At 72.2% G+C, this 50853-nt stretch carries 70 protein-coding genes (2 of these 70 cut by a window edge); 29 read left to right on the forward strand and 41 right to left on the reverse strand.

Annotation, left to right across the window (positions count from 1 at the left end; translation table 11 throughout):
- The 5 genes from AC1DYZ_RS07225 to AC1DYZ_RS07245 form a co-directional block, all read right to left on the reverse strand.
- Nucleotides 1-131, reverse strand: the 5' end (the start) of a protein-coding gene (locus AC1DYZ_RS07225) for an NAD(P)-dependent alcohol dehydrogenase (RefSeq protein WP_477064525.1). 922 nt of this gene lie to the left of the window's left edge; 131 of the gene's 1053 nt are visible here — the first part of the coding sequence; its start codon is at nucleotides 129-131; its stop codon lies beyond the left edge, outside the window.
- A gap of 37 nt (nucleotides 132-168) precedes the next feature.
- The gene (locus AC1DYZ_RS07230; protein WP_477064526.1) at nucleotides 169-990 is read right to left on the reverse strand and encodes an SDR family NAD(P)-dependent oxidoreductase; all 822 of its coding nucleotides are present in this window, start codon (nucleotides 988-990) and stop codon (nucleotides 169-171) included.
- A gap of 62 nt (nucleotides 991-1052) precedes the next feature.
- Entirely contained in the window at nucleotides 1053-1391 is a 339-nt protein-coding gene (locus AC1DYZ_RS07235; RefSeq protein ID WP_477064527.1) for a VOC family protein, read from the reverse strand.
- Nucleotides 1392-1482: 91 nt separating this feature from the next.
- Complete coding sequence (locus AC1DYZ_RS07240; RefSeq protein ID WP_477064528.1) at nucleotides 1483-2307, reverse strand: class I SAM-dependent methyltransferase; 825 nt, start codon at nucleotides 2305-2307, stop codon at nucleotides 1483-1485.
- Nucleotides 2307-3032: an SAM-dependent methyltransferase gene (locus AC1DYZ_RS07245; protein ID WP_477064529.1), complete on the reverse strand. Its 726-nt coding sequence runs from the start codon at nucleotides 3030-3032 to the stop codon at nucleotides 2307-2309. The genes AC1DYZ_RS07240 and AC1DYZ_RS07245 overlap by 1 nt, the downstream gene beginning before the upstream one ends.
- 79 nt (nucleotides 3033-3111) lie before the next feature.
- Here AC1DYZ_RS07245 and AC1DYZ_RS07250 point away from each other — a divergent pair, with 79 nt between their 5' ends.
- Complete coding sequence (locus AC1DYZ_RS07250) at nucleotides 3112-4596, forward strand: MFS transporter (protein ID WP_477064530.1); 1485 nt, start codon at nucleotides 3112-3114, stop codon at nucleotides 4594-4596.
- A 4-nt stretch (nucleotides 4597-4600) separates the two neighbouring features.
- Here the strand turns inward: AC1DYZ_RS07250 and AC1DYZ_RS07255 are convergent, their stop codons facing one another.
- Nucleotides 4601-5248: an NADPH-dependent F420 reductase gene (locus AC1DYZ_RS07255; RefSeq protein ID WP_477064531.1), complete on the reverse strand. Its 648-nt coding sequence runs from the start codon at nucleotides 5246-5248 to the stop codon at nucleotides 4601-4603.
- A gap of 51 nt (nucleotides 5249-5299) precedes the next feature.
- Here AC1DYZ_RS07255 and AC1DYZ_RS07260 point away from each other — a divergent pair, with 51 nt between their 5' ends.
- From AC1DYZ_RS07260 to AC1DYZ_RS07280, 5 genes are all read left to right on the forward strand, one after another.
- Nucleotides 5300-5827 carry a universal stress protein gene (locus AC1DYZ_RS07260; RefSeq protein ID WP_477064532.1) on the forward strand — a complete coding sequence of 176 codons (528 nt, stop codon included), beginning with the start codon at nucleotides 5300-5302 and terminating at the stop codon, nucleotides 5825-5827.
- Nucleotides 5824-6249 (forward strand): fluoride efflux transporter FluC, encoded by a 426-nt coding sequence (locus AC1DYZ_RS07265; protein ID WP_477064533.1) that lies wholly within the window; start codon nucleotides 5824-5826, stop codon nucleotides 6247-6249. The genes AC1DYZ_RS07260 and AC1DYZ_RS07265 overlap by 4 nt, the downstream gene beginning before the upstream one ends.
- Nucleotides 6246-6611, forward strand: a complete 366-nt coding sequence (gene crcB, locus AC1DYZ_RS07270) for a fluoride efflux transporter CrcB (protein WP_477064534.1) — start codon at nucleotides 6246-6248, stop codon at nucleotides 6609-6611. The genes AC1DYZ_RS07265 and crcB overlap by 4 nt, the downstream gene beginning before the upstream one ends.
- A 33-nt stretch (nucleotides 6612-6644) precedes the next feature.
- Nucleotides 6645-7235, forward strand: coding sequence for a TetR/AcrR family transcriptional regulator (locus AC1DYZ_RS07275; RefSeq protein WP_477064535.1), 591 nt, complete (start codon nucleotides 6645-6647; stop codon nucleotides 7233-7235).
- Nucleotides 7236-7329: 94 nt separating this feature from the next.
- The gene (locus AC1DYZ_RS07280; RefSeq protein ID WP_477064536.1) at nucleotides 7330-8121 is read left to right on the forward strand and encodes an alpha/beta fold hydrolase; all 792 of its coding nucleotides are present in this window, start codon (nucleotides 7330-7332) and stop codon (nucleotides 8119-8121) included.
- On the opposite strand, the gene AC1DYZ_RS07285 is transcribed toward AC1DYZ_RS07280, so the two are convergent.
- Nucleotides 8118-8774 carry a cation efflux transmembrane domain-containing protein gene (locus tag AC1DYZ_RS07285; RefSeq protein WP_477064537.1) on the reverse strand — a complete coding sequence of 219 codons (657 nt, stop codon included), beginning with the start codon at nucleotides 8772-8774 and terminating at the stop codon, nucleotides 8118-8120. The two genes, AC1DYZ_RS07280 and AC1DYZ_RS07285, sit on opposite strands and share 4 nt — an antisense overlap.
- Nucleotides 8741-9073: an ArsR/SmtB family transcription factor gene (locus tag AC1DYZ_RS07290; RefSeq protein ID WP_477064538.1), complete on the reverse strand. Its 333-nt coding sequence runs from the start codon at nucleotides 9071-9073 to the stop codon at nucleotides 8741-8743. Before AC1DYZ_RS07290 ends, AC1DYZ_RS07285 begins: the two co-directional genes overlap by 34 nt.
- 61 nt (nucleotides 9074-9134) lie before the next feature.
- On the opposite strand from AC1DYZ_RS07290, the gene AC1DYZ_RS07295 reads away from it, so the two are divergent.
- Nucleotides 9135-10331: an MFS transporter gene (locus AC1DYZ_RS07295; RefSeq protein WP_477064539.1), complete on the forward strand. Its 1197-nt coding sequence runs from the start codon at nucleotides 9135-9137 to the stop codon at nucleotides 10329-10331.
- Complete coding sequence (locus tag AC1DYZ_RS07300) at nucleotides 10328-10660, forward strand: ArsR/SmtB family transcription factor (RefSeq protein WP_477064540.1); 333 nt, start codon at nucleotides 10328-10330, stop codon at nucleotides 10658-10660. The genes AC1DYZ_RS07295 and AC1DYZ_RS07300 overlap by 4 nt, the downstream gene beginning before the upstream one ends.
- On the opposite strand, the gene AC1DYZ_RS07305 is transcribed toward AC1DYZ_RS07300, so the two are convergent.
- The gene (locus AC1DYZ_RS07305; protein ID WP_477064541.1) at nucleotides 10657-11133 is read right to left on the reverse strand and encodes an N-acetyltransferase family protein; all 477 of its coding nucleotides are present in this window, start codon (nucleotides 11131-11133) and stop codon (nucleotides 10657-10659) included. The genes AC1DYZ_RS07300 and AC1DYZ_RS07305 overlap by 4 nt on opposite strands.
- A gap of 11 nt (nucleotides 11134-11144) precedes the next feature.
- On the reverse strand, nucleotides 11145-11510 hold the full coding sequence (locus AC1DYZ_RS07310; RefSeq protein WP_477064542.1) for an ArsR/SmtB family transcription factor: 366 nt from the start codon (nucleotides 11508-11510) through the stop codon (nucleotides 11145-11147).
- Between the two features lie 91 nt (nucleotides 11511-11601).
- Here AC1DYZ_RS07310 and arsM point away from each other — a divergent pair, with 91 nt between their 5' ends.
- Entirely contained in the window at nucleotides 11602-12351 is a 750-nt protein-coding gene (gene arsM, locus AC1DYZ_RS07315) for an arsenite methyltransferase (RefSeq protein ID WP_477064609.1), read from the forward strand.
- A 2-nt stretch (nucleotides 12352-12353) separates the two neighbouring features.
- Nucleotides 12354-12554, forward strand: coding sequence for a hypothetical protein (locus tag AC1DYZ_RS07320; RefSeq protein ID WP_477064543.1), 201 nt, complete (start codon nucleotides 12354-12356; stop codon nucleotides 12552-12554).
- A 16-nt stretch (nucleotides 12555-12570) separates the two neighbouring features.
- Here the strand turns inward: AC1DYZ_RS07320 and AC1DYZ_RS07325 are convergent, their stop codons facing one another.
- From AC1DYZ_RS07325 to AC1DYZ_RS07345, 5 genes are read right to left on the reverse strand one after another with little or no spacing between them, the layout of a single operon-like run.
- Nucleotides 12571-13818: an APC family permease gene (locus AC1DYZ_RS07325; RefSeq protein WP_477064544.1), complete on the reverse strand. Its 1248-nt coding sequence runs from the start codon at nucleotides 13816-13818 to the stop codon at nucleotides 12571-12573.
- Entirely contained in the window at nucleotides 13815-14228 is a 414-nt protein-coding gene (locus AC1DYZ_RS07330) for an arsenate reductase ArsC (RefSeq protein WP_456825190.1), read from the reverse strand. Before AC1DYZ_RS07330 ends, AC1DYZ_RS07325 begins: the two co-directional genes overlap by 4 nt.
- Nucleotides 14225-15142: a metalloregulator ArsR/SmtB family transcription factor gene (locus AC1DYZ_RS07335; RefSeq protein WP_477064610.1), complete on the reverse strand. Its 918-nt coding sequence runs from the start codon at nucleotides 15140-15142 to the stop codon at nucleotides 14225-14227. The genes AC1DYZ_RS07330 and AC1DYZ_RS07335 overlap by 4 nt, the downstream gene beginning before the upstream one ends.
- 59 nt (nucleotides 15143-15201) lie before the next feature.
- The gene (locus AC1DYZ_RS07340; protein ID WP_477064545.1) at nucleotides 15202-16470 is read right to left on the reverse strand and encodes an MFS transporter; all 1269 of its coding nucleotides are present in this window, start codon (nucleotides 16468-16470) and stop codon (nucleotides 15202-15204) included.
- A gap of 30 nt (nucleotides 16471-16500) precedes the next feature.
- A complete protein-coding gene (locus AC1DYZ_RS07345) occupies nucleotides 16501-16713 on the reverse strand; it encodes a hypothetical protein (protein ID WP_477064546.1) in 213 nt (70 codons plus the stop codon).
- Nucleotides 16714-16772: 59 nt separating this feature from the next.
- Here AC1DYZ_RS07345 and AC1DYZ_RS07350 point away from each other — a divergent pair, with 59 nt between their 5' ends.
- Nucleotides 16773-17204 (forward strand): VOC family protein, encoded by a 432-nt coding sequence (locus tag AC1DYZ_RS07350; RefSeq protein ID WP_477064547.1) that lies wholly within the window; start codon nucleotides 16773-16775, stop codon nucleotides 17202-17204.
- 6 nt (nucleotides 17205-17210) lie between these two features.
- Here AC1DYZ_RS07350 and AC1DYZ_RS07355 read toward each other — a convergent pair whose 3' ends face one another.
- Both AC1DYZ_RS07355 and AC1DYZ_RS07360 read right to left on the reverse strand, forming a co-directional pair.
- Nucleotides 17211-17837 carry a GNAT family N-acetyltransferase gene (locus tag AC1DYZ_RS07355; RefSeq protein WP_477064548.1) on the reverse strand — a complete coding sequence of 209 codons (627 nt, stop codon included), beginning with the start codon at nucleotides 17835-17837 and terminating at the stop codon, nucleotides 17211-17213.
- 11 nt (nucleotides 17838-17848) lie between these two features.
- Nucleotides 17849-18067 (reverse strand): chemotaxis protein CheW, encoded by a 219-nt coding sequence (locus tag AC1DYZ_RS07360; RefSeq protein WP_477064549.1) that lies wholly within the window; start codon nucleotides 18065-18067, stop codon nucleotides 17849-17851.
- Between the two features lie 114 nt (nucleotides 18068-18181).
- Here AC1DYZ_RS07360 and AC1DYZ_RS07365 point away from each other — a divergent pair, with 114 nt between their 5' ends.
- The 3 genes from AC1DYZ_RS07365 to AC1DYZ_RS07375 all read left to right on the forward strand — a co-directional run bounded on the left by AC1DYZ_RS07365 (nucleotide 18182) and on the right by AC1DYZ_RS07375 (nucleotide 19601).
- Nucleotides 18182-18610: a nitroreductase/quinone reductase family protein gene (locus AC1DYZ_RS07365; protein ID WP_477064550.1), complete on the forward strand. Its 429-nt coding sequence runs from the start codon at nucleotides 18182-18184 to the stop codon at nucleotides 18608-18610.
- Nucleotides 18607-19227 carry a class I SAM-dependent methyltransferase gene (locus AC1DYZ_RS07370; protein WP_477064551.1) on the forward strand — a complete coding sequence of 207 codons (621 nt, stop codon included), beginning with the start codon at nucleotides 18607-18609 and terminating at the stop codon, nucleotides 19225-19227. Before AC1DYZ_RS07365 ends, AC1DYZ_RS07370 begins: the two co-directional genes overlap by 4 nt.
- A 113-nt stretch (nucleotides 19228-19340) precedes the next feature.
- Complete coding sequence (locus tag AC1DYZ_RS07375; protein WP_477064552.1) at nucleotides 19341-19601, forward strand: GlsB/YeaQ/YmgE family stress response membrane protein; 261 nt, start codon at nucleotides 19341-19343, stop codon at nucleotides 19599-19601.
- Between the two features lie 94 nt (nucleotides 19602-19695).
- Here the strand turns inward: AC1DYZ_RS07375 and AC1DYZ_RS07380 are convergent, their stop codons facing one another.
- From AC1DYZ_RS07380 to AC1DYZ_RS07410, 7 genes are all read right to left on the reverse strand, one after another.
- Nucleotides 19696-19932: a helix-turn-helix domain-containing protein gene (locus AC1DYZ_RS07380; protein WP_477064553.1), complete on the reverse strand. Its 237-nt coding sequence runs from the start codon at nucleotides 19930-19932 to the stop codon at nucleotides 19696-19698.
- A complete protein-coding gene (locus tag AC1DYZ_RS07385; protein ID WP_477064554.1) occupies nucleotides 19932-20429 on the reverse strand; it encodes a DUF2975 domain-containing protein in 498 nt (165 codons plus the stop codon). Before AC1DYZ_RS07385 ends, AC1DYZ_RS07380 begins: the two co-directional genes overlap by 1 nt.
- Before the next feature lie 104 nt (nucleotides 20430-20533).
- Nucleotides 20534-21208 (reverse strand): hypothetical protein, encoded by a 675-nt coding sequence (locus tag AC1DYZ_RS07390; protein WP_477064555.1) that lies wholly within the window; start codon nucleotides 21206-21208, stop codon nucleotides 20534-20536.
- The gene (locus AC1DYZ_RS07395; protein WP_477064556.1) at nucleotides 21205-21414 is read right to left on the reverse strand and encodes a hypothetical protein; all 210 of its coding nucleotides are present in this window, start codon (nucleotides 21412-21414) and stop codon (nucleotides 21205-21207) included. The genes AC1DYZ_RS07390 and AC1DYZ_RS07395 overlap by 4 nt, the downstream gene beginning before the upstream one ends.
- 91 nt (nucleotides 21415-21505) lie before the next feature.
- On the reverse strand, nucleotides 21506-22270 hold the full coding sequence (locus AC1DYZ_RS07400) for an alpha/beta fold hydrolase (protein WP_477064557.1): 765 nt from the start codon (nucleotides 22268-22270) through the stop codon (nucleotides 21506-21508).
- A gap of 98 nt (nucleotides 22271-22368) precedes the next feature.
- Nucleotides 22369-23565: an RNA polymerase sigma factor gene (locus AC1DYZ_RS07405; RefSeq protein WP_477064611.1), complete on the reverse strand. Its 1197-nt coding sequence runs from the start codon at nucleotides 23563-23565 to the stop codon at nucleotides 22369-22371.
- The gene (locus AC1DYZ_RS07410; protein WP_477064558.1) at nucleotides 23562-24002 is read right to left on the reverse strand and encodes a YciI family protein; all 441 of its coding nucleotides are present in this window, start codon (nucleotides 24000-24002) and stop codon (nucleotides 23562-23564) included. Before AC1DYZ_RS07410 ends, AC1DYZ_RS07405 begins: the two co-directional genes overlap by 4 nt.
- A 97-nt stretch (nucleotides 24003-24099) precedes the next feature.
- Here AC1DYZ_RS07410 and AC1DYZ_RS07415 point away from each other — a divergent pair, with 97 nt between their 5' ends.
- Complete coding sequence (locus AC1DYZ_RS07415; protein WP_477064559.1) at nucleotides 24100-24450, forward strand: hypothetical protein; 351 nt, start codon at nucleotides 24100-24102, stop codon at nucleotides 24448-24450.
- 149 nt (nucleotides 24451-24599) lie between these two features.
- Nucleotides 24600-26000 carry an MFS transporter gene (locus AC1DYZ_RS07420; protein WP_477064560.1) on the forward strand — a complete coding sequence of 467 codons (1401 nt, stop codon included), beginning with the start codon at nucleotides 24600-24602 and terminating at the stop codon, nucleotides 25998-26000.
- A gap of 6 nt (nucleotides 26001-26006) precedes the next feature.
- On the opposite strand, the gene AC1DYZ_RS07425 is transcribed toward AC1DYZ_RS07420, so the two are convergent.
- Nucleotides 26007-26549: a DapH/DapD/GlmU-related protein gene (locus AC1DYZ_RS07425; RefSeq protein WP_477064561.1), complete on the reverse strand. Its 543-nt coding sequence runs from the start codon at nucleotides 26547-26549 to the stop codon at nucleotides 26007-26009.
- Nucleotides 26550-26639: 90 nt separating this feature from the next.
- On the opposite strand from AC1DYZ_RS07425, the gene AC1DYZ_RS07430 reads away from it, so the two are divergent.
- From AC1DYZ_RS07430 to AC1DYZ_RS07440, 3 genes are all read left to right on the forward strand, one after another.
- Nucleotides 26640-27278 carry a hypothetical protein gene (locus AC1DYZ_RS07430; RefSeq protein WP_477064562.1) on the forward strand — a complete coding sequence of 213 codons (639 nt, stop codon included), beginning with the start codon at nucleotides 26640-26642 and terminating at the stop codon, nucleotides 27276-27278.
- 39 nt (nucleotides 27279-27317) lie between these two features.
- Complete coding sequence (locus tag AC1DYZ_RS07435) at nucleotides 27318-28451, forward strand: epoxide hydrolase family protein (RefSeq protein WP_477064563.1); 1134 nt, start codon at nucleotides 27318-27320, stop codon at nucleotides 28449-28451.
- A 99-nt stretch (nucleotides 28452-28550) separates the two neighbouring features.
- Complete coding sequence (locus AC1DYZ_RS07440; protein ID WP_477064564.1) at nucleotides 28551-28724, forward strand: hypothetical protein; 174 nt, start codon at nucleotides 28551-28553, stop codon at nucleotides 28722-28724.
- A 10-nt stretch (nucleotides 28725-28734) separates the two neighbouring features.
- Here AC1DYZ_RS07440 and AC1DYZ_RS07445 read toward each other — a convergent pair whose 3' ends face one another.
- The 5 genes from AC1DYZ_RS07445 to AC1DYZ_RS07465 all read right to left on the reverse strand — a co-directional run bounded on the left by AC1DYZ_RS07445 (nucleotide 28735) and on the right by AC1DYZ_RS07465 (nucleotide 32821).
- The gene (locus AC1DYZ_RS07445) at nucleotides 28735-29196 is read right to left on the reverse strand and encodes a GNAT family N-acetyltransferase (RefSeq protein ID WP_477064565.1); all 462 of its coding nucleotides are present in this window, start codon (nucleotides 29194-29196) and stop codon (nucleotides 28735-28737) included.
- A 120-nt stretch (nucleotides 29197-29316) separates the two neighbouring features.
- Nucleotides 29317-29688, reverse strand: a complete 372-nt coding sequence (locus tag AC1DYZ_RS07450) for a YciI family protein (RefSeq protein WP_477064566.1) — start codon at nucleotides 29686-29688, stop codon at nucleotides 29317-29319.
- A 139-nt stretch (nucleotides 29689-29827) separates the two neighbouring features.
- Nucleotides 29828-31258, reverse strand: coding sequence for a serine hydrolase (locus tag AC1DYZ_RS07455; RefSeq protein WP_477064567.1), 1431 nt, complete (start codon nucleotides 31256-31258; stop codon nucleotides 29828-29830).
- Nucleotides 31259-31374: 116 nt separating this feature from the next.
- A complete protein-coding gene (locus AC1DYZ_RS07460; RefSeq protein ID WP_477064568.1) occupies nucleotides 31375-31959 on the reverse strand; it encodes a GNAT family N-acetyltransferase in 585 nt (194 codons plus the stop codon).
- Nucleotides 31960-31990: 31 nt separating this feature from the next.
- Complete coding sequence (locus tag AC1DYZ_RS07465; protein ID WP_477064569.1) at nucleotides 31991-32821, reverse strand: IclR family transcriptional regulator; 831 nt, start codon at nucleotides 32819-32821, stop codon at nucleotides 31991-31993.
- A 154-nt stretch (nucleotides 32822-32975) separates the two neighbouring features.
- Here AC1DYZ_RS07465 and AC1DYZ_RS07470 point away from each other — a divergent pair, with 154 nt between their 5' ends.
- From AC1DYZ_RS07470 to AC1DYZ_RS07480, 3 genes are all read left to right on the forward strand, one after another.
- A complete protein-coding gene (locus AC1DYZ_RS07470; protein ID WP_477064570.1) occupies nucleotides 32976-34265 on the forward strand; it encodes an MFS transporter in 1290 nt (429 codons plus the stop codon).
- A 55-nt stretch (nucleotides 34266-34320) separates the two neighbouring features.
- Nucleotides 34321-35574, forward strand: coding sequence for a glycoside hydrolase family 1 protein (locus AC1DYZ_RS07475; RefSeq protein ID WP_477064571.1), 1254 nt, complete (start codon nucleotides 34321-34323; stop codon nucleotides 35572-35574).
- Between the two features lie 97 nt (nucleotides 35575-35671).
- Entirely contained in the window at nucleotides 35672-36598 is a 927-nt protein-coding gene (locus AC1DYZ_RS07480; protein WP_477064572.1) for a cold-shock protein, read from the forward strand.
- 45 nt (nucleotides 36599-36643) lie between these two features.
- Here AC1DYZ_RS07480 and AC1DYZ_RS07485 read toward each other — a convergent pair whose 3' ends face one another.
- The 3 genes from AC1DYZ_RS07485 to AC1DYZ_RS07495 form a co-directional block, all read right to left on the reverse strand.
- Nucleotides 36644-37291, reverse strand: a complete 648-nt coding sequence (locus tag AC1DYZ_RS07485) for a dihydrofolate reductase family protein (protein WP_477064573.1) — start codon at nucleotides 37289-37291, stop codon at nucleotides 36644-36646.
- A 1-nt stretch (nucleotide 37292) separates the two neighbouring features.
- A complete protein-coding gene (locus AC1DYZ_RS07490; RefSeq protein ID WP_477064574.1) occupies nucleotides 37293-37631 on the reverse strand; it encodes an ArsR/SmtB family transcription factor in 339 nt (112 codons plus the stop codon).
- A 323-nt stretch (nucleotides 37632-37954) separates the two neighbouring features.
- Entirely contained in the window at nucleotides 37955-38368 is a 414-nt protein-coding gene (locus AC1DYZ_RS07495) for a VOC family protein (protein ID WP_477064575.1), read from the reverse strand.
- A 229-nt stretch (nucleotides 38369-38597) separates the two neighbouring features.
- Here AC1DYZ_RS07495 and AC1DYZ_RS07500 point away from each other — a divergent pair, with 229 nt between their 5' ends.
- A complete protein-coding gene (locus tag AC1DYZ_RS07500; RefSeq protein ID WP_477064576.1) occupies nucleotides 38598-38939 on the forward strand; it encodes a YciI family protein in 342 nt (113 codons plus the stop codon).
- Between the two features lie 148 nt (nucleotides 38940-39087).
- Here AC1DYZ_RS07500 and AC1DYZ_RS07505 read toward each other — a convergent pair whose 3' ends face one another.
- Nucleotides 39088-39624 carry a DUF3995 domain-containing protein gene (locus AC1DYZ_RS07505; RefSeq protein WP_477064577.1) on the reverse strand — a complete coding sequence of 179 codons (537 nt, stop codon included), beginning with the start codon at nucleotides 39622-39624 and terminating at the stop codon, nucleotides 39088-39090.
- Nucleotides 39625-39880: 256 nt separating this feature from the next.
- Between AC1DYZ_RS07505 and AC1DYZ_RS07510 the strand changes: the two genes are divergently transcribed.
- From AC1DYZ_RS07510 to AC1DYZ_RS07530, 5 genes are all read left to right on the forward strand, one after another.
- The gene (locus tag AC1DYZ_RS07510) at nucleotides 39881-41185 is read left to right on the forward strand and encodes a hypothetical protein (RefSeq protein WP_477064578.1); all 1305 of its coding nucleotides are present in this window, start codon (nucleotides 39881-39883) and stop codon (nucleotides 41183-41185) included.
- A 292-nt stretch (nucleotides 41186-41477) separates the two neighbouring features.
- Complete coding sequence (locus tag AC1DYZ_RS07515; protein ID WP_477064579.1) at nucleotides 41478-41966, forward strand: hypothetical protein; 489 nt, start codon at nucleotides 41478-41480, stop codon at nucleotides 41964-41966.
- Between the two features lie 159 nt (nucleotides 41967-42125).
- Nucleotides 42126-42476, forward strand: coding sequence for an ArsR/SmtB family transcription factor (locus AC1DYZ_RS07520; RefSeq protein ID WP_477064580.1), 351 nt, complete (start codon nucleotides 42126-42128; stop codon nucleotides 42474-42476).
- Nucleotides 42469-42927 carry an SRPBCC family protein gene (locus tag AC1DYZ_RS07525; RefSeq protein ID WP_477064581.1) on the forward strand — a complete coding sequence of 153 codons (459 nt, stop codon included), beginning with the start codon at nucleotides 42469-42471 and terminating at the stop codon, nucleotides 42925-42927. Before AC1DYZ_RS07520 ends, AC1DYZ_RS07525 begins: the two co-directional genes overlap by 8 nt.
- A 52-nt stretch (nucleotides 42928-42979) precedes the next feature.
- Complete coding sequence (locus AC1DYZ_RS07530; RefSeq protein ID WP_477064582.1) at nucleotides 42980-43312, forward strand: YciI family protein; 333 nt, start codon at nucleotides 42980-42982, stop codon at nucleotides 43310-43312.
- Nucleotides 43313-43497: 185 nt separating this feature from the next.
- Here AC1DYZ_RS07530 and AC1DYZ_RS07535 read toward each other — a convergent pair whose 3' ends face one another.
- A complete protein-coding gene (locus AC1DYZ_RS07535) occupies nucleotides 43498-43935 on the reverse strand; it encodes an ester cyclase (protein WP_477064583.1) in 438 nt (145 codons plus the stop codon).
- Nucleotides 43936-44003: 68 nt separating this feature from the next.
- On the opposite strand from AC1DYZ_RS07535, the gene AC1DYZ_RS07540 reads away from it, so the two are divergent.
- On the forward strand, nucleotides 44004-44669 hold the full coding sequence (locus tag AC1DYZ_RS07540) for a TetR/AcrR family transcriptional regulator (RefSeq protein WP_477064584.1): 666 nt from the start codon (nucleotides 44004-44006) through the stop codon (nucleotides 44667-44669).
- Nucleotides 44670-44876: 207 nt separating this feature from the next.
- Here the strand turns inward: AC1DYZ_RS07540 and AC1DYZ_RS07545 are convergent, their stop codons facing one another.
- From AC1DYZ_RS07545 to AC1DYZ_RS07570, 6 genes are all read right to left on the reverse strand, one after another.
- Entirely contained in the window at nucleotides 44877-45317 is a 441-nt protein-coding gene (locus AC1DYZ_RS07545; protein WP_477064585.1) for a RidA family protein, read from the reverse strand.
- A gap of 201 nt (nucleotides 45318-45518) precedes the next feature.
- A complete protein-coding gene (locus tag AC1DYZ_RS07550) occupies nucleotides 45519-46196 on the reverse strand; it encodes a YdeI/OmpD-associated family protein (protein ID WP_477064586.1) in 678 nt (225 codons plus the stop codon).
- A gap of 134 nt (nucleotides 46197-46330) precedes the next feature.
- Nucleotides 46331-46987 (reverse strand): response regulator transcription factor, encoded by a 657-nt coding sequence (locus AC1DYZ_RS07555; RefSeq protein WP_477064587.1) that lies wholly within the window; start codon nucleotides 46985-46987, stop codon nucleotides 46331-46333.
- Nucleotides 46984-49035 carry a sensor histidine kinase gene (locus AC1DYZ_RS07560; protein ID WP_477064588.1) on the reverse strand — a complete coding sequence of 684 codons (2052 nt, stop codon included), beginning with the start codon at nucleotides 49033-49035 and terminating at the stop codon, nucleotides 46984-46986. Before AC1DYZ_RS07560 ends, AC1DYZ_RS07555 begins: the two co-directional genes overlap by 4 nt.
- Before the next feature lie 68 nt (nucleotides 49036-49103).
- Complete coding sequence (locus AC1DYZ_RS07565; protein ID WP_477064589.1) at nucleotides 49104-49820, reverse strand: hypothetical protein; 717 nt, start codon at nucleotides 49818-49820, stop codon at nucleotides 49104-49106.
- A gap of 332 nt (nucleotides 49821-50152) precedes the next feature.
- On the reverse strand, nucleotides 50153-50853 hold the 3' portion of the coding sequence (locus tag AC1DYZ_RS07570; protein WP_477064590.1) for an NAD-dependent epimerase/dehydratase family protein. 199 nt of this gene lie beyond the right edge of the window; the window shows 701 of its 900 coding nt (coding positions 200-900); the start codon falls outside the window, past its right edge; it ends in the stop codon at nucleotides 50153-50155.

Consider the following 50853-nt stretch of genomic DNA (forward strand, 5'->3'; position numbering starts at 1 on the left):
GAGTGGCAGATGCCGGCGTAGGCGATGTCGATGAGGACGTCGTGCTCACCCAGCTCGCGGCGCTCGATCGTGCCGCGCTCGAACGGGGCGCCGGCGGACGGGGTGAGCAGGGCGGGGACGGTCAGGGACACAGCAAGCTCCTTCACGACGTACGGGTGGCTGGTCCCATCATGCGTCAGAGGCGATCCAGCTGCGTGTCAGTGTCTGCACCGCGGACCCGTCGAGGTCGGCGAGCTTGGTCCCGACGAAGGTCCGGGCGCCGGGGGACGTCTGCACGCGGACCGGCGGGTCCTCGTCCATGAGGAGCTCGACCAGCAGCGCGGCGACGTCGTCGGCCGCCTGGGCGTGGGCGAACGCACCGGCGGTTCGTTCGAGGTAGGCGGCGAGCAGCGACCCGTAGACGTCGTCGCCCGCCGACGGCCGCCCGACGTTGGCGACGAACTCGCTGGCCACGGCCCCGGGCTCGACGATGACGACGGACACGCCGACGGCCGCGGCCACCGGCGCGAGGCTCTCGAGGAACCCCTCGACCGCGAACTTGGCCGCGCAGTAGGCGTCGTTGAACGGCTGGCCGACGACGCCGCCAACGCTCGAGATCGTCAGCAGCCGACCGCCGGACGCGCGCAGGTGCGGCAGGGCCGCCTGCGTGAGCGCGACGACCCCGAAGTAGTTGAGCTCCATGCACGAACGGAACGCGTCCATGCCGAGGGTCTCGGCGGTGCCCACCTGCCCGGCGCCGGCGTTGTTGACGACCGCGTCGAGGGAGCCGTGGTCGGCGACGACGGCCGCCACGACGGCATCGACCGCCTCGTGGTCGGTCACGTCGAGCTGCCGGACGTCGAGCGGGAAACCGGCTCCGCGCTCGCGCAGGGCGCCGGCCTTCGACAGGTCCCGCATGGTCGCGACGGTGGTCCACCCCGCGTCCGCCGCGGCGAGCGCGGTCTCGAGGCCGATGCCGGTCGACGTGCCGGTGATGAGGACGGTGGGCATGAGGACCTCCGGGGACGACGAGGGCGGGCGGATCCATGATCCGCCCGCCCGTGCCCGTGCGCTCAGGCGTCCTGCGCGAGCCCGACCGTGTGGCCGTCGGCGTCCTTGAGGGTCGCGACGATGCGTCCGCCGCCCACGGGCGTCGCGTCCTGGATCACGGTGGCGCCCGCCGCGACGAGCGCGTCCCGCCTCGCCTCGAGGTCGGAGACGTGCCAGTAGTAGACCGGTCCGGCGCTCACGTCGCCGTTCGGGTTCAGCCCGAAGTGCTGCCCGGCGACGTCGAAGCCGACGTAGTACGGCGCGTCGTGCGCCGGCGCGACGCCCAGCAGCTCGGTGTAGAACGCCTTCGACGCGGCGAGGTCGCTCACCGGGACGACGATGGTCTTGATGCCTTCGGTCATGGTCCTGCTCCTTCTGCTCGTGGGCCCCCAGAGGCCGCTCTCACGCTACTGACGGACCGGGCGGGTGCAACGTGACGGCAGCGCAGCGGAGCTATCCGTCGAGCGGGCGCCGCCCGGCGTACAGCAGGTGGCCGGCGGTGCCGAGCACGCTCGGGTCCGTCGCGAGTGCCACGAGCCGGTCGAGCAGGCGCAGGTACGTCGTCGGCTGCTCGACGCGCAGGGCCTCGAACCCGTCCTCGACGCCGGTGAGGAAACCGTGGGTCGACGCCAGGAGCACCGTGTCGAACCCGTGCGACTCGAAGAACGGCGCCACGGCGGACGGCTCGACGCCGTAGACGTGCGTGAACCGCCCGGGCACGGCGTTCTCGAAGATCCCGTCGTCGAGCAGCCGGTCCAGGAACGCGGGGTCCTCGAGCTGCCAGCGCTCGTCGGCCAGCGCCAGCAGCCGGCGCAGCGAGGTGTAGCGCGGCATGAGCGCGACGGCGGCGAGGCCACCGGGGCGGGTCACGCGTGCGAGCTCCTTCGCCGCCTGCGAACGGTCGGCGGCGGTAGTCAGGTGGTACATCGGCCCGAGCGACAGGACGGCGTCGAACGTGTGGTCGGCCCAGCGCGAGAGGTCGCGGGCGTCGATCTCGACCACCTCGCGGACCGTGCCCGCCGGGAGCGACGACGCGGCGATCTCGAGCAGCTCGGGGGAGAGGTCGGCCAGCGTGACGTCCCAGCCGAGCTCGGCCAGCCACACGGAGTACGGCCCCGTGCCGCCGCCCAGGTCGAGCGCGCGCCCGGGCGTGCCCAGGTGGGGCTCGAGCAGGCGGGTGGTCAGCACGCGTTCGAGGAGCCCCTCCGCGGAGAGCAGCCGGTCGCGCTCGTGGATGCGCCGGTCGGCGTAGTACGCCCGGACCGCCTCGACGTCCATCAGGGCCGCTTCGCAAGCGCCAGCACGCCCCATCCGAGGTACGGCCGCTGGTAGGTCACGTACCGCAGGGGCCCGGTCGCCAGCTCCTCGCGGAACGCCGGCGCCAGGGGGTCGTCGGGGTGCTCGTCGAGGAACCGCCGCACGTTGAGCCACTGCGCGGCGACGTACCGGTCCCAGCTGGCCTCGTCGGCAAGCACCATCTCGACCAGGTCCCAGCCGGCGTCGTGCACCTGCGAGACCAGCCCCGGCAGCGTGAGGAAGTCGCCGACCGACCAGGCCTCCTCCGGCGGCTCGGCGCGCCAGAACGGCTCGCCGACGAGCGCGATCCCGCCGGGCTTCAGCGACCGCTCCAGCAGGGCCAGGGTGCCGACGACGCCGCCCCCGATCCACGTCGCGCCGACGCAGGACGCGACGTCGACCCTCGCTGAGGACACGTAGTCCGACGCGTCCGACTCGATGAACGAGACGTCGACGCCGAGGGCGGCCGCCCGCGCACGAGCCGCCTCGACGAACGGCGGGTTGAGGTCGACCCCTGTGCCGACGATGCCGTGGTCCCGCGCCCAGGTGCACAGCAGCTCGCCCTTCCCGCACGCGAGGTCGAGCACTGTGGYGCCCGGTTCGAGGTGCAGCGCGCGGCCCAGGGTCGCCAGCTGCTCGTCGGTGAACGGGTCGAGGATCCGGTGCGAGCTCTCGCGGATCGTGTGGTGACGGAGGGCGTCGGTCATGGCCCGGACGCTACGACCGGCCGGTGCCGCGGGCGAGACCATTACTCGGATGACCCGGGCAAGTGCCACAGTGGCAGGCATGTCCGCACGCAGACGGCTGGTCCCGGCGCTCGTCTATGCCGCGCTCGCCGCTGCCATCATCAGCTCGCTCGGCCTGCTGCTGGTCCCCACGATCGCGGCCGCGTTCGGCATCTCCGTGAGCACGGCGCAGTGGACCCTGACCCTCAACCTGCTGGTCGGCGCCATCGCGACGCCGGTGCTGGGGCGGCTGAGCGACGGACCCCACAAGAAGCGCATCCTGCTGGTCACGCTCGTGGTGATCCTGGTCGCTTCCGTGCTGGCCGCGACGGCGCCGACGTTCGGCGTGCTGCTTGCCGGCCGCGCGCTGCAGGGCCTCTCGTTCGCGATCACGCCGATGACGATCGCGCTGGCCCGGCGCTACTCGCCGCCCGAGAAGGTGCAGGCGGGGATCGCCTCGCTGTCCGTCACCGTGGCTACGGGGATCGGCCTGGGCTACCCGCTGACGGGGATCATCGCCGACTCGTTCGACTGGCGCTGGGCGTTCTGGTTCGCCGCGGCGTTCGTCGTCTCGGCCATCGTCGTCGTGGTGCTCGTCGTGCCCGCCGGTCCCGACGACCGCGGCCTGCGGCAGAGGTTCGACACCCTGGGCGCGGCGCTGCTGGGCGTGGGACTGGCGTCGCTGCTGCTGGGCATCAGCGAGGGACCGAACTGGGGCTGGGGGTCGGCGACGACGCTCACGGTCCTCGTCGGTGCCGTCGTCGTGCTCGCCGTCTGGGTGTGGCGGGAGGTCTCGACCGACCACCCGCTCATCCGGCTCGACCTGCTGCGCCGGTCCGACGTGCTGCTGGCCAATGCGACCGCACTGAGCATCGGCATGGCGATGTACATCGGCGTCTCGGTGATCAGCCTCGTCGCGCAGGCGCCGACGTCGACCGGCTACGGGGTCGGGCTGCCGCTGTTCTGGGCGGGGTTCGTCATGCTGCCCATCTCCGTGGGCAGCCAGGCGGCCAGCCGCGTCGCCCGCGCGCAGGCGCACCGGCTCAGCTTCACGGTGCTGCTGCCCATCGGCGCGGCGTTCGTCACGGTCGCCAACCTGCTGCTGCTCGTCGCGCACGACCAGCTGTGGGAGCTGCTGCTCGGCATGCTGCTCGTCGGGATCGGCATCGGCACGACCTACGCAGCCATGCCGGGCCTGATCGCCCGCGGGGTGGTCGCGCAGGAGCTCGGCAGCGCCGTGTCGTTCAACCAGGTGCTGCGGACGGTCGGCGGGTCCGTGGGCGCGGCGGTCGCCGGGGCGGTCCTCGCCAGCCACCTGGGGCCGGACCTGCACCCGACCGCCGACGGGATCGAGCTGACGTTCGTCATCAGCACGATCGCGTGCGCGCTCGTGTTCCTCGGCCTGGCCACGCACGCCGTGCTGTCGATCCGGCGTGCGCGCCGCACGGCCGTGCACCTGGCGGACGTCGTCCACGAGATCCAGGAGCACGAGCCGCACGACGCGACGCCGGAGCAGGAGCGCGACGAAGTCTTCGACGCGCCCTGAGGGACTACCGGTCGCGGTAGCGGACCGCCTTCGCCAGCGCGGCGCGCATGCCATCGGCGTCGTAGGGCTGCACGTAGGCGGGCTGGTCGCGCTCGGCGCGCCAGCCCTCGGCCAGCTCACCGGCGTCCACGACGTCGAAGCCGAGCTGGTCGATCAGCGCGGAGACCTCCGCCTTCGCGTCGGCGGAGTCGCCCGCGATCGAGAGCGCGCGGCGGTTCGGCGTCCCCGCAGGCACGCCCGTCGAGCCGAGGTCGGTGGACGAGATGTTGTTGAACGCCTTCACCACGTGGGACTCGGGCAGGTGCCCCTGCAGCAGCCCGGAGACGGTGGTCGACTCGTTGTCGAGGACCTCGATCTGGCCGTCGCGCTGCGGGTAGTAGTTGTTGGTGTCGATCACGATCTTGCCGACGAGGGGCTGCACGGGGACGTCGGGCACGTTCTTGGTCGGGATGGTCACGACGACGATGTCGCCGGCCTCCGCCGCCTCGGCCGCGGTGGCCGCGCGCGCCCGGTCGCCCAGCTGCTGGACGAGGTCCGTGAGGGTCTCCGGTCCGCGGGAGTTGCTGACGACGACGTCGAAGCCGTGGTCGATCGCGAGCTGGGCCAGGGTGCCGCCGATGTGTCCGGCGCCGATGAATCCGATGGTGGTCATGGGCAGCGCAACCTCCGCATCGGTCGCGGTGTTCCCGCGTAGCCTCGGCGAGTGACCCGCTCCACACCGCACCCGTGGCACGGCTCGCCCGTCGTGGGCGCACCCACCGTCGTCGTCGGCGTGATCCCGGGTCAGAAGCCTGTCGTGGTGCAGCGCGCCGCCGCGCTCGCGGGCCCCCTGGGCGCCTCGCTGCTCTGCCTCTGGTCGGACCCGGCGCGCACCTTCGTCGCCGAGGAGCCGGACGGCACGCTGGTCACCACCCCGTTGGACCCGGACCACGCGGACAGCAGCGAAGGCGACGGCGTCGCGGAGCGCGCGCTGGCGGCCGAGCTCGAGCAGCACCTCGACGGCGTCGACGTGCCGTGGCGGTTCGTCTACACGGTGGGCGAGGCGTCGCGAGCCCTGGCCCGGGTCGCGCGGGAGTCGGGGGCGACCCTGATCGTGATCGGCAGCCGTCGCCCGGGGATCGGCGGCTGGATGAACCACCTCATCGGCGGCTCGACTGCCGGACACCTCGCGCACACACAGCCGCTCCCGGTCACCATCGTCCCCCAGACACCTCAGGAGCCGACAACGTGACCCGACCCGCCCACCTCGACCCGCGTCTCGTCGCGGTCGTCGCGGTCGGTGGTGCGGTCGGCACGACGGCGCGCTGGGCGCTGACGCAGGCGGTCGGGACCTCGAGCTCAGGGTGGCCCACCGCGACGTTCGTCGAGAACCTCCTCGGGTCCTTCCTCCTCGGTGCCCTGCTCGAGGCCCTGCTGCGGCGCGGCTCGGAGTCACCGCGAGGCCGGCTCGTGCGCCTCGGCGCGGGCACGGGCGTGCTCGGCGGGTTCACCACGTTCAGCAGTCTGGCGATCGAGATGGAGCGGCTGATCGCCGGCGGTCAGGTGACGATGTCGCTGCTCTACGGCGCCCTCAGCGTGATCCTCGGACTGGTGGCGTGCATCGGCGGGATCGCGCTGGCGGCCCGGCACCACCACTGGCGGCAGGCACGATGACCGTCCTGCTCGTCGCCGTGCTCGGCGGCATCGGTGCCGCCACCCGGTTCGTCGTGGACGGGTCCGTGCGCGGCCGGTGGACCCGGGTGTTCCCGCTGGCCACCCTCGTCGTCAACGTCTCCGGCTCCTTTCTCATCGGCCTGCTCAACGGCGCGCACCTCTACCACGGGCTCGGCCCCACCTGGCTGGCGGTCGCCGCCACCGGGTTCTGCGGCGGGTACACCACGTTCTCGACCGCCATGGTCGAGACCGTGCGCCTGATCCAGGCCGGGGAGCTGCGGAGGGCGACGGTGAACGCGGTGGGTTCGCTCGTGCTCTGCGTCGCGGCCGCGGCGCTGGGTGTCGCGCTGATGGCGATCTAGCCACCGGAGCACGATCGTGCTATTCATGATCCTGTGAGCAAGGGCGACGAGACGCGGCAGGCGGTGATCGACCAGGCGGTCGAGATCGCCGGCCGCCTGGGCGTCGCGGGCCTGACCATCGGCACGCTCGCCTCCGCGACGGGCATGTCGAAGAGCGGCCTGTACGCGCACTTCCGCTCCAAGGAGGCCCTCCAGCTCGCCGTCCTGGCGAGCGCGCGCGGGCACTTCGTGGACGAGGTGATCCGCCCCGCGCTCGCCGCTCCCCGCGGTGAGCAGCGGGTTCGCGTGCTGTTCGAGCGGTGGCTGGTGACGTCGACCGGTGGGTCGGCGGGCTGCCTGTTCGTCTCCGCGGCCACGGAGTTCGACGACCAGCCCGGCGCGGTCCGCGACCAGCTCGTGCGCGACCACTGGGACCTGCTCGACTCGCTCGCGCAGATGTACCGCTCCGGGGCCAAGGACGGCGCGTTCCGCGACGACCTGGCGCCCGAGCAGTTCGCCCACGACATGAACGGCCTCATGCTCGGCCACTTCCACGCGTGCCGGCTGCTGGACGACCCGGCCGCCGAGGCTCGCACCCGCTTCGCCTTCGAGCGGCTGATGCAGTCGCTCCTCGTCACCGACTGATTCCGGAGTTCTCGTCATGACCGCATCCTCAACCGAAAAAAGCACGACCGTTCGTACGCATTTGCCGCCGATCCCGGCGTGGATCCGGTCAACGGTGGGTGCCCTCGACCCGGTGGCGCCGGAGCTCGTCGCCCTCGGCGCGCTGCGGCTGTGGTGCCGGCCCGCCCGCGCGAAGCACCGGCAGGCGATCCCCGGCGGCACCGCGTTCCGCGTCGGCCCGATCGTGGGCCAGGTCTGGGGCGACGGCCCGGCCGTCTACCTCGTGCACGGGTGGGGCGGCCACCGCGGCCAGCTCGCGTCGCTCGTCGAGCCCTTGGTCGACGCCGGCCTGCGGGTCGTCGCCTACGACGCCCCCGCGCAGGGTTCGTCGGGGGCCGGGCAGCTCGGCCGTCGGCGCACGACGCTGCCCGAGATGATGTCGGCGCTCGACACCGTGATCGCCGCGCACGGCCCGGCGCACGCGGTGGTCGGGCACTCGATGGGTGCGGCGGCCGGCGCGCTGGCGGTGCTCGACGGCACGTCGACGGAGCGGCTCGTGCTGGTCACGCCGCTGGCCGACCCCAGCACCTACACCGTCGGCTTCGCGCACGCCCTGGGCTTCAGCGAGCAGACCCGGCACCGGTTCGTCGTGCGGATGGAGACGCTCGCGGGCCGCCGGCTGGCCGACCTCGACATACCCGTGCGTGCCGCGAACGCTGCGGGGGCGCTGCCTGCCGCCCTCATCCTGAGCGACCGCGACGACAAGGAGGCCGACCACGAGGACGGCGCCCGCATCGCCCGTGCCTGGCCCGGCGCGGAGCTGGTGCTCAGCGAGGGTCTCGGGCACCGGCGGATCCTGCGCGACGCGGAGACGATCAAGCGGATCGTGGCGTTCGCGTCGGACTAGTCGTCGGGCACGAGCAGGGCGCTGACCGGTGTCGGGCACGCGTCCCCCCGCCACGCCTCGAGGCCCTCGCGGACCGCGAAACCCGCGATGACCAGGGCCGCGACAGGGTCGGCCCATGCCCAGCCGAGGGCGCCGTTCAGTACCAGGCCGACGAGCAGCACCCCGGACAGGTAGGCGCAGATCAAGGTCTGCCTCGAGTCGGCCACGGCCGAGGAGGAGCCCAGCTCGCGACCGGTCCGGCGCTCGAACCACGAAAACACGGGCATGACCACCAGGCTCACGGCGGCGAGGGCGATGCCGACGGTCGAGGGCTCGGGCGACGACGCGCCGCCGAGCGTCCGCACCGAGTCGATGGTCACGACGAGGGCGAGCCCGAAGAACGACACGGCGATGAGGCGCAGGGCCGTCCGCTCGCGAGCCTCGGGGTCGGGCGCGGCGAACTGCCAGGCGACGGCCGCGGCGGACAGCACCTCGACCACCGAGTCGAGGCCGAAGGCGATGAGCGCCGAGGACGACGCCACCCGGCCGGCCGCGAGGGCGACGACCGCCTCGACCACGTTGTAGGCGATCGTCAGCGCGACGACCCACCGGATCCGACGCTGGAGGACCTCGCGCCGGGTCACGAGCACGTGCACCCGCCGGGTCCGCAGCACGTCGGGTCGACCGCGACGACGAGCCGCAGCAGGTCGTCGAGCGCCGGTGCGAGGTGGGTGTCGGCCAGGCGGTACCAGGTGCGCCGACCGTCGGGGATCGCCTCGACCAGGCCGCAGCCGCGCAGGCACGCCAGCTGGTTGGACATGACCTGCCGCGAGACGCCGAGCGCGTCAGCCAGGTCGGAGGGGTAGGCGGGAGCCTCGCGCAGCGCGAGCAGCACGCGCGTGCGGGTCTCGTCGGACAACGCGTGCCCGAGACGCGCGAGCGCGGCGGTGTGTGTCAGCGTGACGGTCTCCATGACCGCGATAGTACAGCGATCGCTGAACTCTGTATTTGCGTATCTACGCAATAATGGGCGAATGCTCCGCGCGCTGACCCACCCCGTCTACCGCCGGCTGTTCGCCGCGCAGGTGGTCGCGCTGACGGGGACGGGGCTGGCGACGGTCGCGCTCGGCCTGCTGGCCTACGACCTCGCGGGGGCCGACGCCGGCGCTGTGCTCGGGACCGCGTTCGCCCTCAAGATGCTCGCGTACGTGGTCGTCGCGCCGGTCGCGGCCGTCGTCGTGGCTCGCCTGCCGCGGCGCGCGGTGATGATCGGGTCGGACGTCCTGCGCCTGATCGTGGCGCTCGCGCTGCCGTCCGTCGGCGAGGTCTGGCAGGTGTTCGTCCTGATCTTCGTCCTCCAGGCGGCGTCGGCCACGTTCACGCCGACGTTCCAGTCGGTGATCCCACAGGTGCTTCCCGACGAGGACGACTACACCGCGGCGCTGTCGCTGTCCCGATTGGCGTACGACCTCGAGGCCGTCCTGTCGCCCGTGCTCGCGGCCGCGCTGCTGCTCGTCGTGCCGGCGGACGCGCTGTTCGTCGGGACCGCGGCTGGGTTCGCCGGGTCCGCGCTGCTGGTGAGCTCGGTACTGCTGCCGCGCGGTCCGGTGCCGTCGGCAGCGCCCTTCACGGCCCGGGTGCGCCGTGGGGCGGAGATCTTCGTGCGGACCCGGGCCCTGCGACCGGTCGTCGCGCTCAACCTCGTCGTCGCGGCCGCCGGGGCGCTCGTCCTGGTGCAGACCGTCGTGATCGTCCGCAGCGTGCTCGGGCTGGGCGACGGGGTGGTCGCGTTGGTGCTCGCCGCCAACGGACTCGGGTCGATGGCCGCCGCATTGACGCTCCCGCGTCTGCTCCGTCGGCTGCCGGAGCGCCGGGTCATGCTCGGCGGCGCTGTCGTGCTCTGCGTCGCGACCGCCGCGGTCCCGCTCGCGCTGCACCACCTCGAGGCCGTGTGCGTGCTGTGGGTGCTGGTCGGGCTCGGCTGGGCCGCCGTCGAGACGCCCGTCGGTCGCCTGATCCGTCGAGAGGTGCCGACCGACGACCTGCCCGCCGCGTTCGCCGCCCAGTTCTCCCTCTCGCACGCGTGCTGGCTGCTCACCTACCCGCTGGCGGGCTGGCTCGGCGCTGCCGGCCTCACGGTCGCGGCGGTGGTCCTCGCGGTCGTCGCGACGGCGGCCACGATCACCGCGACGGCGCTCTGGCCCGTCCGGGTGCTGAGCCTGCGATCATGACCTCGATGGTCACCACCCCCGCCGACGCCGACCTCGACCACGCGGTCGACATCCTGCGCCTGCTCGCGGACCGGACGCGCCTGGCGGTCCTGGCGATGCTGGACGGCGGCGAGATGTCGGTGAGCGCGCTCGCCGAGGCCCTCGACCGGCCGACCCCCGCCGTGTCGCAGCACCTGGCCAAGCTGCGCGCCGGCCGCCTGGTCACCGCTCGACGCGAGGGCACGACGATCTACTACTCGCAGGCGAACGAGCACGTGTCAGCGCTCGTCACCAACGTGCTGCAGCACACCGAGCACACCCTGTACCCGGTGCCGCCGCACCACCGCTAGAGACGCTTCTCGACGAGCACGACGTCCCGCCACTGGTTCGCGCGCGGCCCGTACGTCATCCGGCCCAGCCGTTCTCGCGTGCCGACGACGCGGAACCCGGCGGCCGCATGGAGGGCCAGGCTGGTCTCGTTCTCCGGGAAGATGCCGGACTGCACGGTCCAGACGCCCTTGCTGCGGGCGTCGTCGATCAGCGCGTCCAGCAGGGCCCGGCCGATGCCGCGGCCCTGGGCGGCGGGGTCGACGTACACCGAGTGCTCGATCACCCCGGCGTACGCGCAGCGGTCCGAGACGGCCGACGCCGCGGCCCAGCCGACGACGGCGCCGTCCTCGTCGAGGGCCACGAGCCGATGGTCGGGCAGCTTGCCGGCGTCGAAGGCCTCCCACGACGGCGGCGCGGACTCGAAGGTCGCGTGCCCGGTGGCGATGCCCGCCGCGTAGATGCGCTCGACCGCGGGCCAGTGCTCGGCCGTCATCGGGACGATGGTCATGCGGCCGCGCCGGCGGTCAGGTGCATCCCCAGCTGGTGCGTGACGGCCTCGAGCGCGCCTGGGACCAGGGCGTAGTAGGCCCAGACCCCGCGCTTGTCGCGCGTGACCAGCCCGGCGTCGACCAGCACCTTGAGGTGGTGCGAGACCGTCGGCTGGCTCAGGCCTACGGGGTCGGTGAGGTCGCAGACGCAGGCCTCGGAGCCGTCGTGCGCGGCGATCAGCGACAGCAGCCGAAGCCGCGCGGGGTCGGCGAGGGCCTTGAGCACCCGGGAGAGGTCGACGGCCGCCTGCTCGGTGATCGCGTCGCGGGTGCGCGGCGTGCAGCAGGCGGCGGGGGCGACGGGCAGCAGATCGAGGGCCATGGAACTCAGTATGACCCAGACATTGACAGGTGTCGATGTCTGGGTCCATCGTACATATCGATGGTTGTCGATGCCTGAGGAGGCGGACGAGATGGACGACGTGCGGGAGCAGGTGCGGCAGCGGTACGCGCTCGCCGCGGTGCAGGCCGACGAGTGTTGCAGCGCGGGGAGCTGCGCGCCGGGCTCGATCGAGGTCGACGAGAGGTTCGGCGCCGGTCTCTACAGCGCGCACGACGCCGTGAGCCTCCCGCCCGAGGCGCTCGCCGCGTCGCTGGGCTGCGGCAACCCGCTCGCCGTGGCGGAGCTGCGTGCCGGCGAGCGCGTGCTCGACCTGGGCTCGGGCGGCGGGATCGACGTGCTGCTGTCGGCTCGTCGCGTCGGCCCGACGGGCTTCGCCTACGGCGTCGACATGACCGACGAGATGCTCGACCTGGCCCGCGCGAACGCCGATCGCGCCGGCGCGACCAACGTCGAGTTCCTGCGCGGCACCATCGAGGACCTGCCGCTGGACGACGCCGTCGTCGACGTCGTCATCTCCAACTGCGTGGTCAACCTGTCCACCGACAAGCAGGCGGTTCTGGCCGAGGCGTATCGCGTGCTCGTGCCAGGAGGTCGGGTCGGCATCTCGGACGTCGTCGCCGAGGACCACCTCACGCCGCAGGAGCGCGCCGAGCGCGGGTCGTACGTCGGCTGCATCGCCGGGGCGATGTCGCGCACCGAGTACCTCGACGGCCTCGTGGCCGCCGGCTTCACCGACACCGAGCTGACCTTCACCCACCAGGTCGCGGACGGCATGCACGGTGCCGTCATCCGCGCCCGCAAGCCGTCCGCTCAGGAGTAGCCATGCACCCGGAGCTGTTCGCCCTCGTCCACCAGGAGCGCGAGAGGGAGCTCGAGGCCGACCTGCGCCGCCGCCTCGCCCTCCGCGAGCGCGCACTGGCGCCCGCCCCGCGGCGCCCGGGACCTGGGCTGCTCGTGCGGATCAGGCGCGCCGTCCCGCACCGTCAGGCGGCGGCGTCGACGATCTGCTGCGCCACCGCCTGACCGGACGCGACCGCGCTCACCCCGCGTGGGTGCGGTCRCGTCCCCGGCGCAGCGCCCACGTGCCCGCCCCGACCAGCGCGACGGCCGCGCCGCCGAGCACGGACGCGAGCGGCAGGGTCGCGGCGAGCACCACGCACCCGGCCAGCCCGAGGATCGCGACCGCGCGCGGCGGTCGGCCCTCGTCGGGCGTCATCGTCAGCGCGCTGGCGTTGGTGAGCGCGTAGTACGTCAGCACGCCGAACGACGAGAAGCCGATCGCTCCACGCACGTCGAGGGTGGCGACGAGGACGACCACCACGGCAGCCACCGCGAGCTCGGCGCGGTACGGCACGGCGTGGCGGGGGTGGATCGCCGCGAGGTACGGCGGGAGCTCGCGGTCGCGTGCCATGGCGAGCGTCGTGCGGGACACCCCGAGGATGAGCGCCAGCAGCGCGCCGAGCGACGCGACGGCCGCGCCGACCTGCACCACGGGGCTCAGTGCGGCCAGCGAACCGGCCTCGACCACCGCGCGCAGCGGCGCCGTCGTCGCCGCGAGCCCGTCGGCGCCCACCGCGAGCAGGGCGCTGACCCCCACGACCACGTACACGACCAGCACGATCCCGAGCGCGAGCGGGATCGCCCGCGGGATGGTCCGGCGCGGGTCGACCACCTCCTCGCCGAGCGTCGCGATCCGCGCGTAGCCGGCGAACGCGAAGAACAGCAGCCCCGCCGACTGCAGGATGCCGCGCAGGTCCGACCCAGGGAACGGGCTCAGCCGGTCGGTGGACGCGGTGCCGCCGGCCAGGGCGGCGACGACGACCACGACGAGCGTGACCAGCGTGAGTGCGACGATCACCCGCGTGACCAGGGCCGACTTCTGCACGCCCCGGTAGTTGAGGGCGGTGAGCGCGACGACCGCGAGGACCCCGACCAGCCGCTCCTGCCCCGGCGCGGCGTACGACGCGAACGTCAGCGCCATCGCCGCGCAGCTGGCCGTCTTCCCGACGACGAACGACCACCCGGCCTGGAACCCCCAGAACGGGCCGAGCCGTCGGCGGGCGTAGACGTAGGTCCCGCCGGACTCCGGGTGGACGGCCGCCAACCGCGCCGACGAGGTGGCGTTGCAGAACGCGACGACCGCGGCGATCGCGAGCCCGATGAGCAGGCCCGATCCGGCGGCCTGCGCGGCCGGTGCGAACGCGGCGAAGACGCCGGCGCCGAGCATGGCGCCCAGTCCGATGACGACCGCGTCGGCGACCCCGAGCCGCCGGACGAGGGCGGTCACGCGCTGACGGCCTGGACGCCCAGCTCGTCGAGAAGCGTGAGAATCCGCCCGCGGATCTCGTCGCGAATCGGGCGCACCGATTCGATGCCCTGACCCGCCGGGTCCTCGAGCACCCAGTCCTCGTACCGCTTGCCCGGGAAGTACGGGCACGCGTCGCCGCAGCCCATCGTCACGACGACGTCCGACGCCTGCACCGCCTCGGTGGTGAGCACCTTGGGCTGCTCGGCGCGGATGTCGATGCCGACCTCGGCCATGGCGGCGACGGCCACCGGGTTGACCTGGTCGGCGGGCATCGAGCCGGCGGACCGGACCTCGACCGCGCCGCCGGACAGCGACGCGAGGAATCCCGCCGCCATCTGGGACCGGCCGGCGTTGTGGACGCAGACGAACAGGACGCTGGGCGTGGTCATGACTCTCCTGGGATGTCGAGCGAGTCGAGCAGGTGGCGAACGCGGGCGTCGATGTCGGCGCGGATGGCCGCGACACCCTCGGGGGAGGCAAGGGAGGGGTCGCCGACGGCCCAGTCCTCGTAGCGGACGCCGGGGTACACCGGGCAGACGTCGCCGCAGCCCATGGTCACGACGACGTCGGCGGCGCGGACGGCGTCGTCGGTGAGCGGCTTCGGGAACCCGTCGGAACCCAGAGCCTCGAGCTCGGGCCGGACGTGGGAGTGGATCGCCGCGGCGGGCTTCGACCCGGCCGAGCGCGCCAGGACGGCATCGCCGGCGTAGCGCTGCAGCAGGGCGGCGGCCAACTGGGAGCGCCCGGCGTTGGCGACGCAGACGAAGAGCACGCGGGGGACGGTGGCGCCGCCCTCGATGCGGACCAGGTCGTCGAGGCGCTGCCGGGCGAACCGGTCGGTGAGCCCGACGAGCGGCGCGTGCTGCCCGGCGGTCCGCGCGAGCGCCGTGGAGGAGTCGCGGACCACGTCCCGGACGCGGGCCGGGTCGATCGACGGGTAGCGCGGCGCGAGCGCGACGGCGAGGTCGTCGAGCCGGGCGTCGAGGTCGGGTTGGGGCGGGGAGCCGTCGGCCTCGACCTCGGCGAACGCCTCGAGGATCGCCCGCACAGCGGACCGATGGGTGGGGTCGATCCGGTACCAGACCCAGGTCCCGCGGCGCTCGGCGGTCACGAGCCCGACGTCCTTGAGCACCTTGAGGTGGTGCGACACGGTCGGCTGGGACACGTTGGTGAGCTCGCTGATGTCGAGGACGCACGCCTCGCCCGACGGGCTCGCGGCGATGAGCGAGAGGGCGCGCAGCCGCAGCGGGTCGGCCAGCGCCTTGAGTGCCCGGGCCACGTCCTGCGCGGCGGGCGCGCTCATCGCGGCGGTCGAGGTCACGTGTCTATATTGATGAAAATCAATACAGCCGTCAACTCCGATCAGGCCGGTGCCGGCGCGTCCTGCTCGTCGGTGTGCGCGACGTGCCGCAGCTGGTGCCAGATGAGCACGACGAAGATCGCGGAGCCGACGAACGCGAACCAGAACGGCGCCGTCACCCCGTAACGCTGCGCGAGCAGCCCGCCGATCGCCGCCCCGACCACCAGCCCGCCGAACACGCCGACCAGGTTGACGCTGCCCACCCGGCCCTGGAGCTCGGTCGGCACCGCCCGCTGCCGGATCGTCACCGACGTCGTCCCCCACACGAACGCGTGCGCGCCGAACACGAAGAACACGACGAGCGCGAACCACGCCGTCGTCGTCAGGGCGAGCGCGAGGTGGGTGAGGGTCTCGACGATGAGCCCGATGCGCATGAGGTTCGCCAGGCTGACCCGCCGCGTGATCCACCCGTAGGAGACGGTGCCGACGAGGCCGCCGATCGCCCCGACGGTCGTGATCAGCCCGAAGCCGATCGCCCCGAGCCCCAGGTGCTCGCGCGCGTAGAGCACGAGGACCGACCACGCGGCGCCGAACGTCACGTTGAAGATGAGGATCGTCAGCACCAGCGTCCGGACGGCGGCGTGGTGCCGGACCCAGCGGACGCCCTCGGCGATGTCGTGGCGGATGTGCGTGTCCGGTCGCTCGCTGCGGTGCGGGGGCAGCGCGATCCGGGAGACGAGCACGGCCCCCGCGGCCACCAGGATCGCTTCGGCCGCGAACGGCAGCGCCTGGCCGGCGGCGAACAGCAGGGCGCCGAGCGGCGGCCCGATGAGCTGGTTGACGGTGACAAACCCGGCCTGGATGCGGCTGTTGGCCAGCGCGAGGTCGTCGCGCTGCACGAGCATCGGCACCAGCGTGCTCGAGGCGTTGTCGGCGAATGTCTCCGCGGTGCCCAGCAGGAACATCGCGACGAGCACCAGCACGATCGACGCGACGTCCGTGGCGACGGCGACCGCGAGCAGCACGAGCACGACGGTCCGCAGCGAGTCGACCAGGATGACGAGCTTGCGGCGGTCCAGCCGGTCCGTCAGCGCGCCGGCCCACAGCCCGAACAGCAGCGGCGGCAGCCACTGAAGCAGCGCTGCCAGCGCGACGAGGAACGCGTCCTCGGTCCGGCTCGCCACGAGCAGCGGACCGGCCGCGATGACAATGCCGTCGCCCAGGTTCGAGCTCCACGACGACGCGAGCAGCCACCGGAACCTGGTCCCGAGTCGCTGCGGGACGACGGTGTCGACGATCCGGCTCACAAGGGCGAAACGGTAGCCCCCCATTCCGGCAGAGCGACAACGCAATGCCGTGGGTCAGACCCTGTCGCCGACCGCCGTGCGGTACCACGAGACGAACGCCTCGCCCGGGTCTCCGGTGTGCCGGCGGAAGGCGGACCGGTCCAGAGTCAGGGGGCGCCGAGGTCGCTGCGGGCGCGGACGGAACAGCCACCCGAGGGCGAGGACCGCCGCGATGATGCCGACGGCCGCCCAGGGATGGTCGGCGGGCAGCTGGGCGATCTCACTCATGCGCGAAGGGTAGGCGGCATAGTGGACGTGACCCCGCAGACCCGAGCGAAGGAGCTCCCGTGGACTGGACCCTCGAAGTCGTCGTCGTGCCGGTGAGCGATCTCGCCGCCTCCATCGCGTTCTACCGCGACCAGGTCGGGTTCGACCTGGACCACGAGACCGAGAACGAGTTCATGCACGTCGCCCAGCTGACCCCGCGCGGGTCCGGCTGCTCGATCGTCATCGGCAACCTGCCCTCGCAGTCCGAGATGGCGCCGGGCTCGCTGAAGGGCGTGCAGCTGGTGGTCGCCGACGCCGAGGCCGCGCGCGCGGAGCTCGTCTCCCGCGGGGTGGAGGCCTCCGAGATTCAGGTGATCGACCCGCGCGACGGCGGCACGTTCTTCGGCTTCAGCGACCCCGACGGAAACAGCTGGGCCGTGCAGCAGCTCAAGGTCCGGGGCGAGAAGCCGCTGATCCCGCACGAGGCGCGGGGACGCTTCGGCGCGGAGTGAGGCGCGTCAGCGGGACGAGAAGCCGCCGTCCGACGCGCTGGTCTGGCCGGCGACCCAGCCCGCCTCGTCCCTGAGCGGCCGGCCGAGGAGCGCGGTCCGGTCGACCGGGACGAGGTCGATCGACGGCGCGGGGTCGGAGGCCAGCCGCGCGTGGGTCTCGACGTCGAAGCGCTCGCTGCCGTAGCGGAGTTTCGCTCGTTCGACACCCTCGGCGACGAAGCCCGCCGCCGTCGCGACCCGGCACGACGCGGGGTTGTTCACGCGGTGGCCGAGCTCGAGCCGGGCCAGTCCCAGGTCGTCGAGGCCGAGCTGCGCGGCGCTGGCCAGCGCCCGGGAGGCCAGACCCTGGCCGCGGTGGCTCGTCGCCACCCAGTACGAGACCCACGCCGTGTCGTGCCGACGGTCGACGTTGCTCAGCGCGACGGAGCCGACCGCGACGCCGTCGACCCGGACGGCGAACGCGAACCTCGAGGCGTCCAGCGGAGCGAGGTGCTGCGCGATGAACGCGCGGGCCTGGTCGACGGTGTCCGGCGCGTCTGCGCCCAGCTGGACCGCGAGGTCGGGGCTGGCGCGCACCGCGGCAGCGAGTGACGCGGCGTCGGAGGTCGACCAGGCGCCCAGCGAGATCCCCACGGAGGAGGCGGTCAGCCCACGAGGCCGAGCGTCTGGCCGAGGAGGGCCGCGCCGCCGACGCCGACCAGGGTCCAGGCGAGCATGCTGCCGCCGAGGTAGGCGACGTAGCGCCCGTGCGCGGCCGCCGAGTGTCCCCAGCGGGGGGCCGGCGCCCAGCGCACGGTCTCGAGCAGCTCGGCGAGACGCCGCGAGGGCCGGATCGTCGGGAGGGTGGGCGCGGCGGCGGACATCGGAGCTCCTGGTGGGTGCGGGTTCGGGCGTCGGGATCGCCGACGCTCCCATCTTCCCACCCAGACCGGGCCGCGATCCGGGCCCAAGGGCCTGCTGCGGCGTACCGTCGCCGGGTGACCAGCACCCTCGTGATGCGGACGTTGAGCGGCGTGCACCGCGCGATCCTCAAGGTGAGCGGCGGCCGGCTCGGCGGTGAGCTGCTCGGCCTGCGGTCGATCGAGCTCACCACGGTCGGTCGGCGGTCCGGCAAGCCACGCGTGTCGATGCTCACCGTCCCCGTGCAGGTCGGGTCCGCCCTGGTGGTCGTCGCGTCGGCGGGCGGCGACGACCGCCATCCCGCCTGGTACCTCAACCTCGTCGACGAGCCTCACGTGCAGGTCGCCGTCTCGGGCCGGCAGGCGCGACCGATGGTGGCGCGGGTGGCGACTCCCGACGAGCGCGAGGAGCTGTGGCCCCGCGTGACCGCGGCGCTGGCCAACTACGCGGAGTACCAGACGCGCACCACGCGTGTCATCCCGCTGGTGCTGCTGGAACCGGCGTGACCAGCAAGCCCAGCGGCGGCGCGGCGTACTGGGACGGGCAGGCGTCGACGTACGACCGCACGACCGCGTTCCTCGAGCCGCGGCTCTTCGCGCCGGCGCGATCGTGGATCGCCGAGCGCGTGTCGGGCACGACGCTGGAGGTCGCCGTCGGCACCGGCGCGAACCTGCCCTACTACGCCGAGCGCGTGACTGACCTGACGCTCACGGACGTCAGCGACGCGATGCTCCGGGCGGCGTCGGCCCGGGCGGCGTCGTTGCGCGTGCCCGCCCGAACCCTGCAGTCCGATGCGGCGGACCTCGACCTTCCCGACGACGCGTTCGACACGGTCGTCTGCACGCTCGCGATGTGCTGCGTGGCCGACGAGCTCGCCGTCCTGCGCGAGCTCGCGCGGGTGCTGCGTCCCGAGGGGCGTCTGCTGATGGCCGACCACGTCGAGTCGTCGGCCGCCCTCGGGCGCGGGGTCCAGCGCGTGCTCGACCGCGTGACCCCCGACGCGGCCGGTGAGCACCACCGGCGGCGGCCGCTGCTGCTCATGGAGGCCGCGGGGCTGCGGGTCACCGAGACCCAGGCGTCGCGGTGGCGACTGGTCGAACGCGTCTCAGCGACGAAGCCCTGAACCGCCGCGCTCAAGGATGCCCACCGTGGGTGGGACGGGGTCTCGCAGCGACCCTCGCGTCTGCGACTCGGGATGAGCACCGCAGAACGGACTCGGTGCCCTAGTCTCGGCGCATGCTCATCCTCGGCCTGATCCTCTTCGGGATGCTCATCGGCGCCCTCGCCCAGCTCATCCTCGGCAAGGGACGCAAGGGCATCGACTGGACCATGGCGATCATCGCGGGCCTCGTCGGCTCGTTCGTCGGCGGCCTGCTCGCCAGCCTCATCGCGGGCGACGGCCTGGAGCTGCGGGCCAGCGGCATCATCGGCTCGATCGTCGGCGCGCTGATCATCACGGCGATCTGGCGCTTCAGCGGCGGCCGCTCGAAGGCCTGACGACCGGTCAGCGGCCCGTCGGCAGGCGAGCGCGACGGGTCGGAACCACGCGCGAGCGGATTCAGTCCGAGCCGTGGCATCCGGCGTCGACGCGCTAGGGAGCCGCTGGAGCCGGCTCGTCGATCGGCGCGCCCTCGTGGCGTAGCAGGTCGCCGGGCTGGCAGGCGAGCACCTCGCAGAGAGCCTCGAGGGTGCTGAACCGGACGGCCTTGGCCCGGCCGTTCTTGAGCACCGCGAGGTTGGCCGGGGTGATGCCGACGCGGTCGGCCAGCTCGCCGACCGACATCTTGCGACGGGCCAGCATGACGTCGATGTCGACGACGATCGCCATCAGATGACCTCGTCCAGCTCGGCGCGCAGCGTCGCCGCCGTGGTGTCCAGCGCGACCGCCTTCGCCAGCAGCACCCGCAGGACGAGCACGAGCAGCGCGATGCCGGCGGTGCCGACGCCCGCGATCACGACGACCATGACCATGCCCGGCGGGACGGCTTCTCCGGGTGCGAGGACGAAGGACAGTGCGACCGCCAGGAGCGTCGCCGCGACGGCGGAGCCGATGATGACGTCGACGAAGCGGAACGCCGCGAGGCTGAAGACCGTGTCCCGTCGGACCATGGTGAGCAGCCGCCAGATGCAGACGAGCGCGATCTCCACGGTGAGGACGCCGAGGATGCCGATGACGACGACGGCCCAGCGCAGGAAGACCAGGTCAGGGGCCTCCTCGGCGATGTCGATGCCGAGCAGCGGGAAGAGCATGACCTGCAGGAACAGCATCCCGGCGAACATCAGCACGATGAGCGCGCGGAGCGCGAGGACGGTCAGACGCCCCATTAGTCCACCTCCGGCTATCGATTAACAAGAGAAAACTATCGTTTTGCGATTCGGGTCGCAAGCCCGACGAGTCCACGGCTCCCGCGGGGCGACCCGGCGCGGTGCTATGTCGGGCGCCGAGCCTCCCTGAGGATCCGTGTGGGCTCGGTGTCCACGGCGTACCAGGTCGCGGCGTCGTCCCGGGTCGGCCCCCAGGCGACGGCGACGTGCAGGTCGGCCCGGCCCCCTGCGGGCAGCCGCGGCAGGCGGAGGCGGACTCCCGCGCCGACGACGGTGGACCCGTACTCGCTCCCGCCCTCCCATGGTTCCGGCAGGTCCGGGGCCCACTCGGGCGGGAGGGCCGGGCCGAAGGCGTGCGGCAGGTCGAGGGCTCGCCGCGCGAGGGCGTCGTTGTCGTGCGTCCCGATCGACAAGGTCCGGCCGCCCTGTTCGAACGTGACCGCCGTCAGCAGCTCCCCGCAGTCGCTCCCACCTTGATCGGCATCGAGCGCGAGGTAGCGGCCCTCGATGTCGATCGGACCGTGCGGGCGCAGCGCCTGGAAGGTCCAGACGGCCCCGACGTAGCCGTCGAGGGGGAGCCAGTGGTCGCTCAGCGGAGGGTCGATATGGGCGATGGTGAGAGTCACGTCGAGCTCGCGGGGGCGGCGCCACGTCTCCACGACTCCCCGGCTGATCCGGTGCGAGTCGGCCAGCAGGAGCTCGTCGCCGCCCTCGACCGACCAGGAGAGCTCCACCGGTCCCGCCGGGGTGCTGAGGGTGTGCACCTGCGCGGCGGTCACGGTGCGAGCGCGAGGGGCAGGCTGCCGGCGATCGCGCCGCCGACCCGGGCGACGAACGTCGCGTCGGAACCGACGGTCTGCCGGGGGTGCGCGGCGGCGGCCCAGGACGCCGAGCCCGACAGCCGGGGCAGCAGGCGCTGCCGCGCCGCGACGAGCTCGTCGTCGACCGCGCTCACGATCTCGATCACCGCGTCGTCGGCAGGCATGGGGACGAGTGTAGGTAGCCATCCTTCCGCACGGCGGGCCTTGCGCCCGAGCGGGCCGCCCGACCTTCGTCGCGCCCGCCCCAGACGCGGCCTACCGGTCGGCCGCGACCCGCTCGAGCCAGTCCGTCAGCAACGCGGCCACGAGGCCCGGCCGGTCGAGGTGCACGTTGTGCCCGCCGGAATCCAGCGTCACGAACGTCGCGCGCGGGTAGTGCTCGATCCGCGCCCAGGCGTCCACGTACCCGACGACGTGGTCCTGGCGTCCGGTGACCACGAGACACGGCTGCGTGAACGGCTCGGGCGAGGCGTCCTCGGGCTCCCGGTCGAAGGCGTACCGCTCCGCGATCCGGGCGAGCCCCTCCTGGTCCGCGGCGCGCAGCCCGGGCAGGGCGTGCTGGCGGAACGCCCTGGCGTTCGCCGGGCTCTGCACGACCGCCAGCTCGGCGTAGTCCTCGTCACCGTCCGCAGCCGCAGGGTCGGCGACCAGTACGGTCCTCGACGGCACCGTGCGGTGGTCGTGCTCGGCGACGAACACCCMGGCCAACGTCGCCAGGCCGACCACCTGCGGCCGCAGGTCGTGCGCCACCCGACGGGCGACCATGGCGCCGAACGAGCTGCCGACCAGGGCGAACGGGCGGTCCCCGACGCGACCGCGGATCTCGTCGGTGACCGCGCGGGCGACGCCCTCCGCGCTCGCGACGTCGTCGATCGGCGTGCCCCCGTGCCCGGGAAGATCGACGTAGAGCCGTGTCCATCCCTCGAAGACCGGGTCCAACGGCAGCAGGATCCGGTGGTCGACGCCGAACCCGTGCAGCAGGACCACGGGCGTGCCCGTTCCGCGCTCGATGACGTGCATCCCGGCACCGTAGAGGCAACCGGTGACAGGACCACCCCGGGAGTGGCCGGTTCTCGATCCCGGGCTCCATGACGACCGTCGAGAGCGGGTGTGCGGGGCTATCGACCGGCCGACAGCCTGGCCACCTGCGCGTCGAGGTAGCGGCGCTCCGCGACGTTCGTCGCCCGCCCGGCCGCGCGCCGATAGTGCAGAAGGGCGAGGTCGTCGTCGCCGGCGCGCTCGTGCAGGTACGCGCGCAGCTGGTCGATGCGGGGCAGGGCATCGTCCACGCCGTCCAGGATCGCGAGCCCCGCGGCCGGGCCGTGCACCATCCCCGCGGCCACCGCCCGGTTGAGCGTCACGACGGGGCTGCCGGTCATCCGCTCCAGCAGCTCGTACAGCGCCAGGATCTGCGGCCAGTCCGTCGCCTCCGCGCGAGGTGCCCGGTCGTGGATCGCCGCGATCGCGGCCTGCAGCTGGTACTCGCCGACCACGCCGCGCCCGATCGCGCCGTCCAGCAAGGAAGTCCCCTCGGCGATCTTGGCCTTGTCCCACCGGCTTCGGTCCTGGTCGGCGAGCGTCACCGGCGCGCCCGAGGAATCGGTCCGAGCCGCCCGGCGGGCGTCGGTCAGCAGCATGAGCGCGAGCAGGCCGGTGACCTCGGCGTCGTCGTCGGCCGCATGCAGCAGCCGCGCGATCCGGATTGCCTCGTCGGACAGGTCGACGCGCGTGAGGTCCTCGCCGGCGCTGCCCGTGTAGCCCTCGTTGAACATCAGGTAGAGCACGCGCAGCACGCTGCGCAGGCGGGCCGGGCGCTCGTCGGGCGCGGGCATCGAGAACTGCTCGCCCGCGACCCGCTGCTTGGCGCGGCTGATGCGCTGCGCCATGGTCGCGTCGGGCACGAGGAACGCGCGGGCGATCTCGGTGGTCGTCAGCCCGCCGACGGCGCGCAGCGTCAGCGCGATCGCGGACGTGGGCGTGAGGGCCGGGTGGCAGCACAGGAAGAGGACGGTGAGGGTGTCGTCTTCTTGCGCGCCGACGCCGGCCGCGGGCTCCGTCGCGACCCGGAGCTCGCGGTCGCGTCGCGCGGTGTCGCTGCGCCACCGGTCGACCATCCGACGCGACGCGGTCTGCAGGAGCCACCCGCGGGGCTGCTCCGGGATGCCGCCGACCGACCAGTGCGTGGCAGCCACGATGAGCGCCTCCTGCACGGCGTCCTCCGCGGCGTCGAAGTCGCCCCACCGCCGTGCGAGCGTGCCGAGGACCTGCGGCGCGAGCTCGCGCAGCAGGTCCTCGACGTGGCTCGGGACGTTCAGCGAGGGTTGCTCGCCGTCTCGAGGAACGCGTTCATCTCCTGGACGTCGGACGGACCGTCCTCCATGATCCGGCGCACCTGGATGGGCTGCTGGGTCGGGATGCCGCCGCGACCGGGCACGGCCGAGACGAGCCCGGCGATCTCCAGCGCACGCGCCTCGGTCTCCGTCTCGACGATCTGGTAGCCCGCGACCCATTCCTTGAACTCCTGGAACGGGCCGTCGGTGATCACCGTCGTCGCGCCGTCCGACGTGACCACCTTGGCCAGGTCCGGACCCGTGAGGATCTCCCCGCCGACGAGCTCGCCGCTCGCCAGCAGCTCCTGGTTCAGCCGGCCGTAGTAGTCCAGGTGGGCGGCGATCTCCTGGTCGGTCCACTCCGACATCGGGGCGTCGTCGGGACCGCTCTGGAAGTCCACGATCAGCAGGTACTTGGCCATGTTGCTCCTCCTTCGTCGTGCCCAGATTGGCACCATCACTTGTCGAACGGAGCCGTCCGGCATTTCTCTACACGGGACGCAGGAGTAGTTTCCCGCCATGGACCCGACGTCCTCGACCAGCATGCCCGGCCGGCTCGTGCCCGCGAGCGGCGGTCACGTGCCCGTGCGGGTGCGGGGGTTCCTCGAGGCCGCGGCGCCGACGCGCGCCGGCCGTTCGGAGCGCGGGTTCGCCGTCGAGCTGGCCCGCTCCGAGCACGACGTGGTCAAGGTCCTCGACGGTCCGACCGTCCTCGGATTCCTGCCGCCGGCGTGGTCGCAGACGGTCGACTTCGAGCTGTGGTCGTGCGAGCAGGCGGGGGAGGCGGCCCTGGCCCGGGCCGTGCTGGAGGGCGTGCCGGGCGAGCGCGACCTCTTCGTCATGCTGGACTGGCGGCGCCCGCGGGCGTGACGCTCACGGGTCGTCGACGAGGTTGACACCGGAGCGACCTCGGCTCGGATGGTCGCGTGCGCGATGCGTCGGCATCCTGGACCGGTGACCTTCGCCCTGCGACGAGTCCCGCGCCCGGCTGCCAGGCGGCGCGGCGACGGCGGTCGCTGATGCGCGCCACACCGCGGGCATCGCCGGCGCAGAGCCGGTTCGCCGTGGTGGCGCTCTCCGTGTCGCTCGTCTTCACCGAGTTCCTGGCGGGCATGCAGCGCTACCTGTCGCAGACCGTGCTGCCGCTCGTGGCATCGGAGCTCCACGGTGCCCACCTGTACGGCCCCCTCGACGCCGCGGCGCAGGCGCCGATGTTCCTGACGATGCCGCTGGGGGCGTGGCTGCTCTCCCGCTACACCGTCGGCCGGTTGATGGTGCTCTTCACGATGGTGACGGTCGCCGGGGCGGTGTTGTGCGCGACGGCCCAGAACATGGGGGTCTTCATCGCCGGCACGGCGGTCCGGGCGCTCGCGGCGGGCGCGCTGGCGACGGTCGGCATGGGCGCGATCAGCCGGGGGCTCCCGTCGAGGTACCGCCAGCTCGTCCTGGCGGGGATGTCCGGCGTGTGGCTCTTCTCGTCGGTCCTGGGCCCGGTGTACGCCGTCTCCGTCGCGTCGACGCTCGGCTGGCGGTGGGCGATGGTCCTGTACCTCCCCGTCCTGCTGGTGGCCCGGTTGGTCATCGCCCGCTACATGCCCGAGCGCACGGACGAGGTCGCCGAGGAGAAGGCGCCGTGGATCTGGGCGATCCTGCTGGCCGCCGGGTCCGTGGCTCTGTCGCTCCCGCTCGGCGTGTGGTCGATCGCGGCGGTGGTCGCCGGGGGCGGCCTCATGCTGTGGGCCACCGCAGCGATCCTTCCCACCGGAACGTTCCGCGCCCGCGACGGCCGTCGCGCCGCGCTGACGGCGCTCCTGCTCACGGCGGCGGTGTTCTTCGGCGCCTCGATGGTCCTGTCGGTGGTCGCGCACGACGCCCTCGGGCTCGACACGGTGCACCTCGGGTTCGTCATCGCGGCCCCGGGGTTCCTCTGGGCGGTCGCGGCGTTGTGGACGGGCTCGCACCCTGCGTTGGAGGACGGGCCGTTTCGACGCCGCGCCGTCCCTGCGGGGACGTCCATCGGCGTGGGCGTCGCGGTGCTCCTCGCCACGACGCTGTTGGCGGACGACGCGACCTCGTTCGTCGGCCTCCTGCTCGGGGGCGCGCTCCTCGGGGCAGGGATGGGCTCGCTGTACCCCGACCTGCTCGGCCGTTGCCTGAGCCCGCCCGACGCCGACGACGGCATCTCGCAGGACCGGATGGCCGCGGCGGTGGTGGTCGCGGAGTCGGTGGGCCTGGCCCTGGCGACGACCGCCGCGTACGCCTGGCTGGGCACCGGCTTCGGCCTCGTCGGCGCCCCGATCCACCGCTCCCAGCTGCTCTACGCGGCCCTGATCCCCCTGGCCGTCCTCATGGTGCACCGGCTCGCCGCTGCGGGGCGCGCTACGCGCTCTCGTCTGCCGTCGACGACGCTCGACGCCTGAGCGCCGCTACCAGCGTCGGCGCTCGGTGGCCTTCGGGCCGGCGACGAGGCTCGCCGCGGGGACGTCGTCGGCGACGATCGCGCCAGCGGCGATCACGGCGTCATGACCGATGCTGACCCCGGGCAGGATCGTCGCCCCGGCGCCGATCCACACGTTCTCGGCCACGTCGATCGGGGCGCCCGTCAGGTACAGCTTGCGGTCGGCGGGATCGACCGGGTGGCCGCTCGTGATGAACGTGACCTTGGGGCCGATCATCACGCGCTCGGCGATCCGGATCCCGGCGTAGTCCAGGAAGGTGCAGCCCTGGTTGATGAAGACGCGCTCGGCCAGGTCCAGGTGGAGCCCGTGGTCGGTGTAGAACGGCGGGTAGATCGTGAGCCTCGCGGGCAGCGGGCGGCCGAGGATCTGCTCGAGCAGCGCGGCCCTGCCCGCCTCGTCGTCGAACGGCAGGACGTTCAGGCGCGCGGTGAGCGCGGTGACCTGCAGGACCCGGTCGGCCATGGCCTGGAACTCGGGGCTATGGATCCGCAGGAGGCGACCGCTGGACATCTCACGATCCTCTCCCCGGGGCGGGCGTCGCCGCCGAGACACGCCCGCGCAGCGCGCGGGAGGGGCGCCCACCACCGCCATACTCGCCCGATGGAGCACTCGGACACGCCGACCCGACGGATCGACTGGCGCGAGGTGGTCGTGGTCGTCCTGCTCTCCGTGACGACGATCCTCACGGCGTGGGTGGGCTTCCAGGCGAGCAAGTGGGGCGGGGCGATGTCGATCTCGTTCAGCCAGGCGTCGAGCGCCCGGATCCAGGCCGCGCGCTACGAGGGGGTCGCCAACCGCAAGACCAACGTGCAGGTGACTCTGTTCTCGCAGTGGGCGTCCGCCTACGCCGCGAATGACATGGTCCTCGCGGACTTCTTGGCGGAGCGGTTCCCCGAGCCGCTCGCCACGACCTTCCCCATCTGGCTGGCCTCGACACCGCTGCAGAACGCGGACGCCGCGCTGACCCCCTTCGACCTCCCCGAGTACAAGCTCCCCGAGCTCGCCGATGCCCAGGCCGCCGACGCGCGAGCGGACGCGAAGTTCGCGCAGGCGCTGAGGAACAACCAGCGCGGCGACAACTACACGGTGCTGACGGTGGCCTACGCCGCGGTGCTGTTCTTCGCGGCGATGTCGGGGCGGATGAAGTCCACCCGCGGCGGGGACGTGCTGCTTGGCCTGGCCATCGCGCTGTTCCTGGTCACGTCGTCGTTCCTCGTCGCCTACCCGAAGCTGGTGTAGCCCCACGGCGTTGTCGGTGGTCGCTCGTACGGTGGCGTGATGACCGTCCGACCGTTCGTCGTCGACGTGCCGCAGCCGGTTCTCGACGACCTGCGCGACCGCCTGGCGCGCACCCGCCTGCTCGAGGACTCGCCTCGCCGGCCGGCGTCCGGGATGACCGCCGCGTACCTGAAGGACCTCGTCGGGTCGTGGCAGGCCTTCGACTGGCGCGCGCGGGAGGCGTGGCTGAACGAGCACCCGCAGTTCCTCGCGGACGTCGACGGCACGACGCTGCACTTCGTCCACCGGCGCTCGTCGACGCCCGACGCTCCGGTGCTCCTCGTGATGCACGGCTGGCCGCACACGTTCGCGCTGCAGCTGGACTTCGCCGACCTGCTGCCGGACTTCGACGTGGTCGTGATGAGCCTGCCGGGATTCACGTTCTCGCCGCCGCTGGACGAGCCGATCACCGAAGAGCGGCTCGCCCACCTGGCGCACGCGCTCATGACGGATGTCCTCGGGTACTCGAGCTACCTCACCTACGGCGAGGACCTCACGGCGAACGTGAGCGATCACCTCGCCGCGACGCACCCCGAGGCGGTGGCCGGCATCGTCGTCACGCACGCGCACTTCCTCACGCAGGAGGAGCAAGCGGCGTCGACGGACCCCATCGAGCGCGCCTTCTACGACGGCATGGCGGAGGGCTGGTACCAGCAGGCGGGCTACGCGCACATCCAGGGGACCCGACCCGACACCGTTGCGGCTGCACTCAACGACTCACCGGCCGGCCTGCTCGCGTGGATCACCGAGAAGCTCGTCGAGTGGAGCGACACCCCGCCCGGAGACCCGGCGGCCGTGGAGCTTCGTGTGTCGCGCGACCGGATCCTCACCGAGGCGACCCTCTACTGGGCGACGCAGTGCGTCGGCACGTCGTTCCGGCCCTACTTCGACGGCGCGAACGCCGTGATCCCGCCGGTCGAGGTGCCGGCCGCCGTCTTCGTGCAGCGGCACGAGCACGACAACCCCGAGTCGGTGGCGCGGCGGTTCTACCGCGATCTGCGGGTGTTCGAGCGGCTCCCCGAGGGAGGCCACTTCGCCGTCGCCGAGGTGCCGGAGGCGATGGCCGAGCGGGTGCGGCGGTTCGCCGGCGAGCTGGAGCCGCGTAGGGGTCTCGCCACGGCGCGGTCGGAGTGATCTGTCTCACCTTCGGGCCGATCGGGTGCCGTCAGGTCTCACCATGAACTGCAAGCGGCCCGACGCCCCGCTGGCCGCCACCCTCGTGGGAGGTGTGCCATGGCCCAGGACGACACGACGCTCCACTGCGGTGAGTGCCGGACCCGATACCCCGTCGGTCGACTCGCTCGAGAGTGCGAGCTGGCGCACGGCGTGCGACTGGTCTTCGACAACTCGAGCTTCTGGATGGGCGCCGGCGACACCGGCCCCCGCTACTCCCAGGCGCGCGGCTGAGCGCACGGCATCAGTGTCCGGCCGCGCGAGCGGTCTCCCACGAGAAGTGGCTGACCGCTGACTCGCGCCCCGCCAGCGAGCGGTAGAAGGCGAGAGCTTCGACGTCGTCCTCGTCGGCGGGAACGAAGATCTCCGCGACACCCGCTTCTGCAGCCTGAGCGCGGAGCTCGGCCATCAGCCGCGCGCCGATGCCCTGCCGGCGAAAGTCTTCGTGGACGGCGAGGTCGTAGACGAAGAGCTCCGCAGAGGGCGATCGGGTCATCGGGATGGTGTGCGCGGTGATCCCGCCGACGACGCGATCGCCCTCGAAGGCGGCGACCGCCCAGAAGGAGCTCGAGGACAACAGCCGGTCGACGTACTCGTCGCTGAGCGGCTCGGCCGGCTCGCCGAACGCCGCGGCCATGACGGCAAACATCTCGCGGGCATGCTCGTCGTCGCCCGCGGCGAGGCGCCTGATTGTGGAGGGGCCCATGAACCCAGCATCAACGCACATCGCGTCCGCGGACAGGGAATAGCTGTGAGGTTCTTCGGCCGGGACACCTGCCGCGGCGCCGCCGTTCTTCGGGCGTGGTGAGGGCCGGGCTAGGTCCACCTAACCGGCGGCCCGGCGGAGCATCATCGCGTCGAACTCGGGGTCGGGCATGAGCTCTCGAACCTCTTGCGCGCAGCGGCAGCCGACGGCGATCTTGGCCGCCCACGCCAGCGCCTCCTCGCGGGTGGCCACGTCGACGACCGAGAACCCGCCGACGACCTCCTTGGTCTCCGGGTACGGGCCGTCGGTGACCACCCCGTCCGTGCCCACGACGCTGGCCCGCTGCCTCTGCAGCCCGGCGCCGAACACCCACACGCCGGCCTTCACGGCCTCCTCGACCACCTCGTGCGCGGCCTTGCCCACGTCGGGCCAGTCCTCGTCGGGGATGTGGTCCATCGCGCCGTCGTTGAACGAGATCAAGTACTGCGTCATCGCACGACTCCTTGTCCGGCGGCCTCCTGCGGGGCCTCTCACCTGTCCTACGAACGACTCGTCTCGGATCCGACGCCGTGCCGGCGATCGTCCCGACGACCGAACGCTCTGAGCTTGTTGCCGGTCCTCATCCCAGCGTTCAGCCAGACGACCCGTCCAGACCCCTGAGCAGCGCCGCAGCGTCGTCGTTCTCCGGGTCGAGGTCGATGGCCCGACGGAGGAGCTCGGCCGCCGGACCGACGTCGCCGTCCACCAGGTGCCCCCAGCCGGTCATGGCCCACGCCTGCGACGAGTCCGGTCGGACCGTGGTCCACACGTCCAGGAGAGGTCGGACCAGCTCGGGGCGGTGCAGCTCGATGGCGCCCCAGACGGCGTCCTCGAAGTGCCCGTCGTCGAGGTCGACCTGAGCGGGGTCGGCGCGCTCCAGCCGGTAGAACGTCTCGACCGCCGCGTCCTTGCCCCCGGCCTCGAGGGCCGCCGCCACCGGCAGGGTGATCGGCTTGAGCTGCGCGTCGATCCCTGTCGCCTCCGTCGGGACACCCAGCGCCAGATCGAGCGCGGCGCTCACGACGGCGCGGGTGGGGGCGGTGTTGGAGTTCGCGAGCACCACGACCCCGGTCCCGCGGTCGGGGATCAGAGCCAAGCGCGAGGTGAAACCCGGATCGGCGCCGCTGTGGCCCACCATCCGGTGTCCGCGGTAGGTGCCGAGGAACCATCCCAGGCCCACCGCCTCGCTCCACGGCGGGTCCCCGACCTCCGCCTGCGGCTGCCACATCCGCTGCGGTGCGCCCGCGTCCGCCAAGGTGCCCAGCATCCACCGGGACAGCTCCGCGACGCTCGAGTGCAACGTCGAGCTCGGCGCGTGTCGGCGGGTGTAGGGGTAGGCGTCGGCCGGGACGACCAGCGGCGCCCCGACGTGCGGGGCGGAGGCGAGCTCCGACGGGACGTCCGCGTGCAGGAACGTGCTGCGCGCCATGCCGGCCGGGTCGAGGACGAGGTCCTTCATCGCAGACTCGAACGTCCGCCCGGTCACGGTGGCGACCACGTGCCCGAGCACCTCGTACCCGACGTTGCAGTAGGCGAACTCGGTGCCGGGGTCGGTGGTCAGGTTCTTCACGGACAGGCCGCGGACGAGCTCGGCCAGGGCGTCGTCGCCCAGCTGGGGATCGTGCCACCCGTAGTCGGTGACGTCCGGGATGCCGCTCGTGTGGGTGAGCAGGTGACGCAGGGTGAGCTCGGCCTGACGACCGTCGGCCAGGGTCAGCTCAGGTAGCCACCGGACGACCGGGGCATCGAGGTCGAGCAGCGGCTCGCTCCGCTCCGGTCCAGCGGTCGCGAGCCCGACCACGGCCGCCGCGACGAACGGCTTCGACACCGAGGCCAGGTGGAACAGCGTGTCCGGCGTGACGGGACTGCCGGTACGCAGGTCGCGCGTCCCGAACCCCCGCGCCAGGGCGACCTCACCGTCCTGGACCACCGCGACCGCGAGTCCCGCGAGCCCGTGCGTCTGCATGAGCTGCTCGATCAGGGGCCAGAGCGAGGTCTCCGCACGGCGCTCCAGAGAAGTCACTCGAACCTCCTCGTGCCGCGACGGCCTCGGTCAGCAGCGAGCATTGCCCTCGCAAAGGCCAGGACAGGGTGTCTCTGAATGGTGGCACGCGCGGCCCGCGCCCTGCGTGGCTGAACTCATCCGAGTCGGTCCGCGAGCTCCAAGCGCATGACCGGCCGACTCGGGTACGTGCGGCCGATCTCGTGGAAGCCGGCCGCCTCGAACATGGCGAGCGTGCCGGTGAACACGGCCGAGCCCGAGACCGCGGCGGCGCGGAGCCTGCCGACGTCGACAGGGTGGCCCTCGACGGCCGACGCTCCGTGCCGGCGGGCGTGCGCGACGGCGGCCACCAGCAGGGCCGTCCCGACGCCTTCGCCGCGGTGCTCACGGCGAACCGCGAAGCAGGTCACCCACCACACGGCTGGATCATCGTCGAGAAGGCGTTGCAGCGCCCGGTTCAGCATGATCCCTGGCAGAGTCGCGCGCGGAACGACGCGGGACCACCCCGCAGGGCTGCCGTCGACGTACGCGACGAGACCCACAGGGATGTCGGCCGCCTCGATCTCTCGGCGCAGCTCCTCGCGATTGCTCGGCTGGTCGTGCGTACGAAATCGCTGGCACCAGCATGAGTCGGGTGTGGACGCGCGAACGCCGAACGCCGCGACGACGTCGGACCAGCGATCCGCCGTCGCGGTCTCGACGCGAATCCGGGCGCCGGTCATGGTCGACGGACCGGGCCTGCGGTCGCCGCGATCACGAGCGGGACCAGTCGGGGTGTGCGCGGACACCTTCGCCGGCTGCCACCGCCCGGCTGGCGGCGCGGCCGGCGGCGCGCAGCAGCGGCTCGATCCGACTCTCGGGCAGACCGTCGGCGGGCACGATCATCCCGATCGCCGCCACGACCCGGCCGTGCCGGTCGCGCACCGGGACACCCACTGACACGACGGGCGACGTCGGCCGGCGCAGCACGGCGACGTCCGTGCGGCGCACCTGCGCGACCTGTTCCCGGAGCTCGGCGCCCGACGGTCGAGGGGACTCGAATGTCGGCCAGCGGTAGTCCCCCTGCTCGATCAGCGACTCGAGCAGCGTGCTGCCACCGGCGGCGAGGAGCACCATGCCGGCGGCCGTCGGGACCAGCGGCACATGCCCCCCCACGTAGTAGTGCACGGGAAGCACCTCCTGGCCGTCCCGGCGGTCCAGCACCACGGCCTCGTCGTCGTCCCGGACGACGAGCTGGACGTGCTGGCGGGTGACGGCGACCAGGTCGTCGAGGAGGGGAGCCACGGCGCCGCGGAGCGAGACGGTGGGTTCGGCGAGCGAGGCGAGCTCCCACAACCGCAACCCGACGCCGAACGCGCCCGACGGGTCCCGGTCGAGCATGCCGAGGGCGACCAGCTGGGAGGCCAGTCTGCTCGCGGTGCTGATCGGCAGTTCGGCACGTGCCGAGATCTGCCCGAGCGAGAGGTGGCGGTTGTCGTCGTCGAAGGCCTCGAGGATGCGCGCCGCCCGGCGCAGGACGGCCTCGCCCTGGGGCGGCCGACGGCCACGCGCGCGGGCTGGTGGGGTGTCCGGGCTCTCGTCCACCGGCTTCCTCCGTCCGTCGCGCTCGACTCCGACGATTTCCATTCAATGGAAACGAGTATGCGGCGCCGGCGGCCCTCGCCGCACCCTCGTCACCACGGCGCGCACCGCCTCCGCGCAGGTCGCCCGAACGCCCCGCATCGACGAAGGAGTCGCCATGCACGACCTCGAGCCCCACCCCGTGATCGAGAACCCACCGCCCGGCGTGCCGACGGCCGACCGACGCCCCGGTGCACGGTTCCACCTGCTGCTCGCAGCCGGCGTGTTCACGGTCAATGCCGCGCTGCTGACGGCGTCGATCCTCACGCTGTCGCTCAAGGCGACGCAGATCGACCCCGAGCACGCCACCTCGATCCTGTCCGTCGCGGCCGCCGTCGGTGCCGTGTTCACGATCATCGGCTACCCGCTCATGGGACGGCTCAGCGACCGGACGCTCGGCAGGTTCGGCAGACGACGCCCCTACCTCGTGCTGGGCGCGGCACTCATCGGCGCCGGCGCGCTGCTCATGGTCGCGGCGGCCACCACCCCCGTCCTCGTCGCCGCGCACGTGCTGCTCAGCATCGGCTACGTGACCTCGCTGGTCGCCGCCTCCGCCCTGGTGCCGGACCAGGTCGTCGCCGAGCACCGCGGTCTCTCCTCGACGATCGTCGGGCTCGGGACGCCCGTGGGCGCGCTGCTCGGTCTGTTCGTCGCGCAGCTGGTGCAGCCCGACCTCACCGCGATGATCGTGCTGCCCGCCGCGCTCGGCGTGATCGGCAGCCTCGCACTGGCACTCGGGGTGAAGGACGCACCGCTGTCGCCTGAGCTGCGCCCGCCACTGGCGCTCCGCGACCTCGCGGGCACGTTCTGGGTCAGCCCGCGGCGTGCGCCCGCCTTCGCGTGGGCGTGGGTCAGCCGGATCCTCATCTTCCTCGGCGTCGCCGCGGTCAACGCGTACCAGGCGTTCTACCTGATCATGGTCCAGCACGTGGACCCCTCCGAGGTCGCCGGCAAGATCTTCCTCGCGACCCTGCTGCTCACCGGCGCCTCGCTCCTGCTCGCGCCGATCGCCGCGCGGATCTCGGACCGGATCGGCCGTCGCAAGCCGTTCGTCCTCGTCGCGGCGGTGGTCTTCGCGGTGGGCCTCGGTCTCGTCACCACGGCGTCCTCGTTCGAGCAGTTCCTCGTCGCGATCACCGTCATGGGCGCCGGTCAGGGCGTCTACCTCGCGGTCGACTTCGCGCTGGTCACCCAGGTCCTGCCCGACCCCGAGAACCCCGCCAAGGACCTCGGGATCATGAACCTCGCCAACACGCTGCCGTCGTCCATGGTCCCCGCTCTCGCCCCCGCGCTGCTCGCGATCGGCGCTGCCGAGGGCCAGCAGAACTTCACGGCGTTGTTCGGCTTCGGTGCGATCGCGGCCGTGCTCGGCGCGCTCGCGGTCCTGCCCATCCGCGGCGCGCGCTGACCTCGCCCGAGCAGGTCGTGCCCCTCGTCCACCCGCTACCCCACAAGGAGCAACCATGCCCCCCACCTACCCCGAGACGTTCCTGTGGGGCGTCGCGAGCGCCGGTCACCAGGTCGACGGCAACGACATCATGAGCGACACCTCGTTCCTCGAGCAGGTCGAGCCCACGGTGTTCGTCGAGCCCAGCGGCGACGCGTGCCGCAGCTGGGAGCTGTGGCCGCAGGACCTCGACCTCGTGGCGGCGGCCGGCCTGACGTCGTACCGCTTCTCCGTGGAGTGGGCGCGCACCGAGCCGGAGGACGGGCGTCCCGACTCGGCCGGGCTCGACCACTACGACGCGATGGTCGACGGCTGCCTCGCCCGGGGCCTTGCCCCCGCGATCACGCTCAACCACTTCACGTCGCCGCAGTGGTTCGCACGAGCGGGCGGCTGGCTCTCACCCGATGCACCGAGCCGGTTCGCCGACCACTGCACCAGGGTCATGGAGCGGCTGGGGGACCGCGTCGCTCTCGTCGTCACGCTCAACGAGCCGAACCTGCCGGCGACGCTGCTGTGGGGCGGCCTGCCCGACAGCGTCGTCGACCTGCAACGCCGGACGCTCGAGGCCGCGTCCCGCGCCGCCGGGGTGCCGCGGTTCCGCTCCGCCAACGTCGTCGTGCCCGAGGAGCGGCTGGCGATCGAGGACGGCCTGGCGCTCGGGCACGTCGCAGCGCGGGCCGCGGTCCGGGCCGCCGCGCCCGATGTGCCGGTCGGCCTGGCCATCGCCGTCGTCGACGACGTGGCGCTCGACGACGAGGGCGCGACCCTCGTGTCCCGCAAGCGAGCTGACTGCTACGAGCGGTGGCTCGAGCTCGCCGCGGGCGACGACTTCATCGGCGTGCAGAACTACGAGCAGGTCGCGCACGACCGCACCGGACCGGTGCACCCGGTCGGGGCAGCCGCGGTGAACCAGATGGGAACACCCGTGGTACCCGAGTCGCTGGGGGGCGCCGTCCGCTACGTCCACGGGGCGAGCGGGCTGCCCGTCGTCGTCACCGAGCACGGCATCGCCACCGCTGACGACACGGTGCGTGCCGAGTTCCTGCCGCCGGCGCTCGAGAGCCTCGACGCCGCGGTGGCCGACGGCGTCCCGGTGCTCGGGTACTACCACTGGACATTGCTGGACAACTTCGAGTGGATCTTCGGGTACCGCTTCCAGCTGGGTCTGCACACTGTGGACCGGGTGACGGGGCGCCGGACGGCCAAGCCGAGCGCCACCGTGCTCGCGGACGCAGTCGCCCGACGGCGGGCCGGGGTGCCCGTGGGCTGACCGGCGCGGCGTCGTCGGAGCGGGCTGCCGAGAGCCGCGAGCGGTTCTGTCGTGGACACTGGGTGCCAGCAACGTGAGCGTCGACAAGGAGTCAACCGTGCCTGAGGGAACTGTCCGCTGGTTCGACGCCGAGCGGGGGTTCGGCTTCCTCTTCCTCGGGGACGACGCCGAGGACCTGTTCGTGCACGCGTCCGAGATCATCGGTGATGACGGGCCGAGGCTGCTCCGAGAAGGGCAGGTCGTCGAGTTCGAGCTGGGCGAGGGGGACCGCGGACCGCAGGCCCGCCGCGTCCGGGTGACGGGTGACCACGCCCCCGACGCACCCCTGGGCGTGCTCGGCACGGTCTCCTGGTACGAGCCCGGCAAGGGATACGGCTTCATCACGCCCGACGGCGGTGGTGCGGAGATCTTCGTGCACAGCTCGGCCATCGTGGGCGGCGGCGTGATCTCGGAGGGGCAGCGGGTGGCGTTCCTCATCGTCGACGGGGAGCGAGGGCCTCAGGCCGACCACCTGCTGCCGCTCGGGCCCGAGGCCGTCGGGCGACCTCAGGCGTCCGACGGAGCGGACGGCACCGTGTCCTGGTACGACGGCGAGAAGGGCTTCGGGTTCGTCACACCCGACTCGGGCGGCGAGGACCTCTTCGTCCACGTCCGAGCGCTGCCCGGCGGCGTGACCGAGCTGTCCGAGGGTGATCGGGTGACCTACGACGTCGGCACGAGCGAGAAGGGACTGCAGGCTCGCAACATCCGACTCGTCCGGGGAGCGCCCGTCGCGTCAGAGCGCAGTCGGTCGGCCCCCTCAAGCGAGTCCGGCGGCTCCGTGCGCGGCGGCGAGGGCGTGGTCGCGCGGTACGACACGGAGCGCGGCTTCGGCTTCATCACCCCGGATGCGGGGGGTGCAGACCTGTTCGTGCACGTGTCGGTCGTACGGGGCGCCGAAGGGCTGCAGGAGGGCGATCGGGTCAGGTACAAGGTGCGCCAGAGTGATCGGGGACCGCAGGCCGACAGCGTCGAACGGGTGTGAGCCAGGCTGAACCGCCCCGTCGGCGAGCGATCGTCTGGGTACGTCCTATCGCGTGAACCTGACGTGGGTCGTGCCGCTCTCGGCCACTTCCGTCGTCACCTTGTGGGTGAGCTCGAACCCTTGCAGGTGGTCCCAGAGTCGATTGCCCCGGCCGAGGACGACCGGAGCGACCATGAGGTGCAGATCGTCGACCAGGCCGGCACGCAGGAAGTCGCGTGCGGTGCTGTACCCACCGCCGACGCGCACGTCTCGGCCGTCGGCAGCCTCGCTCGCCTCGGCGAGCACGTCCTCGATGGCGCCGTCGCGGAAGTGGAACGTCGTTCCGCCCTGCATGGGGATGGGCGGACGCGGCGCTGTGTGGGTCAGTACGTAGACCGGGGTGCCGAACGGCGGCTCGTCACCCCACCAGCCCTTCCACTGCGGATCGTCGGGGAACGAGTGCAGGCCGAACATGCTCGCGCCCATGATCTCGGCGCCGATGCCCTCGAAGAAGGCGACGGCGTGGGAGTCGTCGACGCCGGTCGTGCCGGCGCCGCTGGTGTCCCCGAAGACGCGCTCGCGGAACGTCCGGGTCGCGGCATAGGCGGCCGTGAGGCGCCCCCAGTCCTCGCCCATCGGATTCTCGGAGTCGTCGCCGGMGATGGGGGTGTAGCCGTCCAGCGAGACGAACAGGTCCATGCGCACGCGGGTCATGTCAGGTTTCCTTCGCGGTGGTGCGGTTCAGGTAGCTGCCGAGCCGGTCGGCTCGACGTTCTGCGGGCGTCCTTTGTTCGCCCAGCCACAGACGCAGGGCGTCGAGGGCGCCCGGGCGCAGGCTCACGGTGCGGACGCGGCCGTGCTTCTCCGAGGTGACCACGCCCGCGTCCTCGAGGACGCGCAGGTGCTGCAGAAGCGACGGCAACGCCATCGAAAACGGTGCCGCGAGCTCGGACACGACGGCCGGGGACTTCGCGAGACGCTCCACCATCGCCCGGCGCGTCGGATCCGCGAGAGCCCGGAGCACGGCGTCCAGCTCGTCGTAATACTTAGGCACTTGCCTAACTATCGTCTCGAGTCCGGTGTGCGTCAACCGTGAGTCGTAGGTCGCGCCCGAGCGTGTCGGGGTGTCGCGGACCGACCGCTCGGCATGCGACAGCGGGCACGCTGCGAGTGCACTCCTCAGCCTTTCGCGCTGGCTGGACGGAGGAACTCACGCTAGTTGTCCGGCAGCCGAGAGTCTGGCCTGCTGACGTACAGGTGCTTGACACGCACGTCGCCTCATCGCTTTTCCGGGTCCTCAGGATCGCGGGACAAGGGTCCGGGATGGCGGGGGCCAGCACACTGCTGGCTCAGACGCTCGTCATCGTTCCTCAGCAGTCAGTGCTGGCGTTCTGCGGAGGACGCAGGGAGCTCGGGCGGCGGCGTCACGGTAGTGATGCAGAACGGGTGGCCCGCGGGGTCCAGGAGCACCGTCCACCGCGGGTCCGGCTGCGGATCGGCCAGCTTGGCTCCCAGAGCCACCGCGCGCTTTACCGGCCCGTCCAGGTCGTCGCCGGCCGTCAGGTCGAGGTGAACGATCGAAGCTCCCGGCCACTGAGGCGGGCGGTAGTTCTCCACCCGCTGCGGGGTGAGCAGCAGTCCTGGGACCTGCACGCCCACGCTGGTCGGGCGACTCCAGAGCAGACGTCCCCCCAGCAGCCGGAGGTAGAACTCCGCCAGCTCGGCCGGGTCGGCGCAGTCCAGGGACACCCCCACGAACCGCACGCCGCCGGGATCCGCTGACGCTGTCATCGCGCCATGGTGCCATCCACCCCGTGGACACCTCCATGCGACGTGGACAACGCCGATGACATCCCCCAGCTCGGCGTTCGTGGCTGGAGGAACTCATCGCAGCGCCCCAATCCTCCGGGCGGTGGAAAAAGGAAGTGGCGGCCGTAAGAACTCGGCCTGTCGATTCCGGCGAGGCTCGTCCGTCACAGTGGTGACAGGCCACGCCGGGCGGCCGCACAGGAGGAATGCCATGACGCAGTACGCCATCTACTTCAACCAGCAGTGGGTCGGAGATCACCCGGCCGAGTGGTTCCAGACTCGCGTGGAGCCCAGCACGGCGGTCGTCCGTGACATGGAGGCGGCCGGGGTCCTGGTCTTCGCCGGCGGGCTCGAGGAGGACCTGGCCGACGCGTTCAGTGCCGACGCAACGAGCGGGACCGTGTCGATCTCCGACGGTCCCTACACCGAGACCACCGAGTACCTGGGCGGGATCACCATCATCGAAGTGCCCGACCTGGAAACGGCCAAGATGTGGGCGGGCAGGGTCGCCGAGGGGTGCGGCTGGCCCCAGGAGGTCCGGGTCATCAAGTAGGTCTGACCCGTCGGCCGCACAGGTCAGCCGGACGGTGAATGGCTCGGCACTGTTCCGGCAGCAAGTGGGCGTTCGCATCGGGCTTGGCGGGGCGTCGGCGGGGGCGTCCTCGACGCCGAGGCTGGCGAACCGGCGACACGGAGCGAAGCTACGCCGCGGGCGTCTGCTGACGGTGGCTGGGTCTGGTGAGCCAGAGGCTAGCCAGGAGGGCCAGACCCCAGAGGGCGAACCACGGGTCCCACAGGTAGGCGTGCCACGCCAGCGCCCGCGGGTCGCTGTCCTGACTGGCACGGACCAAGCCGCCCTGGACGAGGAGGCCCACCGCCGTGAGGACGCCGCCGTAGCCGAGGAGAACGATCCCGGCGATCCACCCCAGCGTTCGGGGAAGTCGGCCGACCATCCAGCCAGGGAACCGACCCGGGGCTGCGACGAGGACGGGTGCGGCGAGCGCGACGACGGTCTTGACCACGACGACGAGCCACAGGACGACGAGGACACTCGTACTGCGCCGGCGTCCCCATTCCTCGATCTCGCCGCCGACGGTGTCCAGCAGCGCGCTGCCCCCTAGCGCCCAGTAGGCACTGACTGCTGCGCTACCCAGTCCCAGCAGCGCTGCGAGTGCCGCCGCGACCCGCGCGGCCGACGGGGGAGCCTTGTGCGGCTGTGTCGAGGGTGCCGGAAACACCCCGCCACGGTAACGAGACTGCACAGTCCCGACCATGATGTCCTGCTCGAGCTCTACGACGAGCACCGCCTGCAGGCGGCGCCGTGCCTTCGCGTGTGTCTCGAGCTTGACCCGCCGACCTAGAGACCGCCGGGCTCCGGATCGAACCTGACCCCCTGACGCACGACTCCCGCCTCCTCGCATTTCGTCCTTTTCGCAGCGCGGGCACGAGGTCGATAGTGGATACAAACCGTGCACCGCGATGAGGGGGCGTCCCGTGCTGGCATTCGATCTCGTCCGCGCGTCCATCCACCCGGACGAACCTGTCAAGGACGACATCGACGCCGACGGCCCAGTCCCACGGACCAGACACGGCGACCTCCGCGGCGCCTACCTCGACGCGCTCGACCTCCTTGAGGGCGGCGTTGACGCGCTCACGACAGACCTTGCGGCGGAGGATGTGGTCCAGGCGGCATTCCAGCGCGACCTGGCTTTGGCTCCCAACGGCGAGCGGTGGTCATCGAGCTTCGCTGAGCCGCTGGCGTTCGCCGGTGGAGCACGCCAGCTTGTGCGTCAGGTCGAGATCTGCAGCACGGCCGTCGCGGCGTCGGCCGCCCGCACACCCGCCGAAGTCCCGCGCTTCATCTGCGGGCTGTGGCCGGATCCTCGCCCCGCCGCGCGGTCTTTCGCTGCGGAAGGCGGCGTCGTCGTGCTTCTGAACACCGGCCTGCTAGCCGCGCTGAGGATCGTGATGCAGACGGTCGCAGCCAGCATCCGCACGCTTATGGAGCTGCCCGACCGGTGGGTGGACGGTGAGATGCCGCTCGGCTACCAGAACGGCTCGATGGCGGACCTCCTGGAGCGCTGCCAGAGCGGCCGCGACGTCCGCATCGAGCCGATCCAGGTCTCGATCCACACCGGCGGCGCCGACCTGTTCCGTCGCCACGCCATGCTCTCGGCCTACTGCCAAGTCATCGCGCACGAGCTCGGGCACTGGGCGCGGCGACGGCCTGGTCCCGACGACACGTGGCTCGAGGACAACCCGGAGTTCCAGCGCGCGGCGCGCGTCACCAGGCCGGACCAGTGGGCCCAGCCGATCGACGAGATCGACGAGCTAGCCACGTCGAACAGCGAGAACCACGCCGACGCAATTGCCTGCGAGATCCAGACGCGGCCGCCTCTCGGGCCTGGATACCCTTCACCGAGCCAGGTGATCGGCGCGATGGCGCCGTGGGCGCTGCACTCCGGTCTGTGGTGGGCCGAAGCCGCGCACAAGGAGAGGCACCTGGGATGGACACACCCATACCCGGAACTGCGATTGGGGCTGACCGCGCTGCGCCTCGGGCAGCCTGCGTCCGAGCTCGCGAACCTCCGCGCTTCGCGTCCTCGCCCGACAGCAGACGATCCGCCCGCGCCCGGCACGCCCGCTGACATGGCCCACAAGTTCCAGGTCTGGAGCGAGGCGATGCTCGACATCGCCACGAATCGAGAAGTCGCCCTCGACCGCGGCCTCGAGAGTCGCGCGTCGACGATGGACCGCGTCGCGATCGAGATCAACCGTCGGTTCCGTGATCTGCCATGACCGACGCCGGACGACCCTGGGGACCGATCGGTGTGGACGAGTGGGTCGCGGGAGCGTCGGCACTGGAACCCCGGCAACGGGGCCAGCAGGTCTGGCTCATCGGACCGTGCCCGGGCTGCGGGCACCAGCTCGAACGGGATATCACGGCGGCGCTCGGTGTCGGCCTCGTCGACGGCTCCACACTGGAGCGGGTGTCCATCGCCTGCAACTGCGGCCAGCTCCACGCGGGCCGCGCGGCTGATGCGCGTCCAGCAGGCTGCGGTGCCGCCGGCTCCATCCGACTCGAGTTCCGATGAGCACGACGCCACCTCGAGATGACGGGCGCGGTATCGCCGACCGGCTACGCGTCGTCGGTGTGCCCACTGAACCAGGCGACAGCGAGATCGACGCGTGGGCAGATGCGGCGATCGCCGAACGCCTGCCGCGCCTGCGCGCGGTCGCCGCAGAGTGGCAGAAAACGGTGGGCGCTGTGGCGGGCCTCCTGGGCGCCGGAACACTCCTCAACGCCGACACGACGGTTCGGGCCCTCTCACCCGACGCCCGCAACCTGTTCGCGCTCGCCGCGGGCCTCGCGTTCACGGCTGCCGCCGCGTCCATCGTCCTGGCGAGCCTCGCCGCGCAGCCCCGAGTGCGGAGGATCCCACCGGGCGTCGTCGCGCGCCGAGCGGCACGGGACGGTGCGTTCAGCTACGCGCACGGTCGCCTGTTGGCATCCAGGTGGTGTGCCGGAATCGCGCTCTTCGCGCTCCTCGTGTCGTTCGGGGTGCGCTGGTACGCCTGAGCTGCGCAGCCGAGAAATCTCAGGGTCTCGCTGTGGAATCCGGGCTGCCTTGCTTCCCACTCATGCGGGCCGTCCCGATGCCTGGCGTCGAGCAGGGCGACATTCGAATAGTGAAGCACCTGCTTGACTATTGACTCCCTCGGACCTAGCGTCGAAGGCGTGCCGAGGGACCAGGAACCGACGTTGGACCAGGTCTTCCGCGCTCTCGCTGATCCGACACGTCGCGCGCTCGTCGAACGGCTGGTCCGCGGTCCGGCCCCGGTGCGCCAGCTCGCCCAGCCGTTCGAGATGTCGCTCACCGCGGTCATGCAGCATCTCCAGGTCCTCGTCGATGCAGGACTGGTGACCTCGCAGAAGACCGGTCGGGTCCGCACCTGCACCATCGAACCGGCGGTCGTCAGGCGCGCCGAGGCGTGGCTCGGTCTCCAGCGCACGGAGTGGGAGCACCGGCTCGACCGGCTCGGCCAGGTCCTGACCGATGCGCCCTCGGAAGGAGAAGGGCATGAGTGACCTGTCAGTCGTGAACTCGACGTTCACCCTCGAGCACGACTACGCCACCAGCCCGGCACGGCTCTTCGCGGCGTGGGCCGATCCGGCGACGAAGGCCCGCTGGTTCGGCGGCAAGGCGGCCGAGCACCACGAGCTCGACTTCCGCGCGGGCGGTTCCGAGATCACTCGTGGCCGCGACAAGGAGGGCCGGACCCTCACCTTCGCGACCCGCTATCACGACATCGTGACGGATCACCGGATCGTCTACTCGTCCACTCTGTCGGTCGACGACACCCCGGTCACGATCTCGCTCACCACCGTCCTGCTCGAACCCCACGGCGACGGCACCACGCTGGTGCTCACCGAGCACGCGGCCTACCTCGACGGCCATGAGCAGCCCGAATGGCGCCAGCAAGGAGCGCGAAGGCAGCTCGCCGCACTCGCCGACGAGCTGGCGGCCGGCACGAACTAGCGCAGACACGGCACGAGAACAGCGTCAGGAGCCCGAGGAACAGGAGAGGACCATGACCACCTTCATCACCATCGGATACGGCGACCGCGCCGGCTACGACCGGACCGATCCCGCTGTCCGGGACGAGGCGCACCGATCTGATGCACGCCTGCGCGAGCGCGGCGTCGTCATGGGCGTCGCCGGCGCCMCGACCCAGGTGCGCAACCATGACGGCGCGGGAGTGGCGACCACCGACGGACCGTTCCTGCGGTCCGAGCTTCCGCTCGCGGGCTTCGCCGTCATCGAGGCCGACACCCTCGAGCAGGCCGTTGCCGTCGCTTCCCAGAACCCCTGCGCCGTCGCGCACGGCGTCGTCGAGGTCTGGCCGCTGAAGTCGACAGCGTGAGCCCTTGGTCGGGAAGCCCAGAGGCCCGAGGTCGCGGCCGCTACACGTCCGATGACGACCGGATCGGCTTGGCGATCGCAGAGGTCCGGTCCCCCGCGAACGGGGCTGACGTAGGTGCGGCAGATCTCGCGGAAGCCAGCAGCTGGAACATCGCCACCAGGTGCTCCCGCGTCAGCAGGCGACGCTCAGGCCGGGATGGGTGCTGCGGCTTGCGCCGGCTGGGTCAGCTGGCGCATGAGCGCTCGGTCGTCGCGGACGGCCCAGTGCTCAACTCCCTTGCCGTCGGCCATGCGCACCAGGTGCATCTGCTTGTAGCTGAAGATCCGACCGGTGGCTGGGATACCGAAGAACTCCCCGGTGTGTCGGCCGCTGTGCGTGCAGTACATAGCGACCATGTCGCCTTCGCAGACGACCTGTTCCACAGTCCAGCTCTGGTCGGCGAAGGCCCTGGCGAGCATGTGCATGTAGTACGTGATGCCGGCGAGGCCGGGCGGGCTTCCGGGTGGTGACTCGTGGTTGACGAAGTCAACGCTGATGAGCTCGGCGAGGGCGGCCTCGTCGTCGGCGGGGAACACCTCCTCGAGAACTCGGCGGGCGGCCGTCTTGGTCTGGTCGTTGTTCATCGCTCCTCCTCGGAGCTACGGCGCGGCAGCCGGCCGCAGCGGTATTCATGCCAGTATCATTCTCCTCAATGAGCGAGACGACAAGACCCCGACGGCACTACGACTCCAGCGGACGGCGGGCGCAGGCCGTCCGGACCCGCGCAGGGGTCGTGGACGCCGCCACGCGCGTGTTCCTCGAGCGGGGCTACGCCGGTGCGACGATGACGCACATAGCGACTGCGGCCGGGGTCGCCGTCGAGACGGTCTACCGGTCGGCGCCGGGGAAGGCCGGGCTCCTGGAGGCGGCGGTCCAGGCGGCTCTGGCCGGCAGTTCGGAGCGCGCTTCGCTGCCGGTCGAGGAGAGACACGGCATCCGCCGGGTCATCGAGGAGCAGGACCCGTACCGTCAGCTGTGGCTCTACGCCGCCACCCAGCCGGGGGTGTGGTCCCGGGCTGGCGGCCTGCTGCGGGTGTTGGACGCCGCCGCCAGGAGTGAACCCGCCCTCGCCGAGCTCCAGCGCTCGCACGCGCGCCAGCGGCTCGACGGGATGCGTAGCTTCGCCACCCTGCTCCACGACCGCGCGGCGCTGCGTCCGGACCTGTCCGTGGAACGGGCCGCCGACATCCTGTGGGCTCTGTGCGCCCAGGCCACCTACGACAGCCTCGTCCTGCACCGCGGGTGGAGCGACGCCGACTACCGCGACTGGCTCGCGCAGATGCTCGCGTCGGCACTGCTGCCCGCCAGCGGACCATGACCCGTCCCGCCACGTCCTGGCCCGGCGACTGGACATGACCGGCGCGCCGAGAGAGGCGGCGGCCGCACCACGCTCCACATCGAGCGTGTCCGGAGCCCGACGACCTGACCTGCGGCGCGGCAACAGGTGCGACGGCGCGTGGCTCAGCAATTTCGTCCGAATCGTGAGCCCGACACGTGCGGCCGTCTCACGTCTGTGTCCGGATCCTCAGCTGCGGCGGCGATCAGTGGTCGCGGCCGGCAGCGGACGGATCGCGATGGCCTCCACCTTGACCAGTTGGTCGTCATAGCCGAGCACGGTCACGCCGAGCAACGTGCTGGGCACCTCGTGGTCCCCGAACGCCGCATGGACGACGTCCCAGGCGGTCCCCAGGTCCGACCGTCGGGATGAGGCGACGTAGACGGTCGTCTTGACGACGTCGGTCAGCTGCGCGCCGGCGGCATGCAGGGCGGCCACGAGATTGGCCACCACCTGGCGCGCCTGTCCGGCGACGTCGCCGACGGCAACAGTCCTGCCGTCGGCGTCCAGCGGGCAGGCGCCGGCGGTGAAGACGAATGCACCGGGACCGGCCACTGCGGCGTAGGCGTAGGGCGCCTTCGGAGTCAGCTCCTTGGGTCGGATGAGGGCGATGGCGGGCTCGAGAGGCATGCGCACATGATCCATGCCCGGCGGCTGCGGCTCGCGTGTGCGAGTGCGGAGGCGGGATTCGACTGGTAGAGCGACGAGCACACCCTCAGGGGGGCCGAGAACGAGGTGACGTCGTCGAGCAGGTCGAGGCATGCCTTGTCGGGTCGGGGTCGGACCTGCGGCGGCTTCACGTGGACGCGCTCGCCGCGTTCCCTGACTACGTCATCGTGCTTCTGCCGCGGCAGCTGCGGCCCGCGCCAACCACGGCGGAACGTCTCCGTAGCGTTGGTTCGGCACGAGCTCGCCCTCGGCGCTGCACTCGATCAGCTGTGCCATCCGGCGGGCGCGGGTGACGTCCTGCTTGGCTGAGGTGACCCAGACGGCGCAGACCTTGCGGTAGGTCGCGGTCGAAGCGTCCCAGAAGGCGGTCGCCGCCCGCGACGCAGCCAGCTCCTCGGCATACGAGTCTGGCAGTCCGGCCCAAGGTCGCTCGTGACTGTAAGGGGCCTCTTCGCGGGTGCGTTGCTCCCAGATCGCCAACCCGCTCGGCTGCATCCGCCCCTCGGCGCGCAGCTTGTCGACAAGATCGAGATTGACCCGGCTCCAGTGGGAAGTCTTCTTGCGAGGGGTCCAGCGCTGCCGCCGGGACTCGTTGTCGATGCGTTGCGCGACTGAGTCGATCCATCCCCAGCACAGCGCTTCGACAACCGCTTGCTCCCAGGTCAGGCCGCGATCTGCCGAGCCCTTGTTCTTCAGGCCCATCCACAGCACCGTCTCCGTGTCGTGGTGCCGTGCCAGCCAGGCACCAAACTCCTCGGGACCGTCGAAGAACCGCGCGGGTCGTTCGGGTGAGCCGCCCATCCGACCCGGAGTTTCGGACTCTGGCTGGTCACGTGTCATGCACCGAGTGTGCCGCCGAACGCGTGCGTCGACAGGTGAGTGGTGCTCCGCCGCCGGATCAATGGAGGAACTCATTGAACTTGTCCGGAGCCCGACCCTCTGACCTGCGGCAGTACACCTAGTTGTCCACGTGCTCACCCCTGACCGAATCCCGCCTCCCGAGCCTTGATGATCGCGTCCGCCCGCCCAGCGGCATGCAGCTTGGCGTAGATCGACGAGACCACGTTGCGCACGGTCTTGTTCGACAAGAACAAGTCGCGCGCGATCGCGTCGTTGGTGCGCCCGACGGCGAGCAGGTCGAGCACCTCGCGCTCGCGATCGCTGAGCCCGGGGAAGGCCGACGTCTGCTTGGCGGGGCCCGGAGCGCCGGCGAACAGCGCGGCGACCCGCCCCGCCAGAGCCGCACCGAACACCATCCCGCCGGCATGGGCCGCCCGCACGGCGTTGCGCACCTCGTCGGCACCCGAGCCCTTGAGCAGGTAGCCCGACGCCCCGGCGCGCACGGCTGAGAGCACGGTGTCCTCGTCCTCGTTCATGGTCAGGACGACCACCCGCACGCCGGGCTGGCGGGCGGTGATCCGACGCGTCGCCTCGATGCCGTCCAGCTCGGGCATCTGGATGTCCATGACCACGACATCGGGGACCACCTCACCGACGACGTGCAGGGCGTCGACGCCGTTGCGGGCCGTGCCGACGACCTCCATCCCGTCGAGCGCCCCGAGGAGCGCGACGAGCCCGTCGCGCACGATCTGGTGGTCGTCGACGACGACGACCCGGATCGGCGGGTTCACGACAGCGCCTCCTTCGGGTTCTGGGGACTCAGCGGGAGCCAGGCCCGGACCCGCGTGCCGCCGTCGGGTGGGCAGGTGACCTCGCTGAGGCCGCCGAGCTCTTCGGCCCGCTCCCGCAGCGAGAGCAACCCGACGCCCGCCTGGCGGTCGGGAGCGATGCCGCGGCCGTCGTCGGACACCTCGACGACGAGACGGCCGTCGGCGGTGGTGAGCCGCACGACGCAGCGGCCGGCGCCGGCGTGCCGCGCCGCGTTGGTCAGGGCCTCGGCGGCGATCCGGTAGGCCGCAACCTCGACGGCTGCCGGCAGCGCGCTGAGCCCGTCGGCCTCCAGGACGGTCTCGTACGGCTGCGACTCCGCCAGCTGGGCCAGCGCGCCCACCAAGCCGCGGTCATCCAAGGCGGGTGGCCGCAGGTCGTGCACGAGTCGCCGGACGTCGGCGACGACCTCCTGCACGTCAGTCGTCGTCGCCTCGAGATGTCCTCGAGCCGCGTCGGGGTCGCGATCCAGCAGCAGGCGCGCTGACTCCAGGCGGAAGGCCACCCCGGCGAGGGCGGGGCCCAGGCCGTCGTGCAGGTCGCGGCGGATCCGTCGGCGCTCCTCCTCGCGGGCCAGCACCATCCGTTCGCGGCCCAGCTGGAGCTCGTCGGCCATCCGGCTGGCTCTGGCCGCGGTCGCCGCCTGCCGGACCAGGTCGCCGAGGAGCTTCTCGTCGTGGCCCGACAGCCGGGTTCGCAGGCCGCGGGCGGGGAGGACCAAGCGGCCGATGGGCGCGTCGCGGTAGGTGATCGGGAGGGTGCGGGTCTGACCCGGTCGGTCGCCGTACGACGCGACCAGGTGCTCGCCACTGGGGCGGTCTACCTCGACGCTGACGAAGCCGATGCCGAACGCGTCGGCCACCGACCGCGTCACCGCGGCGAGCTGCCCGGCCGCGTCGTCGGTCGTCTCCAGGGTCGACGCCAGGCCGGCGATCGCGCCGTACGGGTCGGCGCGGCGGCCGAGCATCACGCGGCGGACCAGCTGGCTGAGCTGCTGCCGCAGCGGTCCGTAGAGGACCGCCGTGAGGACGAGCACCAGGAGTACGACCTGGCGCTGGTCGAGCGCGCTGCCGAGCAGCGTGGTGAGTGCGGCCAGCACGGCGAGGTCCACCGCCACGATCACGAGCGACAGCGCGCCGTACAGCGTCGTACGCGTGAGCAGGTCCTCGACGGGGACGATGTCCGGGTCGACGATGCCCACCGTCATCGCGGCCGCGGGCAGCAGGACGACGAGCAGCAGCACGATGCTCTGCATCACGGCGAGCTCGGACACGAGAGTCAGCGGGAGCAGGACCGCCATCACCAGCACCGACCAGGCGAGCCAGCGCAGCCGGTCCCGCTCCACTGCGCGACTGCGCCGGTAACGCGCGACCACCGACGCCATAGCGACCAGAAAGCCGACGGCCTGCGCGGCCAGCGCGACAGGGGCGATCGCGGCGGTGAACGACAGGGGGAGCGGCAGGGTCCAGGCGTCGGCATCGACGTCCGCAGGGAGCGGCACGTCGCCGGTGCCCATCGGGCTCATCAGCACGACGCACGCCGCCACGAGCATGGCGCCGAGCGCGATCCGGCAGGCGACACCCCAGCGGCCCGGCAGGAAGCGCCCCGTCGGGAAGATCATGAGCAGCACGGCGACGGTGGCCGGAAGGAAGGCGCCGAGCCGGTTGAGCACCCACAACGCGGTGTCGGCGCCGGCGAGCGAGCCGTCGGACCGGACGGCGAACCCGACGTAGGACTGGGCCAGTCCGTCGAGCGACCAGAACAGGCCGAGGGCCGCCAGCGCAGTGCCGAACCGATGCCGCGGGTCGTGCTCGACGATGACGAGGGCCAGGACGACGAGCGCGAGGCCGAGTGCGGCGTAGGGCCATCCGGGGCCTCCGGCGAGCGCGGGACCCGGTCCCTGGGCAGGGGCGCGGAGGTCGAGGGCGATGCAGACCAGGAGCGCGCCGACGGCACCGATGAGCACGGCCACCTCGGCGGCGCGGGCCCAGCGCGGGGCTTGCCTCGTCACGCGGACATTGTGGTGCCCGTCCGTCCCGGAGCGGGACGGACGGGCACCGTGTCCGGCGGGCGAAATCGTCACAGGGTGGTGGTGCGGTACACGCGATCGCCGAACGTGAGGGCGATCCCAGTGATCAGCAGCCACAGGGCGCCGGTGACGCCTGACATGTACTCCAGCGGCGAGATGCCGAGGATCACGGTCAGACCGCCCAGGATCAGCCCGACCAGCCCGAGCCAGCGGGTGACGACCCCGCGGCGCGAGGCGACGAACAGGCCGAGACCTGCCAGGCCCGTGAGGGTCCACAGCCACGGGACCGTGCCGATCCAGTGGTTGTACATCGCGGCGGTGGCGTCGTCGACGATGCCGCCCTGCAGCAGCGGGACCATGTACTCGGTGTCGAGCGCGCTGCCCAGGATCGAGACGACCGCGGTGCCGACGAGGCCGGCGGTGGCGACCAGCGGCACGAGGCTGGCCGGCATGGCGTCCCGGAGCCGGCGGTGCAGCCCGGCGGCGAACACGATCATGAGGACCGCGCCGAGGACAGTCACGCTGTGGAGGGCGAACATCGCGGGGGCCTTCTCGACGAGCGCCGAGGCGATGCCGTCCGTCGAGCCGGCGAACTGGTCGCGGTAGACCACGTCGACGCTGGACGACAGCACGATCGTGGCGAGACCGGCGACGGCGGAGCCGATCCCGGCGATTGCCCAGCTGCGCGAGGGCTGCCGGCGCGGGGACAGGGCTGGGTCCTGGACGTCCGAACGGACGGGGTTGGTGGTGGTGATGCTGGTGGTCATCATCGGGTTCCTCTCGAGGTCGTGGTTTCTTCCGATGACCTGACGATGTCGGGCCCGGTGTCCCGCCGGACAGGGACAACTGGGCACGCGTCGTCCCGTGTGCACTGGCTCGACCGAGGTGGGTGCACGACTCGCGGCGGCGGCCGCTCCGGCCCCACTCAGCAGTGTCGTTCGGGCACATCCACCAGCGGTCGCGCCCGAGGCGCTTGACGTCGACAACGGTCGCGGAGCCGGCGTACGCGGCCACGGGCGTGACTGCTGTCCGCGTGCGCACGGCGACCGGCACCGACACACGCACGCCGACCAGCGGCGGCATGTGGGTCAGCGTGGCCTCACGCGCCGGTCGGGGCCGGCGAGCGGTAGCTGCCGGCGCGCACGTCGTCGAGCAGCGGCGGCCCGGCCGGCTCCCAGTCGAACGTCGTGCGAGCGCGGGTGTTCGGCATGTCACCGCGGCTCGCGAGCAGATAGGCGGTCGGTCCGAGCTGCTCGACGGCCACGTCGAGCGGGAGCGACACCGCGCGCGCGCCGGTGAGGTCCGCGATCGCCTCCGCCAGCTCACGGAACGTGAACGGGTGCGAACCGACCGCATTGAACACGCCCGCGACCGGCCGCTCCAGCACCCGCAGGTAGAGGTCAGCGAGATCGTCGACGTGCACCGGCACCCACACGTTGTCCCCCTCGCCGACGTAGGCCGCGGCGCCCGTCGTCGCCGCGGCACCGATCAAGGAACCGAGCAGGCCCGAGCCGCCGCGCCCGTGCACGAGCCCGGCACGCACCACCACCCCGGTGATGCCGGGCGCCGACCGGACGATCCGCTCGGCGGCCGCCTTGACCGGCTGCGCGCTGCGCTCGGGCAGCTGTGCGTCCTCGTCCCGGTCCTGTGCAGGGTCGAACCCGTACACGAGGCCGGTGCTCGTGTAGACAACGATCCTCCCGCCGTCCCGGCCGCCGGCTGTGAGCGCATCCACGGCCGCGAGCTCCGTCCGGTCCGCTTCCGCCGTAGCCGACCAGTCCACCGCTGCGTGCACGACAG

Source organism: Cellulomonas sp. P1_C4 (assembly GCF_056406355.1).

What these genes read in the sequence shown, in the direction of transcription:
- AC1DYZ_RS07305 (WP_477064541.1), bottom strand. Translation starts at nt 11,133, where the DNA reads ATGACGGCCGAGCACTGGCCCGCGGTCGAGCGCATCTACGCGGCGGGC.
- AC1DYZ_RS07235 (WP_477064527.1), bottom strand. Translation starts at nt 1,391, where the DNA reads ATGACCGAAGGCATCAAGACCATCGTCGTCCCGGTGAGCGACCTCGCC.
- AC1DYZ_RS07250 (WP_477064530.1), top strand. Translation starts at nt 3,112, where the DNA reads ATGTCCGCACGCAGACGGCTGGTCCCGGCGCTCGTCTATGCCGCGCTC.
- AC1DYZ_RS07240 (WP_477064528.1), bottom strand. Translation starts at nt 2,307, where the DNA reads ATGGACGTCGAGGCGGTCCGGGCGTACTACGCCGACCGGCGCATCCAC.
- AC1DYZ_RS07445 (WP_477064565.1), bottom strand. Translation starts at nt 29,196, where the DNA reads ATGGGCCCCTCCACAATCAGGCGCCTCGCCGCGGGCGACGACGAGCAT.
- AC1DYZ_RS07345 (WP_477064546.1), bottom strand. Translation starts at nt 16,713, where the DNA reads ATGAGTGAGATCGCCCAGCTGCCCGCCGACCATCCCTGGGCGGCCGTC.
- AC1DYZ_RS07255 (WP_477064531.1), bottom strand. Translation starts at nt 5,248, where the DNA reads ATGACCACCATCGGATTCATCGGCGCCGGACACATCGGCGGCACCCTG.
- AC1DYZ_RS07385 (WP_477064554.1), bottom strand. Translation starts at nt 20,429, where the DNA reads ATGGGGCGTCTGACCGTCCTCGCGCTCCGCGCGCTCATCGTGCTGATG.
- AC1DYZ_RS07340 (WP_477064545.1), bottom strand. Translation starts at nt 16,470, where the DNA reads ATGGGGGGCTACCGTTTCGCCCTTGTGAGCCGGATCGTCGACACCGTC.
- crcB (WP_477064534.1), top strand. Translation starts at nt 6,246, where the DNA reads ATGACCGTCCTGCTCGTCGCCGTGCTCGGCGGCATCGGTGCCGCCACC.
- AC1DYZ_RS07375 (WP_477064552.1), top strand. Translation starts at nt 19,341, where the DNA reads ATGCTCATCCTCGGCCTGATCCTCTTCGGGATGCTCATCGGCGCCCTC.
- AC1DYZ_RS07415 (WP_477064559.1), top strand. Translation starts at nt 24,100, where the DNA reads ATGGACCCGACGTCCTCGACCAGCATGCCCGGCCGGCTCGTGCCCGCG.
- AC1DYZ_RS07320 (WP_477064543.1), top strand. Translation starts at nt 12,354, where the DNA reads ATGCACCCGGAGCTGTTCGCCCTCGTCCACCAGGAGCGCGAGAGGGAG.
- AC1DYZ_RS07420 (WP_477064560.1), top strand. Translation starts at nt 24,600, where the DNA reads ATGCGCGCCACACCGCGGGCATCGCCGGCGCAGAGCCGGTTCGCCGTG.
- AC1DYZ_RS07515 (WP_477064579.1), top strand. Translation starts at nt 41,478, where the DNA reads ATGAGCACGACGCCACCTCGAGATGACGGGCGCGGTATCGCCGACCGG.
- AC1DYZ_RS07500 (WP_477064576.1), top strand. Translation starts at nt 38,598, where the DNA reads ATGACGCAGTACGCCATCTACTTCAACCAGCAGTGGGTCGGAGATCAC.
- AC1DYZ_RS07310 (WP_477064542.1), bottom strand. Translation starts at nt 11,510, where the DNA reads ATGGCCCTCGATCTGCTGCCCGTCGCCCCCGCCGCCTGCTGCACGCCG.
- AC1DYZ_RS07425 (WP_477064561.1), bottom strand. Translation starts at nt 26,549, where the DNA reads ATGTCCAGCGGTCGCCTCCTGCGGATCCATAGCCCCGAGTTCCAGGCC.
- AC1DYZ_RS07525 (WP_477064581.1), top strand. Translation starts at nt 42,469, where the DNA reads ATGAGTGACCTGTCAGTCGTGAACTCGACGTTCACCCTCGAGCACGAC.
- AC1DYZ_RS07295 (WP_477064539.1), top strand. Translation starts at nt 9,135, where the DNA reads ATGCTCCGCGCGCTGACCCACCCCGTCTACCGCCGGCTGTTCGCCGCG.
- AC1DYZ_RS07430 (WP_477064562.1), top strand. Translation starts at nt 26,640, where the DNA reads ATGGAGCACTCGGACACGCCGACCCGACGGATCGACTGGCGCGAGGTG.
- AC1DYZ_RS07535 (WP_477064583.1), bottom strand. Translation starts at nt 43,935, where the DNA reads ATGAACAACGACCAGACCAAGACGGCCGCCCGCCGAGTTCTCGAGGAG.
- AC1DYZ_RS07440 (WP_477064564.1), top strand. Translation starts at nt 28,551, where the DNA reads ATGGCCCAGGACGACACGACGCTCCACTGCGGTGAGTGCCGGACCCGA.
- AC1DYZ_RS07435 (WP_477064563.1), top strand. Translation starts at nt 27,318, where the DNA reads ATGACCGTCCGACCGTTCGTCGTCGACGTGCCGCAGCCGGTTCTCGAC.
- AC1DYZ_RS07300 (WP_477064540.1), top strand. Translation starts at nt 10,328, where the DNA reads ATGACCTCGATGGTCACCACCCCCGCCGACGCCGACCTCGACCACGCG.
- AC1DYZ_RS07475 (WP_477064571.1), top strand. Translation starts at nt 34,321, where the DNA reads ATGCCCCCCACCTACCCCGAGACGTTCCTGTGGGGCGTCGCGAGCGCC.
- AC1DYZ_RS07565 (WP_477064589.1), bottom strand. Translation starts at nt 49,820, where the DNA reads ATGACCACCAGCATCACCACCACCAACCCCGTCCGTTCGGACGTCCAG.
- AC1DYZ_RS07495 (WP_477064575.1), bottom strand. Translation starts at nt 38,368, where the DNA reads ATGACAGCGTCAGCGGATCCCGGCGGCGTGCGGTTCGTGGGGGTGTCC.
- AC1DYZ_RS07545 (WP_477064585.1), bottom strand. Translation starts at nt 45,317, where the DNA reads ATGCCTCTCGAGCCCGCCATCGCCCTCATCCGACCCAAGGAGCTGACT.
- arsM (WP_477064609.1), top strand. Translation starts at nt 11,602, where the DNA reads ATGGACGACGTGCGGGAGCAGGTGCGGCAGCGGTACGCGCTCGCCGCG.
- AC1DYZ_RS07450 (WP_477064566.1), bottom strand. Translation starts at nt 29,688, where the DNA reads ATGACGCAGTACTTGATCTCGTTCAACGACGGCGCGATGGACCACATC.
- AC1DYZ_RS07470 (WP_477064570.1), top strand. Translation starts at nt 32,976, where the DNA reads ATGCACGACCTCGAGCCCCACCCCGTGATCGAGAACCCACCGCCCGGC.
- AC1DYZ_RS07460 (WP_477064568.1), bottom strand. Translation starts at nt 31,959, where the DNA reads ATGACCGGCGCCCGGATTCGCGTCGAGACCGCGACGGCGGATCGCTGG.
- AC1DYZ_RS07550 (WP_477064586.1), bottom strand. Translation starts at nt 46,196, where the DNA reads ATGACACGTGACCAGCCAGAGTCCGAAACTCCGGGTCGGATGGGCGGC.
- AC1DYZ_RS07540 (WP_477064584.1), top strand. Translation starts at nt 44,004, where the DNA reads ATGAGCGAGACGACAAGACCCCGACGGCACTACGACTCCAGCGGACGG.
- AC1DYZ_RS07335 (WP_477064610.1), bottom strand. Translation starts at nt 15,142, where the DNA reads ATGAGCGCGCCCGCCGCGCAGGACGTGGCCCGGGCACTCAAGGCGCTG.
- AC1DYZ_RS07395 (WP_477064556.1), bottom strand. Translation starts at nt 21,414, where the DNA reads ATGCCTGCCGACGACGCGGTGATCGAGATCGTGAGCGCGGTCGACGAC.
- AC1DYZ_RS07410 (WP_477064558.1), bottom strand. Translation starts at nt 24,002, where the DNA reads ATGGCCAAGTACCTGCTGATCGTGGACTTCCAGAGCGGTCCCGACGAC.
- AC1DYZ_RS07230 (WP_477064526.1), bottom strand. Translation starts at nt 990, where the DNA reads ATGCCCACCGTCCTCATCACCGGCACGTCGACCGGCATCGGCCTCGAG.
- AC1DYZ_RS07380 (WP_477064553.1), bottom strand. Translation starts at nt 19,932, where the DNA reads ATGGCGATCGTCGTCGACATCGACGTCATGCTGGCCCGTCGCAAGATG.
- AC1DYZ_RS07330 (WP_456825190.1), bottom strand. Translation starts at nt 14,228, where the DNA reads ATGACCACGCCCAGCGTCCTGTTCGTCTGCGTCCACAACGCCGGCCGG.
- AC1DYZ_RS07360 (WP_477064549.1), bottom strand. Translation starts at nt 18,067, where the DNA reads ATGTCCGCCGCCGCGCCCACCCTCCCGACGATCCGGCCCTCGCGGCGT.
- AC1DYZ_RS07290 (WP_477064538.1), bottom strand. Translation starts at nt 9,073, where the DNA reads ATGGAGACCGTCACGCTGACACACACCGCCGCGCTCGCGCGTCTCGGG.